We start from the raw sequence: 56826 nt of genomic DNA on the forward strand, positions 1-56826 counted from the left end.
GGGAGTGTGGAGCCGGTGGTGTCCGTGGCGCTGGTGGTGAGCCGCGGTACGGGGGGCGGGGTGATGACCGGGGCGGGCTGTCCGGGAGTCCAGCGGGCGGGGGAGTCGCTGATCCGGGACAGCGGGTGTGTGTCCCAGCCGACGAGCGGCCCTCGGTTGTGCTCGGTGGCGGCGATGACCTCGATGCCCTCCGGGTGCAGGACGTATCCCCACGTTGCCCCGAGGGATTCACCCGAGGTCACGGCTATGCGCGGGGGCGGTGATCCGTCGGGGGTGATGAGGTCGTCGAGGTCGGTGCTGGGGTACTCGATGCCTGCTGTCAGGGCTGCGCGCAGATTGTCGGGGGTGCGGTCGAGGAGGTCGGTGCCCAGGGTGTCCCAGCCGATGGGGACGGTGCTGACCAGGTGCCGGGTCATGGCGTCAAGGTCGCCGGCGAACCGCCACCGGTTCGCGGCCAGGAGCAGGGGGAGATGGCGGGAGGGGTATCCGTCGTGGTGGCAGTAGATGCCTTCGAAGCCCCCGTCGGGCGTGGGGCGGGCGATGAAGGAACGGGTGGACAGGGGTCCTCCGGAAGGTGGTGGGCTGAACTCAGCGCCGGGCAGGGCCGCCAGGCGGCTGGGGACCGGGCGGCGGCGGGGGTGCCGCGCGGGGAGCGGACGGGCGCTGCCTGGTCGCGTCGGTGCTCGGTGTCGGGTCGTACTCGGCGCGCAGGAGCATGAGGTCGGCTTCGCCGGCCACGGCCAGCACACCCAGGAGACTGCTCGCGGCACCCTGCAGCAGCCGTGGAGGTGATCCGCGTTGCGCCCCGCGCAGGCCGTCCTTCCACCGGGCGGCGGCGACGAGGTGCTCCGAGACCTCGGTGAGGAATGGCTCGACCGCGTCCAGGACGGCGGTCAGGGCGGCGCTGAACTCGGCCGGGTTGTCGGCCGCTTCCAGCGCCCGGCGGCAAAGGGCGAGGTCGGGGACAGGGAACGGTTCGTCCGGCAGCGGGTGGCGGCTGCGGAAGTCCTCGCTGTCGTGCCTGGCCCAGCGGTATAGGTCGTTGCTGGTGGCTCTGCCGTAGCGGGCGGCGTCTATCTGCTCGCTGGTGCGGCCGACGTTGTCGTACAGCTCGAAATCAGGGTTCACAGGGTCCGTGGAGAGGTCGGGGAGAGCGGGTCGGCGGCGCGGGTGCTCGTGCCGGCCGGGGACGGGTCCGGGGCGCGCGGCCTCTTGAGGGGGTCAGCGGGTGTGCCTGGGAGGGGACGAGGTCGAGCCGGGTCGGGGTGGGAGCGGGGTGCACGGCGGCCGGGGTGCCGGTGACGGTTGCAGGGCCCGCATCCGGTTCTCGGTGTCATGCAGTGTGTCCTTGAGTTCGCGGATCTGGGCTGCGGCGTCGGCGAGGTCGTACGACAGGTCGAAGCCGTCGTCCTCTTCGGCTTCCTTGGCCTTTTCGCCGGCTGCTTCGAAGAACTCGCCGAGCTGTGCCAGCAGACCGTCGGTGGGTTCCAGGATCTGGTGCAGCAGGGTGGCGGCGTCCGCGTGCGACTCGGCTCCGTTGAGCCGGTCGGTCAGATCGCGCAGCGCGTCGCCGTAGACGTAGACGGGGCGACGCGCTGGTGTGTCGGGGGCCTTAGGGGCTGGGGACGGGGGCGTCGGCTGGGCTGGGTGTGGCAGCAGGCCGAGCTGGGCGAGGCGGTGTTCGATCACCTCGATCAGGGGTGTGGCGCTGCCGCCGTTGCGGGCTTCGGGACGACGGCGAGCGCCGGTGTCGGCGGAGGGGGCCGAGTCGTAGAGGACCTCGAAGCGCGTCGGGTCGTCGGGGTGCTCGCGGGTGGCGATCCAGCCCTCGGGATCTCCGGGCAGGCGGTCGGAGGGCGGCTCCTGCGGCGGACCGATGATCAGGTGGCTGTTGTCAGGGAGTGCGACGCGCACGATGTAGGCGCTGAGGCCGAATTCGATGTCGCATGGCAGTCCGAGCGCCCGCAGCGGCGTGGTGATGTGCGCGTGGCGACGCCACAGTTCCTGCCACCACGGCATGTTCACGTCGCGATGGTCAGGAAAGGGCGCGAGCGGAGTCGCACGGGCGTCCACGGCGTTCGTCTCGTCAGTGGTCACGGCTTCTCCTCCGGGACGCCGGCCGGTGGGGCGGAGGCGTTCGGCGAGCGAGGTCGTGTTCCAGCTGGGCTTCACGGTCGGCCGTCTGCGCCATGAGATTGTCGTGCTCGGCCTGACACTTCTGGTGCTCGATCCGGTCGGCGTCGCTGAATTGATCGGGGCGGTTCAGAGCGTTCCTTGGGGATATGGGTGGATCGGGCTCCGGGCTGGCGCGGTCAGTGGTGGCGACCGCGCGGCGTGGGTGGGGGTGGCGTCGGCGGGCCTTCCTGACGGGTGAGTGTCGTGAGGAAGCGCTGGAAGCCGAGGTGGTCGTCGAGTTCCCTGGCCGCGTCACGCAGGGATTCCGAGGTGCGCCGCAGGAGGGCCCGGGCGGAGGCGTGGTCCACGACCATGCGGTTCGCGAGGTTGTCCCGGTCGGCCGGGTCGACAGACCGGGGCAGAGCCAGTGCATTCTCCGCGGTCTCGGCGAAGCGCGGTACGGCACGGCTCGACATGGTCGCCGCGGTGCTGAGATGAGTCAGGACGGAGTCGCCGACGGGGGTGGTGTGGTGGGGGCTCCGGGCGAAATCAGCGGTGAGCCGCAGGATCTCGCTGGCGAGGTGCTGTGCATCAGTGGCGTGCTGGAGCAGTACGGCATAGGAAGGCGCGACCGGTACGTGCCCGTTCTCGTCCAGCAGTTCCCACCGCAGGGCGGCGTTGAGCGCTTTGTCCTTCATCGCGTCGACTGTGCCGATGAGCTGGAGCACCTCGTTGCTCGGTATCAGGTCGCGTTGGAAGTCGGGCGTCATGGGCATCTTGGTCCTCAGTGCATGCGGGCGTCGGTGTCGAACAGGGCCAGTTCGCGGCTGTGCAGGAGGTGCTGCACGATGAAGCTCCGGCCTGCGACTTTCCACAGGCCGCGCCCTCGGTTGAGGTGTGCGATGGCGTCCATCTCGACGGAGGTCAGGCCGAGCAGGGAGGCCGCCGCGTGGAGCTGGTCGGTCTCCTGGCGGTAGATGATCCGGGTGCTGCAGTCGGCGAGGAGTCCCTCGGCCAGGGCGCGGCCCTGCGATCCGGCATCGCCGGCGGTGAGCAGGTCGCTGAGCCGGTGGATCACCATGAGGTTGGCGATGCCGAGACCTCTGGAGAGCTTCCACTGGGCCTGCATCCGCTGGAGCAGGCCGACGTGCCGCATCAGGCGCCACGCCTCGTCGTACACGATCCAGCGCCGGCCGCCGTTCGGGTCGGAGAGGGCGGATTCCATCCAGGCGCTCGCGCAGGTCATCGCGAGGACGAGGGCGGTGTCGTCGCCGCTGCCGCCGAGGCGGGACAGGTCGATGGTGAGCATCGGTGCGTTCGGGTCGAAGCTCACGGTGGAGGGTGCGTCGAACATGCCGGCCAGGTCACCGTGGATCAGGCGCCGCATGGCGTGGGCCAGGTCGCGGGCGGCGTCGCCGAGCTGGCCCGACATCATCCCGGCGGCCTCGTCGAGCACGCTTGGGTTGTTGAGGGTGGCGGCGACGTCGCCGAGGAGCGGGGTGCGGTGCATCTCGGCGGCGTGAGTGACGACGGCGTCGAGGGCGACGTCCAGGGCGGTGTGCTCCATGGGCATCAGGTCCCGGCCCAGTACGGTGCGGGCGAGGGAGCCGAGCAGGAGCAGTCGTCGTTTGCGGATCTCGCCGACCCAGTCGGCCTCGGACACGCTCTCAGGACGCGGCGCTGCGTCCAGGGGGTTCAGGCGGCCCGGCAGTCCGGGACCGAGGGCGACGGACCGGCCGCCGAGGGCTTCTGCCACAGCTGTCCACTCGCCCTTCGGGTCACACGGTACGTAGACGCGGTATCCGAAGGCGACCGAGCGCAGCGCGAAGGACTTGGCGAGCGCCGACTTGCCCTGCCCGATCACCCCGGCGAGCAGCAGGTTGGGGTTGGTGAAGCCCTCGATCTTGCCGTAGAGGCTGAACGGGTCGAAGCTGAAGCCGGCCTCGGCGTGGACGTCGCGGCCGATGTAGATGCCCTCGGCACCGAGCCCGCCCTCCGCGAGGAACGGATACGCGCCGGAGGCGACGGCGGTGGTCATACGGTGCGCGGGCAGCTTGAGCCGTGAGCCGCGTGCGGAGGCCGGTCCGGGTCGTCCGGCGGGCCCGTACAGCGGGGCGGGCAGCGGCTGTTCGGCCGGTTCGGTGCCGTCGCTGTGGGCGGTCGCGGCGGTGCGGGCCTGGGCGGTGGCTTCGGCGAGCTGTCTGCGGGCCTGTTTGCGGGCGGTGCGGTCGCTGCCGTGGGGGGTGAACAGGGGGCTCGCGGTGGCGTGGCGGGTTTGTCGGGCGGGCCGGTGGGGCATCGTCGGTGTTCCGTTTCGGCGGTGCTGTCCGCTCATGGGGTGTGGGTGGTGTGGCCGTGGAGCGGGGTGTGGTCGGCGGGGGTGGTCTTGAGGCGGACTGCGTGGCCGGTGGCGAGGTGGCGGTGGCAGATCGTCAGGACCGGTGGCCCGTCGGGCAGCCGGGTGGGGTCGCAGCCGGCGGGGCCCGTGTCGCCGGGGAGGGTGTGGAAGGCGTCGTGGAGGGCTGCGGTGGCCTGCCAGATGCGGGTGTGCGCGGCGGCGAGGTGTCGGCCTGCGGCCGGGTGCGGTGGCCTGGTCTGCCCGGCGAGCTGGTCGAGGAGCCGGTGCAGGGCGGTGAGGTGGGCGTGGAGGGTGTCGAGGTGTGCGCGGTCGGCCGGCCGGCCGGTGGCGGTGCGGCTGTGGTGGCGCAGGCCGGCGGTCGCGGCGCGCAGGTAGGGCAGGGAGTCGGGGGGCGGGCTCTGCTCGGTGGCGGCTGGTGGGGTCACAGGGTGATGCGGGCCAGGGGGAGGGCGGCGGTGGTGAGGGCGTCGGGCTGCTGGTAGTCGAGGCGGCGCAGGTCGACCTGGGCGGATCCGGCGGCGGTCTCGACCTGTGCGCAGGCGGCGTCGAGGAGGGCGTCGGTCTCGGCGGACACGGTGAGCAGTCCGGTCAGGTCGACGTCCGCGTGCCCGGCGATGAGCTGCCTTTCGCGTGTTCTGGCGTCGGCGTACTCGATGCTGTCGGCCTCGGAGTCGACCTGACCGCGGCGCCGGCGCTCGCCGGCATCCGCGACGATGCTGGCTTTGGTGCGCTGGACATCGCGCAGGGCGGCGTCGAGTTGCTGGGGCACGTAGATGAGGGAGAGGGTGCGGCGGACTCCGGCGGAGAACAGCAGCCCGTGCAGAAAGCCCGGACTGGTCTCGGTGCGGGGCCAGTTCTCGATCCAGTAGGTGGCGTGCCGGGCGGTGTCGGTGATCACCCGGTCGTGGTGCTCGACCTGGACGACGGGGCCTGCGGCGGCGGGGTCGGTCTCGGCCCGCCCGGACGTCGACCACTGCTGGAGCCGGGGTGCGGCCTTGGGGTCGTAGGCGGTGCGGATCACGGCGGCGATCTCGGTGGCGGTGAGCCAGCCGGTCACCGTGAGTCCGGCGGAGCGGACGGCCTGGGTGACGGAGGCCGTGGTCTGCTCCAGCACCGTGAACGCCCCGGGCAGGCCGCCGCCGGCCTGGCTGATGAGGCGTCTGGCGGCGTGCAGGTCGAGGGAGATCGCGAGGTATGCCTCATGGGGGGCGGCGGCCGGTCCGGCGGCGGCGACGAGGTCTGCGTACACCTGCCCGGCGACGGGGGTTCCGGGCTGGCCGTGGTGGGTCCAGTGGCGGGTGAGGGTGTCGCCGGAGTCGGGAACGGTGCGTTCCAGGACCTGGATCGCCGCGATGTTCCCGGTGCGGGAGATACTGGCCAGCGCGCGTCCCCAGCCGCTCACGTGCGCGTGCTGGGTGGCGGGATCGAGCAGGGCGAAGGCGCGTGAGGAGACGCGGGCGACGGCGGTGAGGGTGCGGCGGTGCGGGTCATGGACGGCCGCCGCCTGGGAGCCGTGGGGGGTGACCAGGCGCAGGGAGGCACTGGTGCCGGGCAGGTGGAGGGTGCCGTCCCGGCGGGGGCGGGTGACCGGGCGTGCCAGCCACAGCATCTGTCCGGTGCGGCGGCGCTGGGCGTGGCGCACGACGATGGGTGCCCAGTCGATCAGGGGGCGTCCACGGCGGCGGACCAGGACGAGGACGGCGCAGGCTACCCACAGCGGGGCACCGAGCACGGCGCCGGTCAGGCCGGTGGACACCACGGTGACCATCAGCAGCGCGAGCGCGGCGGACGTGAGCAGGAGCTGGGGCAGGGACAGGCCGAGGAGGATTCCGCGCCGGGAGCGGTGCGGGAACTTGACCGTGAGAGAAGCGGTGGTGTCAGACAAGAGAAGGAAGACCGTTCCGGAAGCGCGGGCTGGGGGGCCGGTCGGGACACCATCCGTGTGATGGTGTCCCAACCGGCGAAGGGGGCAGTCGTCAGGTGCCGGCGGGCGGCGGCCCCGCCGGACCGGCGGGCGAGGGATCGGCGCCGGTGTCAGGGCGGGCAATATCGCCCGGCGCGGGCGGGGCGCCCTGCGGCGGCGGTGGGGCGGAGCCGGTCAGGGGCGCTGAGGACCAGCCAGTGTCCGGGTCCGGACCAGGGCCGGACGCACCGCCACCGGGCTGCGGGCCGCCGGAGCCTGCCGTACTGTCGTGGCCGCCTTCGGTGGCGGCCCCCACCGACTTCTCCAGACCCTGGACCGCAGTGCCGGGGACGCCGCCGGTTCCACCGCTGCTGCCGTTCTGTCCGCCCTGTCCGTCTCCACCGCCGGTGTCGCTGCCGGCACCCATGGAGACGGTAGCGATATCGCCGGGGAACTGGCCCGGGGCGAAATCGGGTCCCTGCGGTGCGGCTGCGGCGCCTGCCGCACCGGCCGCGCCTCCGGTTGCGCCGGTCGCGGCTGCCGCTGCGCCCTTGCGGGCGGCGCTTTCCGCGTGCTGGCGGGCGACGTGTGCGCCGGCGCCTCCGGCACGGTGGATGTCCTCACCGTTGGTGCCTTCGGCGGCCCAGTGCACGAACTTGAACGTCGCGTAGGGGCTGAGCAACACCAGGCACATGATGACGACCCCGGCCATCACGTCGGCCAGGGCGGCGATGCCGTCCTCGGCCTCGGTCCGCCCCAGGGCGGCGGCGCCGAGGAGGAAGATCACCGTCATCAGAAACTTCGAGACGACGAGGGTGGCGGTGGCCTCGATCCAGCCCCGGCGCCAGCGCCGGGTGGCCTCCCAGCCCCCGCCGGCCGCAGCGAAAACGGCCAGCGTGACCAGGACGAGGATGCCCACCTTGCGGACCATCATGACGCACCAGTACAGAACCGCGCCGATGGCGGCTCCGAGCCCTGCGAGGGCCATCACCAGCCAGCCCAGCGGGGCGAGGGCGGGGATCTGGGCCACATTGACCATGCGCCGCACGGACTCCTCGACCGAGGTGTTCGCGGCCTGGAACAACCCATCGGACAGTGCGTCGACGACTTCGATGGCGACGGTGGTCCCGGCGATGGCGACGAAAGCGAAGAGCACGCCGGACGCGGTGCCGGTGAACGCCTGGGCCAGGGCCCGGCCGTCGCGTTTCATCGCGGCCCGCACCAGCTGGGCGCAGAACGTGGCGACCAGCATGACCAGGCCGATCGGCAGCAGGATTGCGTAGTTGTCGCGGAACCAGCCCGCGTTCAGGTCCACCGCGGTGGTCGCGTCGACGACGTCGGCGGCGAGGTCGGCCGAGGCGGCGGCGAGTTCACCGGCGCTCTTGGCGATCCAGTTGCCGATGCCCTCGGTGATTGCCGCGCCGGGGTCGGCGGCGAAGTCGATCGCGTCCGCGGCCTCACACACCGCTCCGGCGACGGGAAGGGAACAGAATTCCACTGGACCCGGGCCTCCTTTCTGATCAGGTCAGTGGGTCAGGGAGCGATGCTGGGCGCGACCGACAGAAGCCCGCAGCTGGTGGAGGGGCGGCACTGGACGGCGAGAGTGACCGCACGGTCCTCCGCGCCGCCCCCGCCGTCCGTCCACCGGATCGTCTGCTTGCCGGTGACGGTGACGGCGTAGATGTACGCCTCGGTCAGCGCGGCCGGGTCCTCGGTCAGCGCCTGCGTGAACGCCGACGGAAAGCGGGCGTCGGTGACCGTGGCACTGGCGTACTGGGCGTTGTCCCGCATCCTCGACCACAGCACCGGGTCCGGGACCTGCGACTGGATCGCGCTCCAGTCCGTGTACTCGGTCTCCGGGGACATCCAGGCGCGCATGCCGGCGAGTTGCTGGTCCCGGCTGGTGGACCGGGTGTCGTAGGTCCACAGCATCGCGGCGGCCTTCTCGGCGTAGGCGAGGGGATCGCCGAGCTGCGGCGGCTTTGCCACCGAGCCCGTCCCCGGTGGCAGGTCCGGGCCCGGGAGGTCCTCAGGGGCCGGGGCGCTGCTGGCCGGCGCGGGCGGTGCGTCCGTGAGGTGCTCGTCATCGTGGGCGGTGACCCAGGCGACGAGGCCGGCGAGCGCGACCAGCAGGGTGATCACGGCGGTGACGGCGGCGATCCGCCGGCCGGTGGGCCAGTGAGCGGTGCGGCGGTGGAGCGCAGAGGTGAAGGAGCGTTTCATCAGCTGACCTGGGTCCCCAGCGCGCTGAAGAATTCGACGATGCCGTTGGCGGCACCGAGACCGAGCGCGGCCCCTGCGCTCACCAGGGCGCCCTTCTTGCCGTTGGCCTCGGCCTGGTGGCCGCCGCTGTGGTGGCCCCAGGCCCACACACCGAGGGAGACGGCCAGCGCGCCGACGACGGCGATGATGCCGAACAGGTTGATGCTGCTGACGACGTCGCGCAGGACGTCGAGACCGGGAAGGCCGCCGTCCGCGGGGGTGATGCCCGGGTCGAAGGCGAGGGAGGTGTGATCGGTGGGGATGGCGGAACTCCTTGCGTGCACAGGCCGGTGACCTGCTGGAATGCGGGGAAGCGGGGAAGCGGGGAGGGGGCGGAGGGCCGGAAGAGGGAGGGGTGTCAGAGGACGCGGCGCACGGCCAGGACCGTCCAGTCCGAAACGGACTCGATCCGGACCACGGCCCCGGTGCGGGGCGCGTTGATCACGAGCCCGGAGCCCATGTAGAGGCCGACGTGCTCGGGCACGGCGGCGGTCCCGCCGGAGAAGATGAGGTCACCGGGCTCCAGGGCCGTCGTGGAGACCGCCTTGCCCTCGTCGATCTGGGTGTAGGTCGTGCGGGTCAGGGTGTGGCCGGCGGCGGCGTACGACTGCTGTGTCAGGGAGCTGCAGTCGCAGCGGCCCATCGGGTCCGGGCCGTGCGGGTCCGTGCAGGTCCCGCCCCACTGGTAGGGGGTGCCCAGTTGCCCCATCGCCCACCGGATCGCGGTCTTGGCCCGCGGGTCGGCGTCCTCGGGGATCTCGTAGCCGCTGGGGACGGTGCCGTCGGGGATCGGGCCGAACACGGCCCCGTCCTGGCCGGGTACACACCCAGTGCCGGGGGCGTCGGGGCTCTCCTCGTCCGGGACGGTGTCGCCCTCGGGCAGCACGGCTGCGATCGCTTTCTGAAGGGCCCTCGACAGCGGCTCCCACTGCGCGTACGCGTCGGGGAATGCGGATCGCTGGACTGCCTGGGCGGCCTGGGTGATCGTCATGGACTCCCACCCCGGCACCTTCAGCAGACCCTCGTAGAACTTCGTGGAGGCGTAGACGGGGTCGCGGATCTGCTCAGGGGTGCCCCAGCCCATGCTCGGGCGCTGCTGGAACAGCCCCAGGCTGTCTCTGTCGCCGTAGTTGAGGTTGCGGAGCCGGGACTCCTGCAGCGCGGTGGCGAGAGCGACGATCTGGCCCCGCTCGGGCACGTTCATGGAGATGCCCGTGGCGACGATGGTCCTGGCGTGCGGGATCTGCTCGTCGGGCAGGTCCAGGCCCTTGATGCGCAGGTCGGTGTCGGCGTCCTCGCCGCCCAGGATCGCGGCGACCTGCTCGGCCACCGCCGCCGTGTCGACATCCGAGCCGGGAATGCATGAGGCGTTGAGGGCGGCGCCGCTGCCGGCCGCGGCGGTGACGGCGAGACCGGCGATCAGGAGAGGGAAGAGGCACAGGACACCGATGGCGGCGGCTGCGGCCTTCACCCGGTGCGGCCTCCCGCACGGCGGCCGGCGGCCGGTGGCCGGGAAGCCAGTGGTTCAGGGCAGGGGTGTGTCACGGGTGGTCCTTCGAGGTGAGGTCCCGGCATCGCCGTGTCAGCTGAGCGGTGGAAGGGGCGGCGGGCCGGGGTGGGCGATGTCGGGGCCCGGGGCGTGGGGTGCGAGTTGCCGCTCGCAGCCCTCGCGGGGCAAAGACGGGGATCAGGTGTATGGGGAAACGGGAACTCCAGGGCAGGAGACAAGAAAGGGTGGAGGGCGGGCAGCGGCGGTGTTCGCCGGCCCGGTTCCAAAACAGTAGACGGCGATCCCCGGTTGGAGAAATAGTTCGCGGCCCGCAGTGCCGTGAGAGATGCGGAACCGGCTGTGACAGCGGTCAACCGGGGATCGTGCCCTAGAGTTGTTCAGACCCCTCGCACACCCGCCCCCATGGGCCCGCAGCTTCACGCTGCTGCTTGTGGGCTGTTTGGCGGACCCGGGGTGAGTCTCCACCATTTCCCGACCCGAATCCGGGGTACCCCTTTGCCCTTTTCTCTTCATCAGGGCGATGCCCTGACCGTCCTGGCCGCTCTGCCGGACGACTGTGTCGACTCCGTGATCACCGACCCGCCCTATAACAGCGGCGGGCGGACCGCGAAGGAACGCACCAGCCGCACCGCCCGCCAGAAGTACACCTCCGCTGACGCCGGGCACAGCCTGCCGGACTTCACCGGCGAGAACATGGACCAGCGCAGCTACGGTTTCTGGCTGACGCAGATCATGACCGAGGCACACCGCCTCACCAAGACCGGCGGCACCGCGCTGCTGTTCACCGACTGGCGCCAGCTCCCCGTCACCACGGACGCGATCCAGGCGGCGGGCTGGCTGTGGCGCGGCGTGCTGGCCTGGCACAAGCCCCAGGCCAGACCCCAGAAGGGCCGCTTCACCCAGAACTGCGAGTTCGTCGTCTGGGCGTCCAACGGCCCGATCGACGCGGCCCGGAACCCTGTCTATCTGCCGGGTTTGTACTCGGCGTCGCAGCCGTCGGGCAAGGACCGCAAGCACATCACGCAAAAGCCGGTGCAGGTGATGCGTGAGCTGGTGCAGATCTGCCCGCCCGGCGGGACCGTGCTCGACTTCTGTGCAGGTTCCGGCTCCACCGGAGTGGCGGCACTGCTGGAGGGCCGCGACTTCATCGGCGTCGAGAAGACCAGCCACTACACCGAGATCGCCGCCGGACGGCTCACCGAAACCCTGCAGCAGACCCACACCCAGGACGACTTCGCGCTGACCGCCTGACCGTTCCTGAAGGCGCGGTACGGGCCGGATCGCGCCATCCCGCATCCGGTCCGCGCCGCGCACGACGGTCTTTGTAGCAGTCGATTCCCGGCTGGTGAAATCGGGGATTCTCCGGATCGTTGACCGCAGCCCTGCCCCACTGAATTGCGGCGTCGAGGAGACCCATTTCGTGTCCGAACCCATAGACCCCCTGGATCAGACAGATCCTGTGGACCAGACAGGTCCCTCGGAGGAGACGGACCCCTGGGATCAGGGGGAATTGGAGCCGATCAAAATCCCGGATTCCGGCCTGGAGAGCATCGAGGCGAGCGTCCGCAAACTCCTGGACCGCACGGCGGAGCAGGCGAAGCACCTCGACAGCCTCGCCACCTCACCCGGCGCCGGGCCCGCTGGCGGTCCGTCGCCGTTCGCCGGGTTCGGACTGCCCGCCGGATTCCCGCCCATGCCCGCCATGCCGCCGCTTCCGCCCCCGCCGCCGGATCCCAAGCCGATCCTGGAACTGGACGGCGAAGCCTTTGAGGACGAGGTGGACGCCCTGACGGACTGGGTCGACGGTTTCCTCATGCCCGCCTACGGGGCGGAGGTCACCACCGCCTCCCCGTGGTGCGAGCAGTGGCAGGAGCACCAGGACGTCACCTCCTGGCTGCACGCCCTGTGGATGGCCTACCAGCAGCACAAGGACCCCGAAGCGGGCCTGAGCGGCCCGTTCGTGTGGCACAGGGACTTCCTCACCCACGCCATGGCCGCGATCCGGGCCCCCGGCGGGCCTCTGTCGGCCTGCATGACCGATCCCGAACGGCCCTCGCACCGCCTGCTGCCCGGCCCGAAACCCTCCGCCCGTGCCCAGCGGCCGGCCACCGCGGAACCCGCCGGGCCGGTGGCGGCCGGGTCGTGACCGGGGCACCGGCCGCGTCAGGGCTCAGCCTCGATCCCCGGGTGGTCACCGACCTTCTCGCCGCACCCGACGCCGTACGCGATCTGGCGCTCACCCGGCTCGGCGAGGTGACCGCCGTGGCGGAGCCGGGCGGCGGCACCCTCACGGGCGAGCTGGCCGGTTTCCGTGAACTGCCCCTCGGCGAGAGCGTCGGGTGGAGCCTCGTCTACGCCCGGCGCCCGGCCCCGCCCGCCTCTGCGCATCGCACCGAGGTCCATGTGGTGGCCGCCCGGCCCGCAGCCTCCCTGTACGACACCGTCCGTGCCCGGCTCGGCCTCACCCGCCCCGTCAGCGCCCTGACCCACGCGGCCCGGACCAGCTCCCCCCAACTGCCCACCGCCACAGCCCTCACCGGCCGCGCCGTGCCTTCCGCGCGGCCCGGTCTTCCCCCCTCCGTACCCCTGACCCCTCTGACCGTGAAGGGACCTTCGCGTTGACGACCCCATTCCAGTTCCCCACCGCTCTCGATCACCTCGCCGCCGAACTTCTGCAGACCGAGCTGCCTGCGGAGCTTCCGTGCCACGGGGCGGTCCTCGACGCCTTCCTCGACGTCCTGCGCCTCGACGAACAGCTTCTCGACCCGGACATCCCCGCGCTGGACGAGCCCCGCAGCCCTAAGGAGCAGATCGAGCGGTTCACCGGCCTCCTAGCCGAACGGCTCGCCGCCGGCCTGGAACTGGTGGTCCTGCTGTCCGCCGGCTCCTGCGCCTGCAACGGCACCGACGACAGTGACAGCGACGGCCACAGCGGCGGCGCTCCGGACAACGGCGAGGACGGTCCGGAGTTTCTGTCCTGCCCCGGCGACCGCCCGCAGCCGCCCGGCATCGTCCATACGGTGCTGGGGATCTTCGCCGAACTCGGCGACCCCGACGCCCTCGCCTCCGTGGACCTGGTGGCCGCGCTGCGTACCCTGCCCGGCACCGCCGAGGGACGCTGGCGCTACGCCGATCTGACCCCGGCCCGCCTGGCCCATCTGCTCGCCCCGTACGAGGTCCAGTCCCGCGACATCACGCTGCCCGACGGGCGCCGCCGCAAGGCGTACCGCCGCGCCGCCCTGCTGGCCGCGGCCCACCGCTGACGTGACCGGCCTGAAGCAGACCGGCACCGTCCCGGCACTCACCAGGATCGATGAGCGGATCGAAGCGGTCGCCGGAAGCGTCGATGACCTGTGGGAGCTGCGCGACGAGGGCGTCCTCGACGAGCCGCTCGCCGCCCTCGTGGATGCCCACCGGGCCCTGGCCGAGGCCGAGACGGGCCTCACCTTCCACCGTGTGCTGCTGCACCGGCTGACGAGTGGTGAGTACCCGGTTGATGCGGTCCTGCTGGACCGCATCAACCGCACCGTCGACCAGCTGGGCAGCGAGACGGTTCGGCGGGACGACCTCCAGGCGAAGGCACTCGCAGTCCTGGAGCGCGCCGAAGCCGCCCAGCGCACGGCTGCCCCGCCGGCGGACGGGGCCGGGTTGTCCTCGCGGGATCATGCCGCGCTGCTGGCGATCGCCCGGGGCGCAAGGCTCCGCCAACACCTCGTCACGCAGCGGGTGTCGGTGGTCACCTCCTCCGGTACCCGTATCGGCCCCGACATCCTGCGGCGGCTGGAGGACGCCGGGCTCGTCATCCGTGACACCAGCCACCCCCTCCATGCCGGGCAGCCCGTCACCCTCACCGCCGCCGGACGCACCGCCCTGGCCGCCGCGCACCGCCCGCCACCCCCGGCCACCGCGCCGGCTCAGCGGGCGGGCGCCTGGCCCGTGACGCCCTCGCGCATCCCCTGACCCGGCCGGTCCGTCCGCCGCGCACGGACCTCCCTGCCACTGCCCCTGTCCCCCGAACCCTTCTGTGAGCCGCAACACCCATGCCCCATCCCGTCAATTTCCGCCTCGATGGCTACGAGGCGGCCGTCGAGGACGCCGACAGCGACGTGACCGGCACCGCCGTCGACCTCACCAGCCTCGCCGAGCACCACACCGACGACGACCGGCACAGCTACTACGTCCTCTATGACGAGTCCGCCACCTGGGGCCATCCCGACATGTCCCACATCGTCGCCGTACACATCCGGCGCGACCACGCAGTGCGCCGCTACCGGGTCGAGGAGGAGCGGGTGCCGCTGGCGGTGATGGCACAGTCCTGGCTGATCGCCCGTGGCTGTCCCCGGACGGCCATCGGCCTGCCCCTGGGCACCGGGCTCCCGGCGTCCGACGACGCCACCCGCGCCCTGGAGGACAGGCTCATTGGGGAGGCTGACCGCTTCGACGTCCTCGACGAGAGCACCGACGAGTCCTGCGACTCGTGGGAGATCACCGTGCTGCTGCACGCGGTCGACGAGCACGACCCCGTCCCGTTCCGGATTCTGCTGGAGCACGGCGACTACGACAGCCGCACGCGCACCTTGCGCGAGGGAGCCTTCGCCACGTTCGAGGAGGCCAGCGCCTGGTTGGAGGAGCACAGGGACGGGGACAGCCCCGTACTGCCGCCCCCGCCGGACATCGCACCGGCTCCGGACCGCAGCGCCGGCCCCGGAGTCCCGGCACCCCGTTCGTCGTCTCCCGGATCGCGCCCGATCGCGCCCCTGCCCGTGCCTGGTCCCGGTGCGGGAGCGCCCCGGCACCGGTAGCGCGGGCGAAAGGTAGCAGCGGATCCCCGGTTATCGAAATCGGGGAATTTCCAGACCATTGAACCACCCGAACAAAATTCCGCCGGGCGGGATCTCGCATGCCATGCCCGTCCTCTATGACCGGAGGTCATTTCCTCATGCCCGCAAGGCATGTCACCGCCATGGCGATCACCGGAGTGCTCGCCCTGCCGCTGCTTTCCGCCCCGCCGGCCGCAGCGGCTTCTCCCGGCGCGGTGACGACAGCGGCCTCGCAGTCCTGCAACCGGCCCGGACCGTGGGTGATCGGCGCGAAGGCGGTCACCATCTGGGCCAAGGCCACCACCAAGTCCACGGCCCTCGGAATCCTCTACCAGGGCCACAAGTTCACGGTCCACAAGACCAGCGGGAACTGGCACCAGATCACCGACAGGACGACCGGCGTCAAGGGCTGGGTGAGCGGTACATACGTCTACCGCGACGTCCGCATGTGCCTCAACTGAACTATCCCCAAAAGGATTTCCCCCTGCCCATTTCTTCCCGTGATTCAGGAGAGGGAGTTGTCGTGCCCGACGATGCCGATGACGTGATACGCGTCCTCACCGAGCTGACCGAAGAGCGTTTCGGCATGAGCCTGTCTGCGCTGCGCCGTGCGGTCGCCGCCGCCCCGCACGCCAGTACGCAGGCGGTGGAGGTCGTGCGCTGGCACGGCCTCCTGGCCACCGCCCAGAGCGCGTTGGAGCGGGCGGAGGACGCGCTCGTCACTGCCCTCACTCCGGTGCCCGAGGGCCCGGTGGGGGACCGGGTGCTGAGTCTGGCCCACGGGGTCGACGAGGCGCTTCGGATCCGTGACGGCCGTGCGTTTGTCCTCACCCGGCTCCTCGCCCCCGACGTCCCCGGCGCGCCCGGTCCCGCAGCCCGGCCCGCCGCTGCGCAGGCCCGCCATCGGGGGAGCCCTGCCGCGCCACACCCTGTCGTGGGCCTGCCCACCCCGCCCTCGGCAGCGGCAGGCCGGGGGGTGACCCGGTGAGCGTGCCCTCCCGCCCCAGCAGCCAGGACCCCGTCATCGCCGAGGCGTTCGGTGCCCCGCTCCACCAGCTCCACGCCACCGCCGCCAGCCCCGGCGCATCCGCCGCCCTGGTGCGGGCCCTGGAGCTGCGGTCGTTCCTCGCTGTGACGGAGGAGCAGGTGGCCCGGGTGCGGGACCGTGCCCACGCCGCGACAGCACCCGACCGCGACCAGGACGACCTGTCCGCGGATGCTCTGCGCTTCGACGCCGAATGGCTCAAGGCCGCCCTCGAGGCCCGCGCCGGCTACCGCACCGCGCTGGACAGCCTGCTGCGCTCGATGCCCCCATCCGAAGCAACGGCCGAGAAGGTCCAGTTCCATCAGCCCCGGATCACGACAGTCCTGCCGCCCGCAGCCCCGCCGCCCGTCCCGGGCGGGGCCGCGGCCGGCCGGCCGTGAGGCGGGCGCCGCTTGCCCGACCAGACCGCCTCGGCCATCGGCACCCGCATCGAGGACCTGTACGGCCGGCCGCTCGCCGAACTGCGGGCCCACGCCGCAGCCACCCCGCCCGGCATGCTGTCCGCGCTCCTCGACGGCCTGTCCGACCTCCAGTTCACGGAGCGGCGGATCGGCTTCGAGCGTGACCGGCTGCGCCAACTCGCCGACCCCGAGCGCACGATCGGCCGGGTGGACGCCGGGCACGTCCTGGACTGCGCCCGACGTCTCGCCGAGGCGGTCGCGGGCCGCGACGCCCTCGCGCAGACCCTGACCGCGGTCCTCGGCGGCCTCCAGCGCATCCCCGAGCCTGAAGCACCCCCGCCCGCACCGGCACCCGACCCGATACCGGAACCGCCGCGTGTGCCCGCCGCGCCCACGCGCTGACCCACCCGCCCCTCCTCTGTCTTCGTCGTTCCTTCGTTCCTGGAGCACATCGCCTTGGCCCGTACCGATCTGGCTCGCGTCACCGAGTCGCTGTCCATGCTCACCCCCCGCTGGACCGTCCGGCTTCTGCTCGTCCTCGCCGACCGGCCCCTGCGCTACACCGAGATCAAGCAGCAGATGCCGTGGCTGGCCGACGGCCAGCTCCACCCCAAGCTCAGCCACATGACCGCCACGGGTCTGCTGGAACGCACCCAGCACGGTGCCCGTCACGTCACCTACGGCCTGACCGGGCGGGGCACCGACCTGATCCAGGTGGTGAAGGTGATCACCACCTGGGCGGACACCCACCTGGAGAAGGACGACACCGCGCCAGGCCCGCGCCAGCCGGCGGCAGCTGATCCGGCGCGGGACATCGAGGACACGCTCGTCCTGATCGCTCCCCGGCACGCGACACCGATCCTGTGGACGCTGAAGGCCCGCACCGCCGCCACCGCCAAGGCCGTGGCGGCGGAGGCGATGCCCGGCTACGGGCTCAGCGCCGCCTACCCCCGCCTGCGGCAGCTCGTCGACGACGGCCTCGTCGCCGCCGGCGACACCGGCTCCTACCGGCTCACGGCCTCGGCACTCGCCCTGGCCCCCGTCTACGCGGCCGTCTCCGTGTGGGCTGCCGGACGCCCCCTCGCCGAAGCCGCCGCCCACCCGCTGTGGGGACAGCCCCTCGCCCCGTCACGGCAGCCAGGGACGTGGGCCAGCACCCAGACCCGGCTCCCGACCCCAGCCCTGACCACCGCCATATGGCGGCCGGGTGACCTCTTCTCCCACCAACCCCCCACGCCAGCCCCCGCACTCGGCACTACGGCGGGAGGCCCGCAGCGATGACCACCACCAGTACAGCCGGCCGCGGCGAGGCCGCGCGGATCACCGAGACCCTCGCGCAGCCGGCCCTGATCCGGCTGGTCACCGAGATCGACGACCACGGCCCCGTCCCGCACGCACTCGCCCGCACCTTCCCGGACCTGCCCCGGCACGAACTCCGCCATGTCCGCGACACCGCACGCGCCCTCGGTCTCATCGACACCGGCCACCACACTGGACAGCCCGCCTACCTGCTGACCGACCGCGGCACCGCCCTGGCCGACCTGTACGAGGCAGCCGCATGCTGGGCCCGGGCCCACGACCAGCCCACCCGCCACTGCCTGTTCACCACCCGCGTCCAGACCGTCTTCCACCACGCCGCCCGCGCCCTGCGCGGCGACGACACGGCACCCCAGCCACCAGCGGACCTCCTCGTCACCCTGCTCCAGTGGATCAGCACGAGCCCGGACCCGTCCGAGGCCCCCGAAAGCGAGGCGACGTGACCTCACCCCCCGGGGCCGCGGCCCTGCCCGACCACTACGAGGGTGACGTGTACGTCAGCCCGCGGCATCTCGCCGGAGCGACCGGCATGGGGGACCCGGGTCTTCAGCCCGCCCTGGACGCGGGCTGGGAAACGAGCGGCGACGACCTGGGCAACGCCTACATCTCGGCCCCCGACCACCGAATCCGGATCGGGTTCCTGCCCGAGGGCGACGACGACGCCCTCTGGAAGATCGCCGCCTACGAGCGCGCGTTCGCCGCACCACGGTGGGCCGCCGCCTTCAGCGACACCTGTCCCGAAGAGTTCGTGAGCGCCTTCATCACCGAACTCGTCCCCCTCCACGAGACGGACGGGAACGCGTTCCTGCAGAGCGGCATCGGATACCGCCGCGATGCCAGTCCTGCCCTCATGCCTCTCCTGGACGCCGGGTGGACGGTGGACGAACAGGACCGGCTCCTGGAGGTCCGCTCGCCCGACGGACTGGCCGGAGCCTGGTACGACCGCCGCACCCTCGACCACGACCGCGAGCTGGTGACCAACTACACCCGTTGGGGCATGTGGGGCGGGGCATCGTACGGGCGCTGGTACGCCGTCTTCTCCTCCCACACTCCCACCCGGCTCATCGCCGCGACCGCCGCGGCCCTCGCCGACCCCGCCCCCGTCGTGCGCTGGACCGGCGCACTCTCCAGGAACACCCTTCGGCACGCGACGATCACCCGGGTTCGCCCCCCGGCCCCCACACCCCTGGACCTGGCCCGTGCCCACCGGCCCTCACCGGCCCTGCGGACGGTCGCCGTGCCCCGTTGGAGCACCAGCACCCCCTCCGCCCGCCTTCCGAGCTTCTCCCGCCCCGCAGCCCGACGCTGACCTTGCATCACCACGCCCTGGAGTTCATAGTGCCCCTGCACGCCGCGCAGTTCTTCAGCGAAGTCCTTCCTCACCGGTTCGACGGAACGGTGGTCGGCAACGCGTTCTACGCCGAAGCCCCCGACCGAGGACTCCGGCTCCGGATCGAGTTCTACGAAACGATCCAGGCGGACGTCTACGGCGGCCTGCGGCTGTCGCTCATCCACCCCGAGCGGGGGAAGCGCGACGTCGTGACGCTGTCCTTTGCCGACCACGGCACGTTCAGCGCACGCGACCAGCGCACCGGGACCCGGCCCGGCTTCAGCGGCTACGCGACGATCCGCGACTACTCCCGCGACACGGAGCACCGGCCATGGGCAGGCGGGGACTTCACCACGCTCGCCGACGCCGTCCACCGCTACGCCCGCCTCTGGGGAATCCCCACCCCGCAGCCCATCAGCCCCACGCTCCGACGCTCCACCACACCGGCGTCCGCCCCGTCCCGACCCCGGGCAGCCGCCCGCACACCTCGATAACCCCCTCCGACACACCAGATCCGGCACCCGCGCAGTCCCCACACCCGGCTGGCGGCACGCGGGCTGCCCAGCACAAGAAGGGTCCTGACTCCCTGTGACACCGGATGAAACCGTCCTCGACACGGAAGTGCGGATCGCGCCCCGGTACCTCGCGGGCCCCGCCGGCACTGATGTGCGGGCGGCCTGGCCCTTTCCTTTCGAGTCCGGCTGGCGGCTGCACCAGGACACCGAGGGTGATGCCGTCGCGGCAAGCCCGGACCTGAACCTGCGGGCCGGATACCGGCCGGAGTTCTCCGACTTCTACGGCCGCGGGGGCGGGAGCTGGCGGCTCGACCTCCACGACTATCCCTTCGATCCTCCCCTGTGGAGCGTCCACCTCGGCGGAGCCGTCCCCACCGAAATCCTTCACGACGTCAACGCCGAGGTCCTCTCCCTCTACCTGGACGCCCTCCATAGCGATGACATCCGTGCCGTCGCGGACGGCACATCGCCGGTGACCGGGTATCTGCCGCTGCTGACCGCAGGATGGAGCCAGGAGATCAACCCCGACGGCCACCAGTTCTTCAACAGTCCTGACCTGCTCGCCTCCCTCCGCCACCAGTACAAGCGGGGAGGCCGCTCAGACGACGCCCTCTGGTCCCTGACCGTCCGCATCCCCGGCCAGGAAGCCCTCTGGCGTGCCACCTTCACGCGGCGCGTCCCCATCGAGGTGGTCACGGCGCTGACCAGCGCACTGGTGGATCCTCAGCCGCTGACCCGCCGGAGCGGGGACCTGCCCTTCCACGTGCGGGAGCACTTCAACCGGAGCGGACAGCCGGTCCGCACCGCCCCCGCACCCTCCGCGCTTCCTCCACCGTCCCCGGCAGCTCCGGCCACACACCGTACCCGCTGACCCCTCCCGGCCCATCTGCGCGAGAAGCATCCCCTTCACGCACACGACTCGCCCCGGCGTCCCGCCACACCTCGTCTGGACGCCGCAACCGCCCGGCTGGGCCATCTGACCCTCCGCCCATGAGGGGCACAGCCGCCCTTCCCCGCCCTGGACATACCCATGACCGAACCGGACGAGGTCCACGCCAGACCCCGCCACCGCACGCATGCGACCACCCCAGCAGATCCAGGGCTCCCGCCCGCCCGACCCGCCGGACCGGCCACACCTTCACCGCGCACAGCGGCCACAGGCTTCGCCACCCGCACGATGGGCGATGCCGACGGGCCCGACGCCACGTTCCCCGACACCGGGTATGCCAACCCCTCGTCCGGCAGTGACGCTGAACCCGAGCAGTCCGGGTGAGGGCGGCCCAGGGCCGGCACGCCCTGCGCCCCTCCCTGCTGCGAGGCGTCTACCTGCCCCGCGCCGCCGACGGCGCCGCGTTCGCGATGACCACCTACGGCATCCCCCTCCTCGTCGTCGCGACCACCCGGTCGGTCACCCTGGCCGGGCTCGCGTTCGCGCTGGAATGGCTGCCGCGCCTCGCGGCGTTCCCCGTGGCCGGCTCCCTCGTCCACCGCCACGGCATCGCCCGCGTCTTCCGCATCGCGTGCGCCGTCCGGGCACTGGCCGTGCTGACCGCCGTGCTGCTGCTGTCCGTTCCGGACACCGGGGTGCTGGCGGTGGTGACGGTGATGGCGCTCGCGCCGGTGGCCGGGTTCCTCACCGAGTGCAGCTACATCGCGGCGGAGACCGCGGGCGCAGCGGCTAGCCGGTGGGCCGGAGCACGGGCGCACCGGGTGCAGTCGGTCCTGCTGGGTATCGACCAGAGCGCCATGCTGGCCGGCCCCCTGGTCTGCGGTCTGCTGCTGGAGTCCGGCGGACCCGTCGCCATGCTCACCGTCCTCTCCGCGTTCTCCCTGACCGCCGCCGTTCTCGTCCCGCGCCCTCCGGCCGCAGCCCGGCAACCGGCCAAGGCCAACGACAAGGCCCGGGGCGGGGTACGGGAAGGGTGGCGCACACTGTGCTCACTTCCCGCACTGGCCTGGCTGGTCGGAGGGCTGGTCGTCTCCAACCTTTCCGTCGCCCTGCTCCAGGCGGCCATGCCGGTCATCGTCGTCACCGAACTGGGCCGCTCCAGCGCCGACGCGGGCCTCGTCTGGTCCGCCGCCGCCCTCACCTCCCTGCTCGCGATCACTCTCGCGCGCCGGGCGATCGACCGGTGGGGGCTGTGGCCCGTCGGCGCCACCGCCGCGACCATCGCCACCGCAGCAACCCTCGCCGTGTCCCAGACCAGCACCTACCACGGGTACCTCGCACTGATCGCCGTCCTGATGGCCGGCGAGGGCGGCCTCACCGTGGTGCTGCGCACACTGCGCTCCCACCTCATCCCGGCCGACGCCTTCGCCGGCACCCTCAGCCTGACCATCCTCCTGCTGCTGATCCCCTTCCCCCTCGCCGGGCTGCTCGTCGCAGCCCTGCCGGCCGGCCGGCTCGGCCATGCGATCACCGCCTGCGCCGTCCTCCAGGCCCTCGGCCTGGCCGCCGCGTTCGCCCGCCTGCGGACCGCTCCCGCCCTGCGCCCGGCACCCGCCGTCTGACCCGGCACCAGAACCCGCCCCGACCTCCCCCGTTCGTCCTCCTTGGAGCGCCTGTTTTGTCCTCTCGTCCCGTCGTCCTGGTCGTCGCTGCCGATACGGAGGCCGAGGGCTACCGCGGCTACTGCCTCGAGTCCGTGGCCGCCGCCTACGACATCGCCCTGATCACCACCGAAGAGCCCTCGTGGGAGGTCCCCCACATCCGGGACTGCGTGGTCGTCCCCGACCTGGCCGATCAGGCGGCGCTGAACGCGGCGGGTGTGCTGCTCGCCGAACGCCACCGGCCGGCCGGGGTGTTCACCTGGACCGAGTGGTACCTCGTCCCGGTCGCCCGCCTCGCCCGCCGCCTCGGCCTGCCCACCACCAGCCCCGAAGCCTTGCGGGGCTGCCGCAACAAGGCCACGGCACGGACCCTGTACGCCCGTCACGGCGTGCCCTCGGCCGCCGCCGTGGGCGTACGCAGCCTCCAGGAAGCCGTGGTGGCGGCCGGCCAGATCGGCTATCCGGTCGTGGTCAAGCCCGCCGAGCGCGCCGGGAGCCTCGGCGTGATCCGCGCCGACACACCCGAACAGCTCGCGGGCGCCCACCGGTTCGCGGCCGAGGCGACCGGGCAGGGCGGGGACGCGAGCGCCGTGCTGGTCGAGGAGTACCTCGACGGGCCCGAGGTGTCCGTCGAGTGCGTCACCCACCGCGGCACGACCACCGCCGTCGCCGTCACCCGCAAGACCGTCGGCGACCCGCCGTACTTCCAGGAAGTGGCCCACTGCGTCGACGCGGCCGACCCGCTGCTCGCTGTGGTCGCCCCGGCGGCACGGGCCGCGATCCGTGCCCTGGGCATCACCGACAGCGTCAGCCACGTCGAGATGCGCCTGGTCGACGGCCGAACCCGGCTGATCGAGGTCAACGCCCGCCTCGCCGGCGACATGATCGGCCACCTGGTCCGCCTCGCCACCGGCATCGACCTGCCCAGGGCAGCGGCCGACATCGCCTGCGACCGCACACCCGACCTCACCCCGACCCGCTCCTCGGCCGCCGCGATCCACCTCATCCACCCGCCCACCAGCGGCACCCTGCACCACGCCGGACCCGACGGGCCCCGCCCGCAATGGGTGGACCGCATCCACTTCCAGCACCGCCCCGGCGACCAGCTGGTGCTGCCCGCCGACGGCGGCGACCTGTACACCGCCCGCATCGGCTACGTGATCACCACCGGCCCCACCGCCCGCATCGCCCATGCCCGCGCCTCCGAGTCTGTCCGGGGCCTCAACATCGACGTCACGCCCGGCACGGCGGACGAGCCCGTGGCGGGCGGTCGCGCGGCATGAGGGAACCTGTCCTGGTGTCCGGCGCCGCGCGGCGCAGCCGCACTCTGCTGACCGGCTACTTCCTCGGCCTCGGCGTGGTGATGGCCCTCTGGGGCGCCCGCATGCCCGCGGTTCAGGACGCCGCCGGTCTCAGCACCGGAGATCTGTCCCTCGTCCTGCTGGCAGCCGCCTTCGGCATGGTCACCGGACTGCGGGCGGGCGGCCGGCTCGCACGGCCCGAACGACTCCCCGCCCTCCTCACCCTCGGCGGCATCGGCCTGGCCGCGACCCTCGCCGCCCTGGGACAGTGCCGCACCCTGCCCGAACTCCTCGTGACAGCAGTCGTCTTCGGCCTCGCCCACGGTGTCCTGGACATCGCCGTCAACACGGCAGCGGTGCGCTGCCAGAATGCCACCGGCCGGCCCATCATGGCCTCCCTGCACGCCGCCTACTCCATCGGAGCCCTCGGCGGCGCGACCCTGGCCGCCGTCACCGCCCACATTCCGCACGACCGGTTGTTCCTCGCCACGGGCATGGTCCTGGCCGGATGCGCGGGAACGGCCGTACGACGCACACGGGCCCTGACCGGCACCGACCAGGCGACCGCGCCCGGCAGCGGCGACCACCTCAGGCGTGCTGCTGCTCTGCCGCAGGGAAGGATGTGGCTGCTGGGCGCGCTGGCCGCCGCCACGCTCCTTGGTGAGGGGGCCGCTGCCGACTGGGCCGCCGTCCACCTGCACCACCTCGACGCGACCACCGCGGTCAGTGCCATGGCATTCGCCCTCTACAGCGGGGCCATGGCCCTGGGACGCCTTGCCGGAGACCGGCTCACCACCGCCTTCGGCGCCCCCGCCCTGGTCCGGGCCGGAGCAGCGCTCGCCGCGACGGGACTGACTGCGGGCACCCTCACACAGAGCATCCCGGTCGCCCTGACCGGGTGGACCCTCTTCGGCCTCGGCCTGGCCACCACTGTCCCTTCCCTGATCACCGCCGCCGGACACGGCGGTGCGCAGGCCATGGCCACCGTCTCCGTCACCGGCTACCTCGGCCTCATGGCGGGCCCCGCCTTCATCGGAGCCCTCGCCACCCTTACCACCTTGACCACCGCGCTACTGCTACCCGCCCTGCTCGCCGCGGCCGTCGCTACTTTCGCCCACCGCGCCCTGGAGAACACCAACCCTTGACCTCCACCCCCACCCCCACGAACACCCGCCCGGATGCCGTCATTCTGGACTACAACGGCGTCATCGGACGGCAGCCCACCCTCGCCCAGTGGCTCCGCCTCGCCCGCACCGCGTCCTGGCCCGAGGACGATCTCCACGGCTTCCAGCAGGCGTTCTGGAACGCCCGCGAACCCTACGACGAGGGTCGGCTCAGCAATCTCGCGTACTGGACGCAGGTCCTCAGCCACCACCCCGGCCCACGGCTGCTGCGCGACCTGCTCGCCGCCGACACCGCCATGTGGACCACCACCGACGACCACGTCACCGCCATCCTGGGCCGCGCCCACCGGGACGGGCTGCGCATGGCCCTGCTGTCGAACGCACCCGCACACCTCAGCGACGTCCTCGACACCCAGCCCTGGCGTCGTCTGCTGACCCACGCCCTCTACTCTGCCCGCCTCCAGGTGTGCAAACCCGACCCCGCCGCCTACCGCCACGCTTTCGCCGCCCTCGGTGATCCGGACCCGCGCCGGGTCCTGTTCGTCGACGACCGGGACGACAACTGCCACGCCGCACGCGCCCTCGGTCTGCGCGCACTCCACTACACCGGCCGGCCGTACGACCTCGACGCGGCCATACCGCCCACCTGCCGCGGGCACGCATCCCGCGTCCGAGGGATGGGGGGAGATGGGCTGTGACGGGCGTGGAGGACTTCTTCGTCAGGGTGGAGAGTCGGCGCCACCCGTGGCCCGCCGGCCGGGATGACCTGCACTGGCACATCCTGCACGACACCGCTGCGGTGGAAGAGCGGATGGTCCGGCCGTACCGTGAGCTGACCGACCGCCCGGGACTCGCGCCGGTTCCTGCCCGCTGGGTCCACACCACGGTCATGCACGGCGGTCCTGCTGACCTGTACACCGATGAGGAGATCACCACGATCATCGAGCGGGTGTCCGAGGCGTCGGCGGCGATCACATCCTTTGACCTGACCTATGACCGGCCCACGGCCGGAACGGTCGCGGTCGAATGCCTTGCGCGGCCCGGCATTTCCGCTCGGCGCCTGTGGGAGCTGATCACCCGGATCGACGCCGACACCACCGGCAGACGCTTCGCGCGCATACCCGCCGAGAACTATTACCCCCATGTATCTCTGGCCTATGGCATCGGCGGGCCCGCGCGGGCCGACCGTCGTGCGATGAAGGCGTGGCTGTCCGATCACGCGGGAGACCCGTGCACTCTGCCTGCTACCCATCTGTCCCTCGTTGCCCAGCGCCACGACCGGCGACACATCACCTGGAGCCCGATCGCGGTCATACCCCTGACCGCCGGGCAGGCCGAACCGGCGCGGCCACGGGCACACAGCCACGGAAGTTGAGAGGTCGTCGAACGTGGTGAGGCGGAGGGCGTACGAGAGCCGTGTGTCCCGCTGACGACAACGGGGCGCGCTGGCGGCCGAGGGCGCCCCTGTGATCAACCTCGCCGCGGTCGTCTTCGCATGCCGGCATCCTGACAACCCCTGCTACCGGAAGGTGGCAGGGGTTTCGTCGTGTCCGGCCGCAGGCGAGATCCTCGATGGGTTCCCGGCTGGTGGACTGTCCCTTGAAGTCGCCGTCCCACTGCTGGTGGGCGTTGCCCGTCTCACTGAGCGCCTGGCCGGGTTGATGGTGCAGCAGGTGGTGGTGGCTGTGAGACACCGGCCATCGGGTACCGTCCGGGTGGCGCGAAGGCGAAGACGTCTGAGTTCGGTGCCAAGCGCCTCGATTGGATGTGCAGGGTCTCGCGACTCGTGTACCGCAGCGACATTGTGACCCGGTGGCTTCGTTCCGAGTCACCCGCGGTGACAAGCCAATCAGTCTCACGAACGCGTCCGAATCCGCGGCCCGGCGCCCGGCCCGAGCGTTGACACTCCCCGCGCCGGGGCAGGCTCAAGGGCTGCCATCGAGATGTGAGCGAGCCGCTTGAACGAAGTCTGTACGCACTTCGTGGAAATGGAGCCACCGGCCGTGCGGGAAGCACTTCAGGGCCTCGCTCAGCGACAGCTGTTGACCAAAGGTGAACAGGAGAGCTCCGATATCAAAGGCGGATAGTAGGCCCAAGGTGATGATCTGACGGCCGAGCTGCTGCCCGTACTCCGTGCGGCCTGGATCGTGGGAGTCCTTTGCCCGCAGCTCGCGTAGGGAACGGAGAATCGCCTCGATCGGCCGTTCCTGATCAGAGAGAACCTCACGAAGCTCATGCGCGCCGGCTTCTTCGAGTACTCCCATTGATCGCGAAGCAGTGAGTGCCTGTTCCAACTCCAAGATCGTGTTGAATATAGCGCCCTGTAGGGCACAGCCCTTGGAGACGATATGCTCGGGCCCTTCAAGCTCGATCTTGCGATACACGTCTGACGCGCCCACGGAGCGCGGATAGGTCGCTTCGAGAGCCAGCTCGGCCTCTGGCAGATTTTCATCGGCGAGGTGCTCTGCCACGACTCCGGCAGAAAGCCTGAACTCATCCACGGCGCCGAGATATTCGACCCACACGTCGCGCCGCACGGTCCGACGCCACTGTGCGTTCTGGTCTCGGCCTTGCGCCCTGATTGCTTCGATGGCTGCAGTCGCCTGCTCTTGCGTACTGCGCGCTTGCCAGCGGGCGCCGAATAGGCCAAGCACCACGCCTGCCACCGCGATCAGCGCCGCGAGTACGGCGGCTACGCCTTGGTCCATTCCGACATCGTTGCATGCAGAGGATCACGCCGAAGGGCGGACCGGTTGGGCTCAGATCAGTGGCCCACCGGCCGCCGAGTGGCCATGAGGCATGAGATTTGCCCACGAAGGGGAAGGCAGTTCGCTTGGGGCAGACAAGAAAGGTCCCGGAAAGACTGGAAGAAACCTCAGGAGCATGTCAAGGTAGACGACTTCCTCGGAAACCCACAGGTCAGAAGGGTTTGTCTTGACCGCTGACATCACCCAGCCGGGATTCTCCACGACCGTTGAGGCCCTGCGGCTGCGTACCTGGCAGCTCGGCCCGGGCCAACCGATGTCCGTGATCGACCTTTTCTCCGAAACCGACTTCAAGGTCGTCGTCGACGACCGTGCCGACGTACATATCAACTCCCGTGACGGGAGCTTCTACCTGGGCTGGTTCCCGGACGGCCGCCCCGGCACCGACGGCGAGGGATGGAAAATAGCCGTCACCGGCACCGCCGGAGTCCCCGGCTACGACGTGTCCTTCGACACCCAGACGCCGGCGCAGATCGTCGCAGCCTCCGTGGCCGTGATCCTGGCCACCTCCCGTCCGCGCTGAGTGCCTGCTCCGAAGCCGCCCCGGCCGGTGAGACTGTCTGAGCCCGCTTCATCCCGGCGCGTAGCCAGCTTCGCATTTCACCCCTGTTCACAAGGAGGAGGACCTCGGTGAACCCGCAGAACCCGGACGTCCCCGAGATGACGGTCGGCGACCTGATCGACCATCTGTCCACGCTTGACCGCACCGCGCCGGCCCGGCTCGCGGTGAATCCCTTCTTTCCCATGGCCCACACGATCGCCGGTGTCGTCGAGTCGCGTGACGAGAAGGGCCGGCCGGTGGTGTTCCTCGCCGACTCCGGCGAGCAGCTCGGGCATCTCCCCCCGGAGGTCGCGGTCCGGCTCGCCTGGCAGGAGCCGACCGTCGCCCCCGCGCGCCCACGGCGCAGGTCCGCCCGGCCCGGCCCCGGGCAGTAACTTCCCCGACGAGCACGCCGGAGGCGCCCCTGCACCCGTACCACTTCCCCGATCCCTCCCGCCACGGTCCCTCGGGCCCGGCGATTTCCTGGGTCACCCCGCGGCACCTGGCCGGGGACGACGGCATCCTCGCCGAGCAGATCGGCACGACCCTCGCCTGTGCCGGGTGGAGGATGTGGCCCACCAGCCGCAGCACCCTGCTGTATATGAGCCCCGACGAGCTGTGCGGAGCCGAATGGGTCCGCGCCGCCCACCCGTTCGAACTGGGCGGCCTGCCCGTCGCGTGGCAGGTCACGGCCCGCGCCGATACGGCGAGCGCCCTTCGGGAGTGGAACGCCTATCTCACCGAAGGCGTCCCGCACGAGGCCCTCGCCGATTTCCTCCTCGCCCTGGACGCCCGTACCGAACCCGCCACCGGATACGCCGGACCCCAGGCGGTCCTCGACGCGCTGCTCGCCCAGGGCTGGCTGCTCGACATCGACCATCCCGACACCACCGCCACTGCCCCGGACCTCGCCGCCTGCGTCTCTCTGGAGAGCGTCCCGGAGCATGTGTTCGATGCTGACCCGCGCCCCGGCCTGTCGGGCTGGCAGGCGTGGGCGGACCCGTCCCCGGGGGCGGGCCTGCTGTGGTGCGCGACCTTCAGCGCCAGCGTCCCCCACGACCTCGTCGCGGCCTTCGTGTCCTCCCTGGCCTCGCCGGTGCCTGTACCGCGCCGCACCCTGCCCCCTATCTCCCGCCACCGTCTCACCGTCATCCCGCCCGCCTGACCAGCCCTAGCGACTCGATGGCCTGTCGCCGCCGCGTGCCACCGGGGCGGCGTCGTCCTGCCCTGCTCCTTGTTCCCGACCTTGAGGAGGTCCGCTTGCCCCTGCCGCTGATTCGCCTGTCCACCAGCCCGGTCAACGGCACCGCCCACCACGGCGTCCTCGCCAATGCCCGGGCGATCACGGCATGTTCGGCCTCCTCGCCCGATCTGCTGCCGGTCGGGGAGAACACCGCCCACACGCTGTGCTCCGGCTGCACCCGGGCGCTGCTGGTCCTGATGACGCAGCCGGATGCCGTCGGGGAGCCGGAGGTCCGGCCATCGAACGGCACCGGGTCCGGGTCCGGCGGGGCCGCCCACCGGCCGGTGCCCGGACACCTCCTCGGCTACTGCGGCAAACCCCTCGACCCCAACCGCCCGGCCCCGACAGGGCGTCTGTGCTCGTCCTGCGCCCGGCTCGGCGACGCACTGGACCGCCTGCGGCAGCATGCGGGCGGACTGCTGCTTCCCGCCACCGAGCCGTGTCACGGCGACGACACCCTCCTGTGGGCGCCCAGTGGGCGGGACAACCTGCTGGTCGGGCACCGGCGCAACAGCACCACCGGCAAGGGCTTCTGCGAACGCCGCCTGTCCGGACCGAACCCCGGCGCCCCGAACGAATGCGCCCCGTGCCGACGGCACTGGAAAGAGGCCCAGCGGGTCCGCCAAGGACACACCCTGCCGCTGATGCGGGACGAGGCACGCCGCTTGCCGGCCGACAGCCTCAGTCCTTTCGGCGACCGGGCCAGCCGGCTGAAACCCGGCGACGTCTACACCCTTTCCGGCTGCCCCGAGATCCATCACGTCGTCGCCGTCACGGACCGGGCAGGGGAGAGTCACACCGACCTCCTCGTCCACCTTCCCGCCGAGGACCGGGTCACAGACCTTCGCATACAGCGCAATCGGCTGGTCACCATCCGGCGTCCGCCCCGCAAGAGGAGGGCCCGCCGCCGGGCGGGCTGAAGCCCTGATACCGCCGTTCGCCCGGCGGGCCCGTAGCGGCCCGCCGGGCTCGCCCCACCTCTGGGGCCTCCGTCAGGAGGCGGACATGGGTCGGCCCCCGCAGAAGACTTGAGATCTGCGGGGGCCGACCCATGTCTGTGCTCAGTTCGAGGTGGCCGCTTTGGCGAGTGCCTTCTCGATGTGGGTGTCGACGAGTCCCGGGGAGCCGGAGACGACGACGAGGACCGTCCCGGCGCGGATGGCGGTCTGCTTGAGGAGGGTGTCGCGTCCTGCGGCGGTGAAGGTCAGCAGGTGGGACCACTGTTCGTCGCCGAGGGCCGTGGCGGGGAGCTTGTGTGTGGTGACCTTGACGGGTGTGCTGCCGATGACGACCTGGTAGAGGGGGCAGGAGGCCATGGCGGCGAAGATCTGCCCGGTTCCTTCCGCCAGCCGGGCCGGGGTGTCGCTGTACAGCTCCACGGACAGTTCCCCGCCGCTGTCCCCGGTATGAGTGAAGGCGGCTGTCGCCCGGTTCGGGAAGGCGAGCGGGCCGCCGGCCCCGGCCTGGCCGCCGAGGTGTTCGAGCGCGGGACACCCGATCACCGTCACATCGTCCCGCTCGGCTGCTGCCTGCTCCGGCTTCAGGGTGTAGCCCCGGCCGAGGTCGCTCTCACCGAGAAGCCGGTCGCGCAGTTGCTCCGAGGAAAGCACCGAGGCAGGTGGTGTACCGACCGTGCTGGTGTGCGGTGTCGCGGTGGCGGGGAGGGGACCGGTCCCGGCGGGGGACAGCGCGTCGGCGGCGAAGAAGGACAGGGCGAGGACGGCGAGGGCGGTCACGGCGAGGGCGGTGGGGGCGGAGCGACGGGGCAAGAGTCTCCCTGGTGTTGGTGTCGGTCGGGCTCGATGGTGCGGTGCAGGTCCGGGGGTGTCGGGCCGGTGGGTGGGGATGTCAGTGGCCGAGGAAGCGGATTCCGTCCTCGTAACTGGCGTGGTGGTGCTGCATGGGGCCGCTGTGCCGGTTGAACCAGGCGGCGTCCAGCCGGGTTTCGTGGGTTTCGTGTCCGGCGCGGCAGCGGACCCACACGGTGCCGTGCTGGCTGAGGACGATCCAGTCGCGGTAGGTGCCGCACTGCCGGCAGGTGAGGACTTCACCGTCCGCGACGAGGGGGCCGGGCCAGGGCATCATCATCCCGGCCGTCCGCTGGGAAGGGGCGATGAGGTCCGGCGGGAGGAAGTCGTCCACCACCGGGACCGGCTCTGCGGCGGACGGCTCGGTGGCCGGGACCGGCGGTTCCGGCTCGCATGCTTCCAGGGGGTCCGGCAAGCCGTGGAAGTATTCCCACCTCTCCCGGATGGCCTGGTCCTGTTCCCGCCACTTCCGCTCTTCGCGCTTTCGCCTGAACATCCGTTCCCCTTCCCTCGTCTTCCTCTGCGGGATCACAGAGCGTGCCCCACACACGCGCCGAGTTTCAACTCTGAAATCCGTGTACTCATCTGGCCTTGCCCCGCTGGTCAGGGCGGTTGCCGACTGCGCGGGCGGGCTGCCGTGCTGTGGGTGTGGCCGGGGTACCTGCCGGTGGCTGGGCGGTGGCGTCGGCGGGCAGGCCGGCCGTCCGGCGCAGCCGCCACACGAGGACGTCGGTGACCGAGTCGGCCGTGTCCAGCTCCCGTCGGGCCGCGGCGTGGGCGAGCAGGGTGGCGGGGTCGTGGCCGGCGGCCTGGGCGTCGGCGAGGGTCGCGGCCAGTGCGGGCCAGCCCGCCTCGGCGAGGACCCGTTCGGCCAGTTCCGGTACCGCGGCCCGCACGAGCGCCACCTGTCGGCGCTGGATCGGCAGGGGCAGGTGGCGGCCCCGGGCGTGGAGGACGCCCAGCGGATACCCGGCCGCCTCCTGGTAGGCGGCCCGCAGATGCCCGGCGGCCTCGCGGGCGGCTGCGGCCTGCTGCGCGTGGTCCTTGCGGGCGTGCCAGTGCGCGGCTGCGGTGACCAGGAAGAACGTCATGTCGATCAGCATGGCCGCGGTCGCCCCGTCCTCACCCCGGCCCAGCGCCGGGCCACCGCGGACGAGGTCCCGGGCGGCCTGCCGCAGAGCCCGGTCGTGGCCCTGGGCGGCCCGGACGTGGGAGCGGGTGGCCCGCTCGAACAGGAAGGCCGCCTCCCGCAGTTGTCGGCGCGTGTGGGCGGCGCTGGTCTTGGCGAGCGCGTCGAGGACCTCCCCGGTGGCGGCGACCTGCGCCGCCACCGCCGTATCCTCGCCCTGGTCGATGACCAGTACCGCCTGCCACACCGCTGAAGCCGCACGCCGACGCGCCACCGCAGGAGCGCCGGACATCGGCAGGGCACCGCCGAGTGGCTGTTCCTCACCGGTCTCCGTGGTGGTGTCGGCCGGGGTGGACCAGCGTTTGCGCAGCCGGGGCAGGCTGAGGTCGGGGGCGAGTTTGGAGCCCGAGTAGTAGACCGGTTCTCCTTGGCCGTTGCGGTCGTCGGGCAGGGCGACGGTGTAGCCGAGGAGGTCGCCGGAGGGGGCGGTGCGGCGGCGTACGAGGAGGCCGGAGGCGGCGAGCCGGTCGAAGAACTCCGCCTCGCCCGTGCTGCCGGCCATGGCACGGCGGACGGTCTCGCGCAGTTCCTCCCTCGGTGTGCGCTCCCTCTTCTCGCGTGCGGCTTTGTGATGTTCGGCGCTGGTCGGCCGCCGGGCGGCGGTCCCGTCACCCGGGTTGAGCCGGCGCAGGCCGTAGTCGGCCTCGATCTTGCGGGCCTCGGCCTGGGCGCGCTTGCCGTCCTTGCGCAGCCTCGCCCGGCGTCCGTCCTCGCGGACGACGGTGGCGATGATGTGGATGTGGTCGTCCGCGTGGCGGACGGCGGCCCACCGGCATCCGGCGTCGTCACCGGACGGGGCGATACCGGTGGCCGCGACCATCCGCGCGGCGATCTCGCCCCACTGCCCGTCCGTGAGGACCGGGTCCTCCGGTGCCGCCCGCACCGACAGGTGCCAGACGTGCTCGGCGGGCCGGGCACTTCTGGGGAGGGCTTCGACGGGCTGGTCGAGGAGCCGCTGGAGGTCGGCGTACGTCGCCTTCGGGTCGCGGCCGGGATCGGGGGCGAGGCTGTCCCAGGCCGCCACCAGATGAGGGTCGGTGTGCTCCTCGTGCGTGCCCGGCCCGTACAGGTAGTACAGGAGGCCGATGGTGCGCTTGCCCCTCGCGTGGACGCGGGGGATCATCCGCGGTCCGTGTCCTGGGCGAGGTAGCGGTGGGTGAAGTCGTCCACCCGCCGGGCCGCCCGCCGCACCGCGTCGAGCACCGCGCCCGTGTACGGAACGTCCGCGCCGGAGTTGGTGGCCCTGGCGACCTGGTTGAGGTTGTTGCCGATCTGGCCGAGATGTCGGCGCAGCGCGAACAGTTCGTGTGCCATGGCGCGTTCGTCGGCGATCTCGGCGGCGGTGCGGTCGAGATCACGGGCGGCTCTGAGGGCGGCGTGGGCGAGGAACGACGCGACGCTCATACGGCAGGCCGCGGCAGCGCGGACGAGGAGCTGGTACTCGTCGTCGTTCATACGGCAGCTCGGCTGACGCACACGTTTGTGCTCGTCACGCAGACGCTCACGCTGCTGGACAGCGGGCGTTTTGGACGGGGCGGCGTGCGCACACTGCTCGGAGTGACAGGCGTGCTGCTTCTCCTGTTCGGGATGCGGGCCGCCCTCGGCCGCATCCCCTCGGACCGGCGCCCCCCGGTGCCGGTCCGCCCCCGCCACCCCTGGGGCGGGGGACGCGAGAGCATTGCTCCCGACGGGAGCAATGCTCTCGCACCAACTTGCTTGTCCTCGGGTGGAATTGGTGTCCGGCGAACCCTCGTGGGAGGTGGCCGGGACAGGCGGATTCGTCATCGGATCCGGCCCCGGCGGGTACGGGCGTGCGCCTGGAACTGGGCGGCGAGGAGCAGCACATCTTCGGGCGCGTCGAGGACGCGGACGGGTGCGGTGGGGGTGTGCTGGACGAGCCACTGCCCGGTCGGGACGAGGACGGCGGCGTGCAGGAGCCCGTGGCGGACCAGGGTCTCGGCCCAGGCGCCGGCTTCGGCGGCACTCGCGGGCGCCGTGCGGTGGTTTCGGGCGGGAACGGGAACCTCCGGGGATGCGTGGGCGGTATCCCGGCACACGGCCGGGGCCGGGGCGGTGGGAAGGGAGCAGCGTGACCGGGCTTGGTGTCGTCCGGTGGCTGGGGGAGTCATCCGCATTCCCGGCAGCGGTCGAAGTGGAGGTTCAGGGCGCGGGCCATGGCGTACTTGGCGCCGACGGCCCGCTTCGCGCTGGCTCTGCCCGTCGGGCGGTCGGGGTGGCGGGCGGCGTGGCTGAGCAGGATCTGGATGTGGCGCTCGTGTCCGGTCTTGATGCGGGTGAAGCGGTGGCAGGTCTTCACGGGCTATCGGGTCCTTCGCTGGGAGCGGGGCAGGTGGGCGAGGGCCGGGTCCTGGTAGAGGCGGGTCTGCAGGTCGGCGAAGCGTTCGTTGCTGATCTGGATGTCCTGGGCGCGCAGGTAGGGGCGGATCGTGCGGCGGGTCATGCGCCCCTCTTTCAGGGCGGCATCGCGGGCGATCTCGACGAGCCGTTCCATCGGCACCAGTTCGTCCTCGCCCTGGTCCGCACCCCTGGTCCGCAGGTGGTCCTGGACCACGGCGGTGCGGTCCGGCGCGCGGTGGTGGTCCGCTGCGGTGGCGGTCTGGTCCGCGGCGGTTTGGTCCTGGTCCGCGAGTGGTTGGTCCGCCGGCGGTTCGGCGGTCTGGTCCGCACCGTGGTTCGTGGTGGTCCGCCGGTCGGCGGGGCCGTTCACCGGCCGGTCCGCGCTGTCACCTTCGGGCGGACCGTCGGCGGTGAGCGGAGTGGTCCGGTGATGGTCCGCAGTCTGGTCCGGTGTGTGACCTGCGGTGATGCTGGTCCGCAGGGTGATGTCCGCGTGGTCCGCAGGCGGTTGGTCCGCAGAGTCGCTCTGGTCCGGGACGGTGGTCCGCGACTGGTCCGGGGCGTTGGCCGTGTGGTCCGCGCCTGCCTGGTCCTGGTCCGTGGGCGGTTGGTCCGCGGTTCTGGTCCGCTGCGGACCGGGGGCCGGGAGGTGGTCCGCCGTGGTGGTGCCGGTCTGGTCCGCGGCTGCGGACCGGGCTTCCGGTCCGGCGGTGTGGTCCGGGCCTTCGGTGAGGTTGGTCCGCTGGTCCGGCGCAGGGGTTCCGGTCACCGCGACGGGCGTCGCAACCGGCGCGGCGTCTGCTGCTGCAGTCGGGGTGTGGTGGTTGGGCTGGGTGACGACGAGCTGGTGGATCTGCCGCATCAGGACACCGAAGGCGATCAGTGCCACGGTGGGCGGGACGGCGGCGACCACGTAGTTGAGGAGGGGCACGGTGCTGTCCTGGCCGGTGCTGGTGACCCCGGCGATGTTGAGGGCGATCGACCCGAAGGAGCCTCCGGTGGTCAGGGAGATGGCCCACCAGTCGACCTCCTTGCGGAACGAGGCGCGCAGCATGAGCAGTTCGCCGGCGATGATCGCGGCGTCCAGGGAGGCGGGCCAGGCCCACTGCCGGGTGGGGGAGTGCCCGAGACCGTGCTGTCCGGCGACCTCCGCGAGATGCGCGTAGGACAGCCAGAACGCTCCTGCGGTGAGGGCGGTGATCACCACCCCCGACGCCGCGAGGACGTACCGGTCGGCCCGCTGCCGGTTCAACGGCGGCCTCCTGCCGCTGTGATGGTCAGGCCGGGCGGGACAAGGGGCAGGGTGCGAGTGTCGCGGACGGGCGTGAGTGGCACGGTGGACGGGGCGGGGCGGGTGATCATGCTGCCTTCCCGAGCGCGGTGATCAGGTCCTGGGTGTGGATGTGGCAGGAGACCGGGGAGAACTCCTCGGCTGAGTCGCCCTCGGCGTCCGCCCCGGACTCGTCGTCGCCCTTGCTGTCCTCGCCTGCGGTGTCCTGGGCCGGGGTGCCGTTGTCGTGCTGGTCCTGGTTGGGGGTGCCGTACAGGTCCCAGTACCGGTCGCGGTCGGTGACGGCGTGCGCGGCTTCGCGCATGAGGTCGCGGGCGTAGTCGAGGTCGAGGCGCAGGGTGTGGGCGAGGCGGTGGGCGCTCCAGCCCCGCACGTAGGCGTGGCGGGTGAGGGCTTCGCGTTCGGCCTTGGAGAGGTGGACGTCGCGGCCGAGGAACGCGGCGCGGATGCGGTCGTAGTCGAGGCGTTCGCTGATCTTCGTGTGCCAGTGGCTGCGTTGCTTTTCGGTCAGGCCGCCCCAGATGCCTTCTTTGGTGCCGTGGTCGAGGGCGGAGTTGAAGCAGTCCTTCTTGACGGGGCATCCGGCGCACAGGGCTTTGGCCTGGGTGATGGCTTTGTGGTTGCGGGGTGTGGGGAAGAACAGCCGGTCGGCCTCGGCGGGGGGCAGGCCGCGGCAGGCGCTGCGGGCGTGCCAGCTGTGGTCGGTGATGCCCCGCAGCACGGGGGTGGGGGTGGTGTTGGTGGTGATGTAGTGCACGGGAGGACTCCGGGTACGCCTCGCCAGGCCCGGTGGCGGGCCTGCCGCGAGGGGCAGGGCGTGGGGGCCTGGGCAGGACAGGGTGCGGGCGCGTATGCCGCGCGGGGACGGGTCAGCGGCGCTGGAAGCGGCGGTCGGGGCCGTTGATCTCGATGGCGGTGCACATGCCGGACAGGCGGGACAGGATCCGGTCGCCGAGCCGGTCGCGCAGCACCGGCTGGCGCGAGTCCGTGCCGTGTTCGCGGATAGGCGCGAGGTTGCTGGTGATCAGCGTGGGGAAACGGTTCTGCGCTCGCCAGTTGAGGAGCCTGAAGGTGATCTCCTCGGTCCATTCGCTGGATTTGGCGGCGCCGAGGTCGTCCAGGAGCAGGACCGGGACCTGCATGAACCGGCGCAGCGTGTCCTCGGGGTCGGTCCCGGTGCGCGAGCGCAGCGTGCCGTAGAGGTCGGCGGCGGTGGTCGCAGTCCAGGGCACCGCGCACCCGGCGGCGGTCAGCGACCGGATCGCGCCGAACGCCTCGTGGGTCTTCCCGCTCCCGGTCGGACCCCACAGCAGCAGTGACGGGCCGCGGGTGATCACCCGGCGTCCGGCCGTGCCGTAGTGCGGCTGGAGACTGTCCGCGTACGGGGCGGTGGACGCTCCGGCGATGGCCTCCACCCAGGCGGCGACGTCCGGGTGCGAGGCGACCGCCGCCCGGTAGTCGTAGGGGATCCGCTTCTGCGCGGCTTCCAGTGCCGGGACCGGTTCCGGCGCGGTGGGCGGGAGCGGGGTGCTGGGGTCGATGCCCCGTTCGGCGAGCCGGGCCTCCAGCCGGGCCCGCAGCCGTTCCCCGACCGCGGGCTGCGGGCCGGACAGTGGGGCGGGTGCCGGGCTCACAGGCTGCCTCCGAAGGTCGTCGGAGCGGGCTGCGCGGTGTTGAAGTACGGCTGGTAGGAGGCACCTGCGCCGGCCCATGGGCCCCCGCCGGAGGCGCCCGATACCCCGGCACCGGCCGGGGCGGGAGCTGCGGGGGTGTTGACGATCTCGTTGACCAGGCTGGGCAGGACGCTGGGGTGCAGCCCCCGGGCCCGCAGCCGTTCCATGGCGGCACGGATGTGGACCGGCTCGAAGCCCTCGTCCAGCAGGGCCCTGGCCTTGCGGCCGAGCAGGCCCAGGACATCACCCGGCGGACGGCGCGGGCAGCCGCTCGCGTACTCGGCCACCAGTTCCTTCGCCGAGACCCCGCCCGGAGCACGGCCAGGTGCGGGCGCCTCACGCCCCGTAAGGAAAGATCCAGGATCCACGATCCTAGATCCAGGCGGTGAACCCTCACTGAGGTCTCCGTGAGACCTGCCCTGACCTGTGACTTCTCCGTCCTGCGGCAGACCGTCCCCGGATTGCGGCGGGGGAGGCGGAATCCGGCCGCCGGGGGAGTCCTCCGGGCCTGCGGGCCGGTCGCTGTCCGCGGCGGGGGCAGCCGCGCCGGCGTGCGGTGCCTGCGCAGGAGCCGGGCCGACCCCGGTGGTGGAAGCCGTGGGGCACGGTCCCCTGGTGCACCGGCCGCAGTTGCGGCGCGCGTGGTGCCCGGCGCAGCGCGGCAGCCGGGACTCGGACGGCCGGTTGATCTTCTGGTGCCGTTCCCAGGTCACGATGTGGAGATACGTCCGGCCGTCGCACCCGGTGTAGCGGCAGAGCAGCCCGGCGTTCGCCAGCTCGTCCAGGTCGCGGGCGACGTGCGCGGGCGTGTGCTCGGGACGCAGGGCCCACAGCCGTCCGGCGATGATCGCCGGATGATCGCGGTGGCGTCCCTCGTCGTCCGCCTGGGTCAGCAGCCCGACGAAGGTGAGCATCGCGGTCACCGACACCGACGCCAGATCCTCGGACTCGAACGCTTCCGGCTTGATGGTGCGGATCCGGGCCATCAGACACCACCCCCTGCGGGGGGCGTCACGGGGCGGGCTGCCGCGCCGGCCGGGGATCCCGGCCTTTCGCGCAGGGCAGGCGGCATGTCAGACTCTCCTCTGAGGTATTGCCGCACCGGGTGTCCTTGTGGAAGGGGCCGGTGGGCAGTGGGCGACTCGGGCCCTTGCCGGGGCACGAGACGTGAAATTCAGGACGGTCGGCGTCTGAGAGGTGCGAACTCTCAGACGCCGCCGTCGTTTCCGGCTGGACTGCTCGATGGGGACGTCGTGGCCAACAGGGCCTCCTCACCATGTGGTCCGCGCGTCCGGCGGTTCCGGGCGCGCGACCAGCAAGTTAGGCACACGCCCCGGCCGAAGTCCATACATGGCTCTAGACCGCTGTACACCTCTGAAACTTCACAACGGCGCAGGTCACAAGGCAGATCACTGCTGCTCGGAGAAACACGACTGCCCCGGTTGGCCGCCACGCGCGAAGCGGGCGCGGCCCGGTACGCACAGCAGGATGCCCGCGGGCATATGAGTGAGGAGGGTGGCGCTCATGGGGGTCTCCGGAATCGGTGGGGGGCGCCGCCACCCGGTGTCGCCCTTGCGGGCTGGGCGCGGCGGAGGTGATGTTTCGCCGTCCGTGGTCCCGCGTACGGGCACAGTGAACGGGCCAGCCGGGGCAGGTTGCGACCAGCACCCCGCCCAGCGAGAATGACGCTATGGCACTTCCGGCCATCGTTCAAGGGGCTAAAGTGACCGGCTGAGTCCCTGACCTGCACCTGGAGCCCGTTGTATGCCAGTTCGCTACTTTGACGGCGGTCGTGTCCGTACGGAGAGGGTCATCGCCCGGCTCACCCAGACCGGTCTGGCGGAGCGGGTCGGGGTCCTGCGTACGGCCGTGGCCGGCTGGGAACGGGGAGCGACCCGCCCCGGCGGCGAGAAGCTGCCGGTCATCGCCCAGGCGCTCGGCCGGCCGCTGGACGAACTCTTTCCGCGCGAGGGAGGGCCCGACCTGGCGGACCTGCGCTGCGACGCGGGATACGCCCAGTACCGGATCGGCGACGTCGTTCCCCGCAGCGTCGGGCCGGTGGGTGAGGCGGAGCGCGGTGTCCGCCGCCTCGACGACGCCCTCGTGGCGGTGCTGGCCGCAGCGTACGGAGTGAGCGTGTCCGCGCTGCGCAGGGCACAGGAGCGCTCCTTCGGGCATGAGGTGCCCGAACCGGACCAGCCCGCGGGTCCCGGCGTCCCGGGCTCTGCCCCCGTGCTGCCGGCCACTCTCGCGGGCAAGATCGGCTATCTCCTGGAGCGTCTGCCCGCACCCCTCTCGGACGCTGACATCGCCGCACGCGCTGACGCAGCCGGCGGCCCCGCAGTTCTGACCGCGGACCTCGTCGCGGACCTGCGCACCGGGCGGGTGGAGGACGCCTCCGACGAGGTGCTCCGGGCACTCGCGGATGCCCTTGGTACCACGCCCCTGATCTTCAGCACCGGCGACTCCCATGTCGAGCAGGTGATCGCGGAGACCATCGAGCTGACGAACAGGGTCGCCGCCATCGCGGCCCGGGGTGGCGGGGAGGAAGGGCTCTCCGACGAGCTGCTGAGTTTCATCAACAGGGAAGTGTCCAGGGCTCAGGCGGAAGCGCGGGCCTCACACAATCCCACCGCCACCGAGTAGACGCGCCGTACGCGTCCGCCTTTCATCATCTCTTTGCCCAAAAACTGACGGCCCGGCAGTAATTCCGCTCACCATGCCGGCCGATGCGTTCTCCCCTTCGAGTCCATTCGGGTTGAGAACGCGCTTCAGTGCGGATGCAGCGGCGACCGGGCCGCATTTCAATCGGTCAGCCTCGCACGGCAGATGCGATGGGATGTGCCCAACTGCCTGGAAAATATTGCCGGGTGAGGTCTCTCTAGGCCGGGAAGATGGACATCAGACGGCAGGAGGGGAAGTCCATCGGTATCAGGGCCACGAGGCGGACACTGAATTCCTTCCCGCCCTGCCGCGGCAGATAGAGGCGGCGGGGACGGGTGGACGACGGGTGGGTCACGCTCGGCAGGTCGGGGGAGTCCCACAGCCGCCGGGCGGTCGGGTCGGCGCGGACCGTGCCGATGACCTCCTGCAGACGGCCGTCATCCCGGTACTGCTCGGCGTGCAGCCGGAGCTGGGCGATCATGGGCAGCGCCCACTCCTCCTCCCAGCCGATCAGCTGCGTCCTGGCCTCGGGCCAGGTCAGCGCCCACTCCATCACATTGAGGCCGTATCCCATCCAGGGGAAGATCTCACTCATTCTGGCGTTGTGCACCAGGATGTCCCACCGGTGGTCGCTGAGGTACGCGGGGCAGTTGTCGCTGCGTTCGACGAGTTCGCGGATCGCGTCCGGCAGCAGGACGGTCAGCGGGCTGACGGGGGCTTCGGCCGGGTCGTGCCCCCGCGTGAGACGGTAGACGATCTGCCACTCCTCGCGGCTGAGGCCCAGGGTGCGACGCACCGCGTGCAGGAACGTGTCGCTGTAGGCAGCCGTCCTGCCGGACTCCAGCGCGCTGTACCAGCGCCGGCTCACACCCGCCAGCTGCGCCGCCTCCTCCTGGGTGAGCCCGGGTGCCGGTCTGCTGCCGAAAGCCGCCGTGAATCCCGGGATGTCTGAAGTGTCGCGGCGTGCGCGGGCTTGCCGCAGAATGCGGGAGATGATCGGCGCTTCCACGGCTGCACGCTTCATAACTTTCAGCTAACGCTCGAACTGTGGCCCGCATCACATTCCCGCCGTGCCTCTGACTGGCCGCGCAATATCACTCACACGGTCAATTCTTGCTCCGCTTCGGCAGAGTTGGCACCCGGCAGGGATCGTTGTGCGCAGGCTGTGAATGGACCTGACCAGTGTAATGGGAACTGCCAGTTCCCATTCGCCGCAACGTCGTACACGGCAGGCCCTCGGGGTCTCAAGAAGTCGCCCTAAAGTCACCGACGCGGCGATAGCGATTCCTTTCCTGAACCGGTTTCGCGGGACCGGAAAAGATCGTCGAGCCGCACTCGGTGATGATCACCGGGCGCAATTGGGGAACGGTCACGCCGTCGCCACTGCGTCCGGGAAATCCTGTGGAGGGGAGCGAAATGCGACGCCTGCCGTTGCGCGGCCGGGACCGGCGTCCAGCTACCGGCGACCGCACGCCACCGGCCGACGGGACCGTCTCCGGACGCACCCTGCGCCGGGAGTGCGAGCGGCTGCTGGCGCAGATGCCGCTGCCCACGCCCTTCACCCTGGACGGCCTGATCGCCGCCATCGAATCCGAGCGCGGCCGGCACATCGATCTCGTGCCGATCCCGGACCGGCTGCTCGCCACCACCGACGTGTTCGGCCTCTGGCTCCGCCTGGATGCCGCACCGATCGACATGATCTTCTACGTGCAGGGGGCGACCGGCTTCCACCGCCAGCAGATCATCCTGCACGAACTGGCCCACCTGTGGTGCGACGACGCGGCCGACACCGATGCCGCGCAACTCGCCGCGCTCCTGCCCGGCGTTCCGCCCGACTTCCTCGAAAGCCTCGCCGGCAAGGGCCAGGTCATGGCCCGGCACCGCTACGACTCCCCGGTCGAACGGCGTGCCGAGATGCTCGCCGGGCTGCTCCAGCACCAAGCGTACGCCATCGACCACATCGAGGACGCCACCCTCAGGACCCTCGACGAGGACCTGACCCGGCTCAACCCCCGCACCCCAACCCCCCGGAAGCCCCGTGCCCGTCACTGACCTGTTCATCTCGCTGATCGCATTCCTGCTGCTGTTCCAGGCCGCAGCCCGCCTCCCGGCCATGCTGCGCGGTCGGCACCGACGACGCTCACTGTCCGGCGCCTTCCTCGCCCTCGACGTGGCCTGGTGGCTGCGCACCGACTCCGGCCGGTCCTTCATCGACCCGCTCGGCGTCAACGACCTGCCCACCCTCCTCAAGCACATCCTGACCATCGTCGGCATCTGCCTGATGCTGAAATACGTCACCGACGTCTACCGCGACGAGGACGCCACCGCCCGCCACATCAGGATCACCACGCTGGTGCAGCGGACAGCCGCCCGCGCCTCACTCGTCACCGTGCTGTGCCTCGTCGCCGTGTTCTTCCTGGCCCTGGACCGCACCAAGACCTTCGCCGACAGCCCGTACTTCGCCGGACGCCACGCCGACGAACCCGCACTGGCCCTCTACCTAGGCCCCTTCAACGCCTACGTCGGAGCTGCCGCCGCAGTCTGCGCCTACCAGTGGCGCCGCGCGGCCCGCCTCGCCCACCGCACCACCCTGCGCGCGGGACTGACCATGATGGCCACCGGCATGGGCATCCTCGTCATCTACGCCGCACTGCGCACCCTGTACGTCGTCTCCCTCACCCTCTACACACCCCTCGCGGAACTGGGCACCCTCCAGGAACAGATCACCGACACCCTCCTGTACGCCGGATGCGCGCTGTGGCTGCTCGGCTCCATCACCCCCGCCACCCGCGTCCTCACCACCCGGATCCGCACCATCAGCGCCGTCCTCCACCTCCACCATCTCTGGCGCGACCTGGTCCTGGCCGTCGACGGCATCGCCCTCCGCCCGCCCAGCACGCTCCTGGACGGACACCGCACAGCCGCCCCCCTCAACACGCTGCGGGACATCTGCTCACGCGGCGACACCCCGCAGATCCGGCTCGGCCGATACGTCACCGAGATCCGCGACGCCACCCACGAACTGCGCCGCCGGGCCCCCGCAGACCTCCTCCACCGAGCCCGCCGGGCTGCCGAAGCAGAAGGCCACACGGGCCGGCAGCTCGACGCCGTCACCGAGGCGTACTGGCTGAAGACCGCCCTCACAGCGGCCGGCGCCCCGCCCGGAATACCCGCCGCCTACACCACGGCACCAGGAGACGACTTCCCCTCCGAGGTCGCCCAGCTGCAGCGCGTCGCCCACGCCTACCGCCGGGCCGCCCCGCACCTCGGCGCCACGCCGGACCCCCAGCCCTTCGCCCCCTCCCGCTAGAGAGCCGAACATGAACCGACTCACCGCCTCCGCCGCCGCCCTCCTCTTCAACCCCCAGGGCGAGGTCCTGATCGTCAACCCGACCTACAAGGACTACTGGAACCTGCCCGGAGGGCACATCGACATCGAACGCGGCGAAACCCCGTACGACGCGACCGTGCGCGAGGTACGCGAAGAGCTGGGCATCGCCCCGCCCATCGGCAAACTCCTCGTCCACGCCTGGATCAACAACCCGGGCACAGGGGCACAGATCCTGTACGTCTTCGACGGCGGCACCCTTGGACCCGACGACCTCAGGGCGATCACTCTGCAGAAGGGTGAACTCAGCGACTACCGATTCCACAGCCCTACAGAGGAGTCCGAGGGCCTCGTCCCGCCGTATCTCATGCACACGTGGGAACAGGCCCTCCTGGCACACCGCGACAACCGGATCATCTACGTGTCTGCCGGCAGATAAGTCGGCGCGTTGGGCGGCCAGCTGAGCCAGAGGGCTATTACGGATGGCTCGCCGATTCCGGCGGTGGAACCCGTCAGCACGTCTGGTGTCCGGATGGTCGTTGGTTCGATTGCCTGGCACCCGGGCTCGATGGTCTGCCGCTCGGCGGGCCTGCGTCGGTGACCTCGGGCGTGGTCTGGTCTGCGAATACGATGTTCCGTTCTGTGCGGAAGAGTTCGGCGCAGTTCCAGCCGGGCGGGAAGCGCTCGACGATGCGGTGGTGGACGTGCTGGCGGTGGGCGATCTGGGTCGTCCGGCGGTAGAGGTCCATGTCGAGTTGCTGCTGGGAGGTGAAGCAGCGGAGTGCCTGGGCTTTGGTGTCGAGGAGTTCCGGGGTGCCGACGAAGATCTCTGTGGGTTCGAAGCCGGTGCTGTAGGGGGAGCGGAAATAGCGCAGGTTGTCGGCTTCTCGCAGGGCGACGGCGGTGACCTCGTTTGCCGTCACACTGTGGTCGAGGTGCTGGTCCTGGGGAAAGTGGGTGTAGACCGTGTCCGGTCGGGTCTCGCGGAACACGGTGAAGAGGTCCGTGTTGATCTGGCCGCGGTGGTCGGTGAACCGGGTGTCGGGAATCTCGGAGAAGGAGTACTCGGCGATCCCGAGGACGGCGCCGGCGGCCAGGCACTCCTTGCGGCGGGGGGCCTGCTGGGCCGGACCGGGTGATCCGGTGGTCAGGCAGTGCACGCGGACGTGGGCGCCGCGCCGGGCGTGGTCGCGGATGCGCATTCCCATGGCGATCTCGGCGTCGTCCGGGTGGGCCACTACTACGAGCACGACGTTCGTCACGAGTACTCCTGTATCTGGCGGGGGATGAGGACGACGGCGCTGCGCAGGACACGTCCGTCGAGGCCCTGCCAGCGGAACGGTCCGCCGGGGATGGTGGGCCAGGCGAGATAGTGCATGCTTCCGGCGACGCGGGCGATGCCCGAGCTGAGGTAGGCGATCTTGGATGAGGCGCCGCCGTCGAGGTGATACATCCGCGCGGGGTCGAGGCCGGAGGTTTCGCAGATGCGGGCGGTCTCGCGGGGGGTGACGCCCAGGAACCGGGTGGCGTGCCGCGTGCCGTCGAGGACCAGGAGCACCAGGTCCTGTTCGCGGTGACCGATGAGGGTGCGGGCGCGGCGTGTGTCGAGGAACGGGGAGGTGCCCAGGTAGCCGTCGTCCCAGGCACGGGTGCGTCCGGCTGCGGCGTCCTGCGCGCTCGGTCCGAGTGAGAGTGCGGAGGAGAATCCCCGGGTGCTGTGGCCGCCGATGGTGGTGATCTGCACGGGAGCCCTGCTCTCCAGAGCGTCGCCTGCTGCTGGGTTGCGGTGGGTTCGCAGAACGATGTTCCCGGTGAACAGGTCTGCGCCGCCCCCGGGGTGGACGGTGGTGACGCGGTGGTGTCCGCCGGGATCCGGGACGAGGGTGAGATCGGTGACGTCTGGGGTGAGGGGGGTTGTGTTCGTGGCCGGGGCGACGCTGCGGAGGAAGCCGGTGCGGGGGTGATCGCGGTAGCGGACATGGCAGTTGGCGGCCCCGTACACGGTGAGCGGGTCGCTGTGCGCGGCGGTGGGGGTCTTGGAGCCGGCCCAGTGGTGGGGGCGCCCGGCCAGGGTGAGGGTGCCGGTGGCTTCCACGGTGGTGATGAGGGGCTGCCCGTCGCGGATGAGGAGGGCGGGTTTGGCGGTGGTGGGCAGGCTGACGATCTTCCCCTCCCGTATGCAGAGGTCGAGGCAGGGCTCTGCGGGCCGGTAGCGGGGGTCGTCGGAGATGAAGGAGAACGATCCGCTGACCGCCGCCACCGCGCCCGCGCTGGTGGTCGTGGTGATCAGATTGCGCAGGTGGAATCCTTCCGGTGCGGACACCGCCTCGGTGCGCAGGAGGCGGGTGTCCGCTTGGAGGGTGTGGGTGTTGGTGAAGGAGCCGTTGCCGAGGTCGACGCTCCGGCTCTCCAGGTGCAGTCCGGGGGCGAGCGCGCGCCTGGTTTCGGGCAGTCGTACGGCGAAGGCGTCCTGGTCGCGGGCGAGGGATTCGATGTCGTGGACGCGGTAGCCGTGTTCGCGCAGTTCGGCGAGGTCCGCTTGGTCGGCGCGGCTGGGTGGCCGGCCGGTGTGGGAGGTCATACGGTCGTCCTTGCTGTGCGGGCGGCCTGAACGAGGTCGTGAGTGGTGAACGTGCCGGCGTCCAGCAGGCCGAGGACTCGGGCGCGGTAGCGGCCGACTGACCGCGGAGGCTGGTTCAGCGGGTAGGGCACCAGGCGGTTGGCCAGCCGGTAGAGGACCACTCCGGCGGTGACGGTGGCGGCCAGATGCTGCTCCGTGCATGTGAGGGTGGTGGTGCCGAGGTAGCCCGCGTTGAGGGCCTGCACGAGGCCGGGCAGGCGGCGGGGGCGGTTGAGGTGGTGGATGAGGAGGTGCGCGGTGAAGTAGGCGAGGTCGAACAGGGGCCAGCCGCGGTGGACGTTGTCGAGGTCGCACAGTGTGGTGTGGAGGGCGGTGAGGGCGAGGTTCTTGGGGGCGAGGTCGCCGAGGACGAGTTGCTGTCCCCTCTGGGCCGGCATCTGCTCGCAGGCCCGGTCGAGGGCGGGGTGCCCGGCCGCGCGGAGACAGAAGTCGAAGGTGTGTTCCCTGAACCAGGTGTCTCCCTGGGACCGTATCTGCGTACCGATGTGCCGGGTGGCGTGGTGGACGGTGCGCAGGGTTCGGCCCAGGCGGGTCATCTCCGCGACGGTGGCAGGCCGCCGGCTGAGGCGCTCCTGGTAGTTGCGCCCGCCGGGGAAGACGTCGGTGAGGACCAGGGCGTGGGCATCGCGGTGGAACGCGAGAACCGTCGGGAAGACACCGGGAACTGCGTTCGTGTACACGCCGAGTGCCCGGTGTTCGTCCGCGATGAGGGCGGGTTCGGTGCGCAGCTGCGGGATCCGGGCGAACCGCTCGCGCCGGATCTTGACGATCACGCTGGCGTGAGTGCCGCGGAGGCGGAAGACGTGGGCGACGTTGCCCCCGGTCAGCCGCCGCACGGTGCGCAGGGGCCCGGTGTGGCGGCGGCATCCGCCGAGGACCTCCCCGAGGGCGGGGCCCAGGAGTGCGGGCAGGGACGGCGGTTGCCGGCCGGGCGCGGTCACCGCAGGGCTCCGGCCGGGCGGGGTGCCGGGGCGGGGATGGTACGGAAGTCCAGGACGGCGGGCTGCGGGGAGCCGTTCCACTGCCGGGCCATGGACAGGTACGAGCCGGCCATCAGGGTGGCGGCCCGGCGGTGGGTGGTCAGCTCGGACGCCATCTGGTCGCGGGCGAGGCGCCCGCCGAGGTAGTCAAGGAACTCCTCGACCGCGCGGCGCCGGGCGGATGGCTGTGTCGGGGCCGTGATGCCTGAGCTGCCGGCACTGGTGGTGAGGGCTTGGTGGTCGAGGCGGGTGTAGGGCTGCCAGCCTTGCCGGACGCGGTGGTTGCGCAGGACGTGCACCTCGACGTGTCCCTGTCCGTCCGCGCTGGTGTGGTCGAGGGCCTGGAAGGAGTGGAAGTGCAGGGCCTGGAAGGGACCTTGCTGGATGATGTGAGTCTCCTGGCGTACCCGGCCGTTGCCGGTGTAGAGGCTGCCCGCGGGGGTGAGGTGCGCGCGCCGGGAGTACCCGTTGTGGACCAGGTTGATGCTGCCGAGCGTCATCGTGCGTCCGTGGCTGGTGAAGGCGAGTGAAAGGAACGCGTCCACCTCCCCGAACGTGCTGGTAGCGGCTTCGAGTTGTTGCTGGGTGTAGGGGTTGCGGGCGGCGAAGCCGGGCAGGAGCCGTTCGTGGTCGGCGACGCCGAGCTGGGCGAGGGTGTCGGCGGGCCGGGTGATGCGGGCGTGGACGCTGACCGAGTCGAGTTCTTTGCCCGGCCGCTCCCCGGCCTCCACCAGCCAGGGCACCAGGTCGAAGAAGTGGTAGCCGGAGTGCGCGCATTTGCCGTACCCGCGGTCGTAGCCGTGGTAGGAGAGGTCGGCGAGTTCGTCCGGCAGCCGCCACTGCCCGTCGCTGTGGAAGGACTGGATGGAGGTGACCGGGCAGTTCGTGGCGTGCGCGACCTCGGCGATCAGCTGCCGCATCCGCGTGAACGCCGGATGGTAGCGGCGCTGGCACTGCACGCTCACCATCAGACGCGGATACCGCTCGCGGGCAGCCGCATACAGGTTCAGGAGGGCGTCGGCGTCGTCCAGGACGGCGCCCGCTCGCGCCGGGTCGGTGGACACGCCGGGCTGGACGCTCAGCGGCTTGTCCAGCAGCACGCTCAGGCCCCGCTCCAGCGCCCACCGCACATAGACCAGGTGGTGGGAGGGCTCGGTCGAGACCACGACGGCGCCGATACGCCGCTGCTCCACCACCGTGTCCAGGGTGCGGCGCACCGGCTCGGGCAGGGTGCGGCAGTCCGCGTCGAAGCGTTCGACGAGGGTGACGGGCAGGGAGCGGGGACCGTCGTCGGCCTGGTAGGGCACGATCGCGTCGGCCACCCCCACCAGGTCGACACCGCACACGGTGCCGACCAGGCCCGCCGCCTGTCCGGCGGCCAGCGCCGGCAGATGGCTGCGGCGGGCGTGCGGGCCGACGCCTATCACCAGGAAGTTCGTCATGTCAGCTCTCTCGTCCCTCAGTGGTCTGTCAGCGTGTGTTGGGTGAGGCCGGGTCGGTGGGCCGGTCACGGCGGTCCGTGCCGAGCAGGCCCCGCCGTGAGAGTTCGGGCAGGACTCCTTCGCCGACCGTGTACGCCTCCTCCAGGTGCGGGAACCCGGACAGGATCACCTCGTCGATCCCGATACCCGCGTACTCGGCGATGCGGTCGGCGACCTCGGTGTGAGTGCCGACCAGGGCCGTGGCGGCGCCGCCGCGCAGCAGCCCCACCCCGGCCCACACGTTCGGGTGGACCTCCAGGTCCTCGGCCCGGCCCGATTCCCGGAACCGCCGGAGCAGTGCGCTCATGCGGGCCTGGCCTGTCGACTCACTCGCCGCCAGCAGGCTCTGGACGCGCTCCACCTGGTCCCGGCCGACACCGGCGATCAACTGTCCGGCCGCTTCCCATGCCTGCGCCGTCGTGTCCCGGGCCACCGTGTGGAACCGGATCCCGAACCGCACCGTCCGTCCTTCCCGGTGGGCGAGGTCACGGATCCAGCCGATCTTCCGGGCGACCTGGCCGGGTGGCTCGCCCCAGGTGAGGTAGGTGTCCGCGTGCCGGGCCGCGATCATCCCCGCCTCATGGGAGGAGCCCCCGAAGCAGACCGCGGGGGCGGGGTCCGGCGGGGCCGCCACCGTCGCCGCGCGCACGTCGTAGTGCTCGCCCCGGAACGTGAACGGTTCCCCACTCCACGCACCGCGCAGCACGGTGAGCCATTCGCCGGTGCGTGCGTAGCGCTCCGCCTTGCCGAGGTGGTCACCGAAGCGGGCCTGTTCGTCCTTGTCGCCGCCGGTGACCACGTTCAGCAGGAGACGGCCGCCGGACTGGCGCTGGAAGGTGGCCGCCATCTGCGCGGCCAGGGTCGGCGCCAGCGCGTCGGGGCGCAGCGCGACCATGAACTTCAGCCGCTCGGTTTCGCGGGCCAGGGCCGCGCAGGTCAGCCACGCGTCCTCGCACCACGTCCCGGCCGGAGTGAGGACCGCGTCGAACCCGGCCGCTTCGGCCGCCCGTGCGACCTGCGCGAGGTAGCCGATCGTCGGCGCCCGGTGGCGGTCCGCCGTGCATCCCGCTCGCAGGCCGGGGACGCCGGCGGGGCCGTGTGTGCCGTGCAGGCCCGTCACCAGGGAGCGGCCGTCGCTGATCGTGGGCAGGAACCAGTGCACCTTCATACCAGCACTCCAGAGGAAGAGGACGGGACAGGCGGGCGGATGGACAGGTATGGGGGAGCGGAGCGTCAGTCGGTGGCGAAGTCGCCGTTGGCGCGGGCTGCGAGCCTGCTGTGGACGGCGGCATCCAGGTTTATGACTCCGGTGGCGCGGGCACGGCGGGCCCGCTCGCGCCCGCTCTCGCCGGGCAGCCGCCACGCCCCGCCGTCCCGGGCAGCCGCGGCCCGCAGCTCCCGGACCAGCCGGGCGGTGCTCTCCTCGCCGCCGGGCGCGAGGCCGCCCATGGACGGGTCGAATGCCAGGAAGGTGTAGCCGGTGCGCCAGGTGGAGTCCACCTCGGCCCCCATCGGGAACTGAAAGAGGGCGCCGGTCAGGATCTGCACGAGCAGAGACACCGCGAACCCGCGGTGTCCGCCGAACACCACCGCTGCCGCCGCGGCGTCCGCGTCCTGGGTGAACCCCCCGTGGCCGTCCACGAAGCAGTCCGGCGGCAGAGGGCTGCCGCTGCGCCGGGCCTCCCACAGTGTCCCCATCGGCGCGAGCGTCGTGGACATGTCGACCGACAGAGGCTCACCGCCGGTGGGAACGGCGAAAGCCAGCGGGTTGACCCCCAGGACGGGAGTCCGCCCGCCCGGCGCCACGGCCTCGGCGCGGGAGGTGTTCGCGACGATGCCGATGCATCCGGCCTCGGCGATGCGCTCGCTGAACGGCGCGAGAATCCCGTACCGCTGGCTGTTGATCACCCCGATCACACCGGCCCCCTGCTGCCGCGCCCGTTCCAGGGCGACGTCGACGGCGTAGGCGGCGCTGAGGGGCCCGATCTCACGGCGCGCGTCGACGACCGCGAGGACACCGTGCTGCCGCACGATGCGGGGCGGGCCCTGGCGCAGGGAGAACAGACGGGACTCGAAGCAGAACTTGGCGACGCCGTGCGAGGGCTTCCCCCGCAGCTCGCCCTCCAGGAAGTGCGCCGCGACGTCCTGCACGGCGGCGGCGGGCACGGATGCGGCCCGGCACGCCCTGGCCATCAGGTCCAGCACGGAGGCGAGCGGTGCGCGCACCCGCGCCGGTGCGTCGCCGTGATCCGCCGGAGCGAGGGCCTGCTGCTGCTCGGGCCCGGCGGCGGGGGAGGTGGTGCTGGTTTCGGGCATGACGACTCCATAAGCGGTGAAGCCAGGTGGACAGGGGTGGGCTCAGGGCGTGCAGAGGCACGGCGAGGGCAGGGGGCGGCACGTCGCGCGCTCTGGGAGGTGCGCGAGGTGGTGCCGGGGTTGCAGCGGGCCGGAGCAGAAGGCCGGGCGGGGCGGGTCAGGTGTGGTTGCGGGAGAGGTGGGCGAGGACGAAGTGGCCGCGGTCGACGAGTTCGCGGCTGCCCTTGGTGAGTCCCGTGCTCAGGTAGGAGACGCCGAGGCGGGCGGTGAACAGCGGCAGGGCGAGTTCCTCGGCCGCGGTCAGGGGCCGCCCGTAGCCGGTGAGGAAGGATTCCTTCAGATCAGGCCGCGTCCCCCACAGAGCGCCGCACATCCACACGAACTCCTCGACGGCCGCGCCGGGGGCGGCCCGCTCGAAGTCGATCAGCCCGTGCGTGCCCGCGTCCGCGTTCCACATCCAGTTACGGGTGGAATAGTCCCCGTGCTGGAAGACGAGGGGCAGGTCGGATGCGAGCAGCGGCAGTTCCCGCACGACCCGCTGGACCAGGGCCAGCTCCGCCCGCTCCAGCCGGCCGACGGTGTTCTCCAGACAGGCCGCGGCCTCCGCCGCCTGCCCGGCCGCCGCAGCGCAGAGCGCCGACCGGTCCTGCACGCCAGCCGGGGCGGAATGGCCGTGCCAGCGGCCCAGCAGACGCCCGGCCAGCTCATGGATCCGCCGCTCCTCGTCCGCTGCCAGCTCCAGACCTCGCACGATCCTCCCCGGCAGGTGCGAGGTCAGGACGGCCCGCAGCCCCTCGTCCACGGCGAGCAGCCGGGGCGCCTCGTGCTCGCGGAGGAATCCGGCCGCGTACGCGTAGCCGCGCTGCTCGCGTTCCCAGTCCCCCGGGGTGGGGGACAGCTTCACGAAGGCCGTGTCCTGGCCGGCGGTGATCCGCCAGACCCGGGAGTTGCCCCGGGGCCAGGACACATCCACCGCACCTTTCATGCCGGGAAGTCGGCCGGTGACCCATCGCCGCAGGTCATCGGGCATGGGCATGCTTTCTGCCATCAGGAACGTCGTCTCCGTCGTCAGGGTCGTGTGGGTGCGGCGATGCCATCGAATGTACCCATGCCGCCGGGCGCGGCGCCTCAGAAGTAGTCGGCCAGCCACGGTTCGCGCTCGCCGGTCGCCGCCAGGAGCCGGGCCACCGCCGCGGGGTGGCCGCGGATGCCGTCGAGGAGGGCCGCGGCCGTGCTGCGGTATCCGCCCGCGTACCAGACGGCGAACTGGCCCCGGCTCAGGGTGACGAGTCCCTCGCGGATCGTGGGTTCCAGAACGCCTGTTCCGGAGCTGACACGCAGGGTGTACCGGTCGGTGCCGTCCCCCGGCTCGGTGACGACCTCGACGGGCAGCTCCAGCTCCACGTGCTCGGGCCAGCCCCGCAGCAGCACGGCCCGCTTCAGGTCCAGGATCCGCAGCATCCACGGATGCCAGGTCCGTGCGGTCACCGCAGCGGCGTGGGAGAGCCGGTCGAGGAACGGTGCCGGGGGAAGCCCGGTGCGCGCGAGGGTGACCGTGGGGATGCGGCTGTGATGACGGCCCAGGAACGCGAACGCCGCGCCCGCCGCGGCCGGATCATCCGCCCACATGTCCTGCACCACCAGCTGCCGCTCCCCGCCCGGGCCGCGACCGGCGGTCACGGACACCACGGCCCGTGCCGCCTGGCCGGGGCGGGCGAGGGTGTAGGTGGCCAGGCCGGGGTGCCGGCTGGTCTGCCAGCCGTCCCACCAGGCGGGCCGCTGCCACGGCCCGTTCCACCGCGCGGCCCACTCGTCCCGCACCCCGTCGGCGCTCGGCGCGTGGGCGATCTCGAATCCCGCGCCGGTGAAAGCGCCGGCGAGGGCGCCCGTCGGCACGGTGTAGGAGAACACCCGGGCCGGAGCGGCCCAGCCCAGGCGGGCGGCGTACCCGGTGGACGCGGTCCACAGGCTCGCCACGACCGCGCCCCGCTCGCGCACCGCACGCAGCCGCTCGGCGGCCAGCCGGGCGGCGAGGCGCCGGCCGCGTTCCTCCGGGGCGACGCACCCGCAGGCCATGCTCACCGCCGGTACCGGACGGCCCCCGAAGTACTGCGGGACCAGCAGACCCATTCCGCCGGCGATCACCTGGCCGCCGCGCAGAGCGACCCGCCGGTCCGCATGGGGACCCAGGAGGGCGATGTCCTGCACCGGGTGCCCGTAGGCGCGCTCGGCCAGCACGGCGTATCGGCCCCACAGCTCGTCGTCGGCCTCGACGATCCTCACCTCGTCCATCGGATTCTGCTCCTTCAGCGGGTCAGTAGCCGGTGTGGTCGCGGACGGCGTCGGCGTCGGCGGGCACGAAGAAGACGCGGGTGCACGAGAGCACCCGCCGGCCGTCCTGGTTGAACCCCTCGATCCGGCACGTCACCACCCCGTGCTCGGGACGGCTCACCGAGCGGCGGGCCGAGACGACGGTGCTCTGCGCGCGCAGGGTGTCCCCGACATGGACCGGGTGCTCGAACCGCACCTCGTCCAGGGCGAGATTGCTGCTGGTCAGACCGCTCGTGGAGCGCACGGTCATACCCAGCACCACGGTCAGCGTCACCAGCCCGCACACCAGCACCCGCTCCCGGCCCGTCCGCTCGCAGAACGTGACGTCCGAGTGGACGGGGGCCGGGTTCCCCATGAGCGCCAGCAGCAGCACATGCTCCGACTCGGTCAGCGTCCGCGCCGGCCGGTGCTCGATCACCTCGCCCGCCGTGAACTCGGCCAGACCCCGGCCCACCAGCTCACGAAACCGCCCGGATCCGACCTGGCGATAGCCCTGCGGTATCAGCGTGTTCACGACTCTCCTCAAGTGGTCGACGGATAGGACGCCGCGCGCCGGGCCAGAGCGCGGGCCGCGCTCACCAGCGGCGGCCCGACCATCAGCCCGCCCACGGCAGTGATCTCCCCGTCGGCGGCGTCGGCTGCGGCCACGACGTCCCGGGCGTGCGCGAGCGCCTCGGTGGAAGGGCGGAACGCCTCCCGGATCACGGGAATCTGCCGGGGGTGGACGGCGACCTTGCCGGCGAACCCGAGTTCTGCGGCCTCCTGTGCCTCGCGCCGCAACTCCTCGCCGCCTGACAGGTCGAAGCCGGGGGAGTCCAGCGCGGGCAGGCCCGCAGCCGATGCCCCGGCCGTCACCGCGGCCCGCGGATGCCACAGCGCCCGCGGGCTCAGGGCGATGCCGCTGGCGGCGGCGTAGTCGGCGGCACCGAACGCCACCCCCGCCAGCACCGGAGAGGCGAGGATCGCGTCCAGATTCCTGACGCCGCGAGGCGTCTCGATCAGCGCCCACACCCGTCGCTCACCGCCCTCGGCAAGACCGGTGACCTCCGCGACGATCTCGATATCCCGTGCGGACTCCGCCTTCGGGACCAGCACCACTGCTGGCCGCAGCCCGCGCTCGGCCAGAGCCACGAGATCCTTCAACCCCGCCGACGTTCCCAAGCCGTTCACCCGCACCCCCTCACACCGGCGGGTCTTGTCCTGCGAGGGCTGGGCGAGCCAGTCGGCCACTGCCCCACGCGCGGCGTCCTTACGCGCGGCGGGAACCGAGTCCTCCAGGTCCAGCAACGCCACATCGGCGCCCGAACGCCGTGCCGCGCCGAACCGGCCCGGCGAACTGGCCGGGCAGACCAGCCACACCACGGCTGAACTACTTCGCTCCGCGTCCACTACGGACTCCTCTCTGCGTCCTCCACGGATCCTCGGGAAAGTGAGGTGGAACGATGAGGGCCGACGGCGATGAGCAGGGCCTGCGGGCCGGTTGTCGGGGCCATCCAGGTCTCCTTCGCTGTGTCGGGTGACGCCGGTGGCCCGCACACCAAAGACTTCGCTGCGCACAGAGGGCCGCCGGGCCGGTGTCTCGGCTCCGGCCCGGACGTACGGGCAGGTCATCGCTCCAGCGGCCTGCCGGGTGACCCCCTGGCCGCTCACGGAAATCGAGTGTGCGTTCAACTCGACTGCTGCGTCCACGAGTTGCCGGTAGTCCCGCCGGTAGTCCCGCTCGGCCGAACCGCCACGCGGGCCCGGAGGCGGTGCGAAGATGACCGTGTGGAGACCCCCCGTCACCCGCTGGCTCTCGCCCGCAAGGCCCAGGGCCTGACCCAGGTCGACCTCGCAGCCGGAATCCGCGCCGCCGCAGCGCGCCGGGGCCTGCGCTCGGGCACGGACAAACAGCGCGTGCGGAAATGGGAAACCGACGGCGTCACACCCGACGCCGAAACCCAGCAGTACATCGCCGATGTCCTGGGCATCCCCTCCGGCGTGGTCTCCGCGAAGGAGTGGCCGGACTGGCTCCCCGCGGCAGTGGTCCCCCTCGGCGCCGCAAGTACTGTCCCCGCTCTGCGAGAGGCTCTGAGAACCGTGGACCGACGCCGCTTCCTTGCCACCGTCCCGGTAGCCGCCACCCTCGCGCTCGCCGCCGAATGGGCCCACGCCGCCCCCGGCGCCGCGCTGATCGCCAAAGCCCGGGACGGGAAACCTGTCGGAGACGACGTCGTCGCCCTCCTGGAAGACGGCGCCCGACGCCTCACCTCCCTGGTCACCGAACAGCGCCAGCACACAGACGCGCTCCTCGACGCCCACCTCAGAACAGTGACCGACCTGATCACCCACGGCCGCTACCCCCAAGACCTCGGAGCCCGCCTCCACCGCCTGGCCGGATCCCTGGCACAGACAGCGGGCTGGCACCGGTTCGACCACGGCCACCACCACGACGCCGCCATCTACTGGGTCGCCGGCCTCCACAGCGCCCACGCCCTCGGCGACCGCGACCTCGGAGCCAACGCACTCGGAGACCTCGCCTACCAGGCAGCCTGGCGCCACGACCACACCACCGCCGCAGCCCTCCTGCGCCACGCACTCAACCGCGCCGAACACCCCGCCGCCCGCGCCCTGCTCAACCTCCGCTACGCCCGCGCGCTCGCGGCCCAGGGAGAAAAACGGGAGACCCACCGGGCACTCAACGCCGCAGAACACCTCCTCAACACGGCGGTGTCCCAGCCCCGGCCCGCATTCTGCACCTGGCTCAGCGAAGCCGACCTCGCGGTCGACACCGGCCAAGCCCTCCTTCAACTCGGCGACACAGACCGCGCACACCAGCTCATCGAAGAAGGACAGAACCTTCTGCCCCAGACCAGAGCGAAGACAAGGGCCGTATTCCTCACCTACCAAGCCGCCTCCGACCTCGAACGCGGCGAGCCGGAACGCGCAGCCGCCGCCACCAGGGAATCCCTTCTCGTCGCCCGCAGGATCGGCGCCCCACGCTGCGAGCAGTTGGCCCAGGACCTCATGCCCCGCTTCCAGCCCTTCCGGAGCACCAACGGCGTGACCGAACTCCTTCACCTCGCCCGCGCCACCTGATCCCCCTCCAGGAGAACCAGTTGGCATCGGCCACCCGACGGGGGACAGGGGATGCGAGTCCCGAATGTCTGGCAGGCCGCCGCCCACCGTCGGCGCCCGCCGTGCGGGGCCTAGACGGGCGGTGGCCCGCAGCGCGGGCGCCTTAGGTGTGCAGGGTGTGGGGTAGCCCGGGCTGCTACGGACGGCCGGGGGAGAGGGAGGCTCGGTGGTTTGTCTGGGCTCCGGTGGACGCAGACGGAGGCTTCGGTGCTGTGTGGCGGTCCTGGAGACGGTTGATCCAGCGTTCGGGGCGGCGGAGTTCGACGTAGGTGGGTGCAAGGCCGGGGTCGCTCCAGACACGGTTGAATGCGGCCGGGCTGACAGCAGTGAGGGCGGTGGCGCGTTCGCGCCGCTGTGGTGCCGCTGCTCGAAGAAGTCGAGGCCCAGGCACGAGTGCAGCGGCAGATCTGGCCGGGGGCGCTGGGAAGTGTCAAGGTCCCGGCCGGGCTGGACATCCACCTGATCTGCGACAAGTACGCCACCCACAAAGCTGAGGCGATCAAGAAGTTGCTGCTGGCCCATCCCCGCTTCCAGCTCCACTTCACATC

Annotated in this window: 62 protein-coding genes (1 of these 62 cut by a window edge); 29 read left to right on the forward strand and 33 right to left on the reverse strand. The window is 71.7% G+C overall.

The annotated features are described in order from the left end of the window. From ACFRFC_RS05770 to ACFRFC_RS05820, 11 genes are all read right to left on the reverse strand, one after another. Positions 1–416, reverse strand: partial view of a hypothetical protein gene (locus ACFRFC_RS05770; protein ID WP_382682977.1) — the 5' portion only. It extends 25 nt beyond the left edge of the window; 416 of the gene's 441 nt are visible here — the first part of the coding sequence; its start codon is at positions 414–416; its stop codon lies beyond the left edge, outside the window. 172 nt (positions 417–588) lie between these two features. Beyond that, the gene (locus ACFRFC_RS05775) at positions 589–1128 is read right to left on the reverse strand and encodes a hypothetical protein (RefSeq protein ID WP_382682974.1); all 540 of its coding nucleotides are present in this window, start codon (positions 1126–1128) and stop codon (positions 589–591) included. A gap of 93 nt (positions 1129–1221) precedes the next feature. After that, positions 1222–2097: a hypothetical protein gene (locus ACFRFC_RS05780; protein ID WP_382682972.1), complete on the reverse strand. Its 876-nt coding sequence runs from the start codon at positions 2095–2097 to the stop codon at positions 1222–1224. A 215-nt stretch (positions 2098–2312) separates the two neighbouring features. Next, positions 2313–2885 (reverse strand): hypothetical protein, encoded by a 573-nt coding sequence (locus ACFRFC_RS05785; RefSeq protein WP_382682970.1) that lies wholly within the window; start codon positions 2883–2885, stop codon positions 2313–2315. Between the two features lie 14 nt (positions 2886–2899). After that, entirely contained in the window at positions 2900–4414 is a 1515-nt protein-coding gene (locus tag ACFRFC_RS05790; RefSeq protein WP_382683718.1) for a VirB4 family type IV secretion system protein, read from the reverse strand. A gap of 32 nt (positions 4415–4446) precedes the next feature. Further along, complete coding sequence (locus tag ACFRFC_RS05795; protein WP_382682968.1) at positions 4447–4899, reverse strand: DUF6238 family protein; 453 nt, start codon at positions 4897–4899, stop codon at positions 4447–4449. Then, complete coding sequence (locus ACFRFC_RS05800; RefSeq protein WP_382682965.1) at positions 4896–6359, reverse strand: SCO6880 family protein; 1464 nt, start codon at positions 6357–6359, stop codon at positions 4896–4898. The genes ACFRFC_RS05795 and ACFRFC_RS05800 overlap by 4 nt, the downstream gene beginning before the upstream one ends. 91 nt (positions 6360–6450) lie before the next feature. After that, positions 6451–7875 (reverse strand): ATP-binding protein, encoded by a 1425-nt coding sequence (locus tag ACFRFC_RS05805; RefSeq protein WP_382682963.1) that lies wholly within the window; start codon positions 7873–7875, stop codon positions 6451–6453. A gap of 35 nt (positions 7876–7910) precedes the next feature. Continuing rightward, positions 7911–8600 (reverse strand): hypothetical protein, encoded by a 690-nt coding sequence (locus tag ACFRFC_RS05810; RefSeq protein WP_382682960.1) that lies wholly within the window; start codon positions 8598–8600, stop codon positions 7911–7913. Continuing rightward, positions 8600–8923 carry a DUF6112 family protein gene (locus ACFRFC_RS05815; protein WP_382682957.1) on the reverse strand — a complete coding sequence of 108 codons (324 nt, stop codon included), beginning with the start codon at positions 8921–8923 and terminating at the stop codon, positions 8600–8602. Before ACFRFC_RS05815 ends, ACFRFC_RS05810 begins: the two co-directional genes overlap by 1 nt. Positions 8924–8997: 74 nt before the next feature. Next, a complete protein-coding gene (locus tag ACFRFC_RS05820) occupies positions 8998–10110 on the reverse strand; it encodes a C40 family peptidase (protein WP_382682955.1) in 1113 nt (370 codons plus the stop codon). Between the two features lie 534 nt (positions 10111–10644). Here ACFRFC_RS05820 and ACFRFC_RS05825 point away from each other — a divergent pair. The 20 genes from ACFRFC_RS05825 (at position 10645) to ACFRFC_RS05920 (ending at position 25927) form a co-directional block, all read left to right on the forward strand. Further along, positions 10645–11400 carry a DNA-methyltransferase gene (locus ACFRFC_RS05825; protein ID WP_382682952.1) on the forward strand — a complete coding sequence of 252 codons (756 nt, stop codon included), beginning with the start codon at positions 10645–10647 and terminating at the stop codon, positions 11398–11400. Positions 11401–11659: 259 nt separating this feature from the next. Beyond that, the gene (locus tag ACFRFC_RS05830) at positions 11660–12295 is read left to right on the forward strand and encodes a DUF4913 domain-containing protein (RefSeq protein WP_382682950.1); all 636 of its coding nucleotides are present in this window, start codon (positions 11660–11662) and stop codon (positions 12293–12295) included. Then, the gene (locus ACFRFC_RS05835) at positions 12292–12771 is read left to right on the forward strand and encodes a hypothetical protein (protein ID WP_382682948.1); all 480 of its coding nucleotides are present in this window, start codon (positions 12292–12294) and stop codon (positions 12769–12771) included. The genes ACFRFC_RS05830 and ACFRFC_RS05835 overlap by 4 nt, the downstream gene beginning before the upstream one ends. Beyond that, positions 12768–13412 carry a DUF3631 domain-containing protein gene (locus tag ACFRFC_RS05840; RefSeq protein WP_382682946.1) on the forward strand — a complete coding sequence of 215 codons (645 nt, stop codon included), beginning with the start codon at positions 12768–12770 and terminating at the stop codon, positions 13410–13412. The genes ACFRFC_RS05835 and ACFRFC_RS05840 overlap by 4 nt, the downstream gene beginning before the upstream one ends. 1 nt (position 13413) lies before the next feature. Beyond that, on the forward strand, positions 13414–14109 hold the full coding sequence (locus ACFRFC_RS05845) for a hypothetical protein (protein ID WP_382682944.1): 696 nt from the start codon (positions 13414–13416) through the stop codon (positions 14107–14109). Positions 14110–14189: 80 nt separating this feature from the next. Next, positions 14190–14951 (forward strand): hypothetical protein, encoded by a 762-nt coding sequence (locus ACFRFC_RS05850; protein ID WP_382682942.1) that lies wholly within the window; start codon positions 14190–14192, stop codon positions 14949–14951. 137 nt (positions 14952–15088) lie between these two features. After that, positions 15089–15430 carry an SH3 domain-containing protein gene (locus ACFRFC_RS05855; protein WP_382682940.1) on the forward strand — a complete coding sequence of 114 codons (342 nt, stop codon included), beginning with the start codon at positions 15089–15091 and terminating at the stop codon, positions 15428–15430. 62 nt (positions 15431–15492) lie between these two features. Further along, a complete protein-coding gene (locus ACFRFC_RS05860) occupies positions 15493–15957 on the forward strand; it encodes a hypothetical protein (protein WP_382682937.1) in 465 nt (154 codons plus the stop codon). Next, positions 15954–16394, forward strand: coding sequence for a hypothetical protein (locus tag ACFRFC_RS05865; RefSeq protein ID WP_382682934.1), 441 nt, complete (start codon positions 15954–15956; stop codon positions 16392–16394). Before ACFRFC_RS05860 ends, ACFRFC_RS05865 begins: the two co-directional genes overlap by 4 nt. A gap of 12 nt (positions 16395–16406) precedes the next feature. Beyond that, positions 16407–16817 (forward strand): hypothetical protein, encoded by a 411-nt coding sequence (locus ACFRFC_RS05870; protein ID WP_382682932.1) that lies wholly within the window; start codon positions 16407–16409, stop codon positions 16815–16817. A 54-nt stretch (positions 16818–16871) separates the two neighbouring features. Beyond that, the gene (locus ACFRFC_RS05875) at positions 16872–17696 is read left to right on the forward strand and encodes a winged helix-turn-helix transcriptional regulator (protein WP_382682929.1); all 825 of its coding nucleotides are present in this window, start codon (positions 16872–16874) and stop codon (positions 17694–17696) included. Then, positions 17693–18175, forward strand: coding sequence for a regulator (locus tag ACFRFC_RS05880; protein WP_382682927.1), 483 nt, complete (start codon positions 17693–17695; stop codon positions 18173–18175). The genes ACFRFC_RS05875 and ACFRFC_RS05880 overlap by 4 nt, the downstream gene beginning before the upstream one ends. Then, complete coding sequence (locus ACFRFC_RS05885; protein WP_382682925.1) at positions 18172–19041, forward strand: DUF317 domain-containing protein; 870 nt, start codon at positions 18172–18174, stop codon at positions 19039–19041. Before ACFRFC_RS05880 ends, ACFRFC_RS05885 begins: the two co-directional genes overlap by 4 nt. A 2-nt stretch (positions 19042–19043) precedes the next feature. Continuing rightward, entirely contained in the window at positions 19044–19556 is a 513-nt protein-coding gene (locus tag ACFRFC_RS05890; RefSeq protein WP_383112586.1) for a hypothetical protein, read from the forward strand. Between the two features lie 94 nt (positions 19557–19650). Beyond that, complete coding sequence (locus ACFRFC_RS05895) at positions 19651–20448, forward strand: DUF317 domain-containing protein (RefSeq protein WP_382682920.1); 798 nt, start codon at positions 19651–19653, stop codon at positions 20446–20448. Between the two features lie 398 nt (positions 20449–20846). Continuing rightward, the gene (locus ACFRFC_RS05900) at positions 20847–22088 is read left to right on the forward strand and encodes an MFS transporter (protein ID WP_382682918.1); all 1242 of its coding nucleotides are present in this window, start codon (positions 20847–20849) and stop codon (positions 22086–22088) included. Between the two features lie 56 nt (positions 22089–22144). Continuing rightward, complete coding sequence (locus tag ACFRFC_RS05905) at positions 22145–23410, forward strand: ATP-grasp domain-containing protein (RefSeq protein ID WP_382682915.1); 1266 nt, start codon at positions 22145–22147, stop codon at positions 23408–23410. Beyond that, positions 23407–24573 carry an MFS transporter gene (locus tag ACFRFC_RS05910; RefSeq protein WP_382682913.1) on the forward strand — a complete coding sequence of 389 codons (1167 nt, stop codon included), beginning with the start codon at positions 23407–23409 and terminating at the stop codon, positions 24571–24573. Before ACFRFC_RS05905 ends, ACFRFC_RS05910 begins: the two co-directional genes overlap by 4 nt. Beyond that, positions 24570–25250, forward strand: coding sequence for an HAD-IA family hydrolase (locus ACFRFC_RS05915; protein ID WP_382682910.1), 681 nt, complete (start codon positions 24570–24572; stop codon positions 25248–25250). Before ACFRFC_RS05910 ends, ACFRFC_RS05915 begins: the two co-directional genes overlap by 4 nt. After that, positions 25247–25927 carry a 2'-5' RNA ligase family protein gene (locus tag ACFRFC_RS05920; protein WP_382682907.1) on the forward strand — a complete coding sequence of 227 codons (681 nt, stop codon included), beginning with the start codon at positions 25247–25249 and terminating at the stop codon, positions 25925–25927. The genes ACFRFC_RS05915 and ACFRFC_RS05920 overlap by 4 nt, the downstream gene beginning before the upstream one ends. A 550-nt stretch (positions 25928–26477) precedes the next feature. On the opposite strand, the gene ACFRFC_RS05925 is transcribed toward ACFRFC_RS05920, so the two are convergent. Continuing rightward, positions 26478–27260 carry a hypothetical protein gene (locus ACFRFC_RS05925; protein ID WP_382682905.1) on the reverse strand — a complete coding sequence of 261 codons (783 nt, stop codon included), beginning with the start codon at positions 27258–27260 and terminating at the stop codon, positions 26478–26480. 226 nt (positions 27261–27486) lie between these two features. On the opposite strand from ACFRFC_RS05925, the gene ACFRFC_RS05930 reads away from it, so the two are divergent. The 4 genes from ACFRFC_RS05930 (at position 27487) to ACFRFC_RS05945 (ending at position 30021) form a co-directional block, all read left to right on the forward strand. After that, positions 27487–27840 carry a DUF317 domain-containing protein gene (locus tag ACFRFC_RS05930; RefSeq protein ID WP_382682902.1) on the forward strand — a complete coding sequence of 118 codons (354 nt, stop codon included), beginning with the start codon at positions 27487–27489 and terminating at the stop codon, positions 27838–27840. Positions 27841–27977: 137 nt separating this feature from the next. Continuing rightward, positions 27978–28253, forward strand: a complete 276-nt coding sequence (locus ACFRFC_RS05935) for a hypothetical protein (RefSeq protein ID WP_382683716.1) — start codon at positions 27978–27980, stop codon at positions 28251–28253. 29 nt (positions 28254–28282) lie between these two features. Further along, positions 28283–29023: a DUF317 domain-containing protein gene (locus ACFRFC_RS05940; RefSeq protein ID WP_382683713.1), complete on the forward strand. Its 741-nt coding sequence runs from the start codon at positions 28283–28285 to the stop codon at positions 29021–29023. 95 nt (positions 29024–29118) lie between these two features. After that, the gene (locus ACFRFC_RS05945) at positions 29119–30021 is read left to right on the forward strand and encodes a hypothetical protein (protein WP_382682900.1); all 903 of its coding nucleotides are present in this window, start codon (positions 29119–29121) and stop codon (positions 30019–30021) included. A 141-nt stretch (positions 30022–30162) separates the two neighbouring features. Here ACFRFC_RS05945 and ACFRFC_RS05950 read toward each other — a convergent pair whose 3' ends face one another. From ACFRFC_RS05950 to ACFRFC_RS05995, 10 genes are all read right to left on the reverse strand, one after another. After that, positions 30163–30870 (reverse strand): hypothetical protein, encoded by a 708-nt coding sequence (locus tag ACFRFC_RS05950; protein ID WP_382692042.1) that lies wholly within the window; start codon positions 30868–30870, stop codon positions 30163–30165. Positions 30871–30949: 79 nt separating this feature from the next. After that, positions 30950–31405, reverse strand: coding sequence for a hypothetical protein (locus ACFRFC_RS05955; protein WP_382692041.1), 456 nt, complete (start codon positions 31403–31405; stop codon positions 30950–30952). 85 nt (positions 31406–31490) lie between these two features. Next, positions 31491–33221, reverse strand: coding sequence for a relaxase/mobilization nuclease domain-containing protein (locus ACFRFC_RS05960; RefSeq protein ID WP_382692040.1), 1731 nt, complete (start codon positions 33219–33221; stop codon positions 31491–31493). Then, positions 33218–33574 carry a plasmid mobilization protein gene (locus tag ACFRFC_RS05965; protein WP_382692039.1) on the reverse strand — a complete coding sequence of 119 codons (357 nt, stop codon included), beginning with the start codon at positions 33572–33574 and terminating at the stop codon, positions 33218–33220. Before ACFRFC_RS05965 ends, ACFRFC_RS05960 begins: the two co-directional genes overlap by 4 nt. A gap of 305 nt (positions 33575–33879) precedes the next feature. Beyond that, positions 33880–34155: a hypothetical protein gene (locus ACFRFC_RS05970; protein ID WP_382692038.1), complete on the reverse strand. Its 276-nt coding sequence runs from the start codon at positions 34153–34155 to the stop codon at positions 33880–33882. Between the two features lie 68 nt (positions 34156–34223). Then, the gene (locus ACFRFC_RS05975) at positions 34224–34415 is read right to left on the reverse strand and encodes a hypothetical protein (RefSeq protein WP_382692037.1); all 192 of its coding nucleotides are present in this window, start codon (positions 34413–34415) and stop codon (positions 34224–34226) included. Between the two features lie 3 nt (positions 34416–34418). Beyond that, positions 34419–35708: a DUF2637 domain-containing protein gene (locus tag ACFRFC_RS05980; RefSeq protein WP_382692036.1), complete on the reverse strand. Its 1290-nt coding sequence runs from the start codon at positions 35706–35708 to the stop codon at positions 34419–34421. A 106-nt stretch (positions 35709–35814) separates the two neighbouring features. Further along, a complete protein-coding gene (locus ACFRFC_RS05985; RefSeq protein ID WP_382692035.1) occupies positions 35815–36504 on the reverse strand; it encodes a WhiB family transcriptional regulator in 690 nt (229 codons plus the stop codon). A 112-nt stretch (positions 36505–36616) separates the two neighbouring features. After that, positions 36617–37381, reverse strand: a complete 765-nt coding sequence (locus tag ACFRFC_RS05990) for an ATP-binding protein (RefSeq protein WP_382692034.1) — start codon at positions 37379–37381, stop codon at positions 36617–36619. Then, the gene (locus tag ACFRFC_RS05995; protein ID WP_382692033.1) at positions 37378–38406 is read right to left on the reverse strand and encodes a hypothetical protein; all 1029 of its coding nucleotides are present in this window, start codon (positions 38404–38406) and stop codon (positions 37378–37380) included. Before ACFRFC_RS05995 ends, ACFRFC_RS05990 begins: the two co-directional genes overlap by 4 nt. 778 nt (positions 38407–39184) lie before the next feature. Here ACFRFC_RS05995 and ACFRFC_RS06000 point away from each other — a divergent pair. Then, positions 39185–40066 carry a helix-turn-helix transcriptional regulator gene (locus ACFRFC_RS06000; RefSeq protein ID WP_382692032.1) on the forward strand — a complete coding sequence of 294 codons (882 nt, stop codon included), beginning with the start codon at positions 39185–39187 and terminating at the stop codon, positions 40064–40066. Between the two features lie 235 nt (positions 40067–40301). Here ACFRFC_RS06000 and ACFRFC_RS06005 read toward each other — a convergent pair whose 3' ends face one another. Then, entirely contained in the window at positions 40302–41108 is an 807-nt protein-coding gene (locus tag ACFRFC_RS06005) for a helix-turn-helix domain-containing protein (RefSeq protein WP_382692031.1), read from the reverse strand. A 392-nt stretch (positions 41109–41500) separates the two neighbouring features. On the opposite strand from ACFRFC_RS06005, the gene ACFRFC_RS06010 reads away from it, so the two are divergent. From ACFRFC_RS06010 to ACFRFC_RS06020, 3 genes are read left to right on the forward strand one after another with little or no spacing between them, the layout of a single operon-like run. Then, positions 41501–42136: a hypothetical protein gene (locus ACFRFC_RS06010; RefSeq protein WP_382692030.1), complete on the forward strand. Its 636-nt coding sequence runs from the start codon at positions 41501–41503 to the stop codon at positions 42134–42136. Further along, positions 42123–43394, forward strand: coding sequence for an MAB_1171c family putative transporter (locus ACFRFC_RS06015; protein WP_382692029.1), 1272 nt, complete (start codon positions 42123–42125; stop codon positions 43392–43394). Before ACFRFC_RS06010 ends, ACFRFC_RS06015 begins: the two co-directional genes overlap by 14 nt. A gap of 10 nt (positions 43395–43404) precedes the next feature. Further along, positions 43405–43851 carry an NUDIX domain-containing protein gene (locus ACFRFC_RS06020; RefSeq protein WP_382692028.1) on the forward strand — a complete coding sequence of 149 codons (447 nt, stop codon included), beginning with the start codon at positions 43405–43407 and terminating at the stop codon, positions 43849–43851. Between the two features lie 73 nt (positions 43852–43924). On the opposite strand, the gene ACFRFC_RS06025 is transcribed toward ACFRFC_RS06020, so the two are convergent. The 10 genes from ACFRFC_RS06025 to ACFRFC_RS06070 form a co-directional block, all read right to left on the reverse strand. Further along, entirely contained in the window at positions 43925–44674 is a 750-nt protein-coding gene (locus tag ACFRFC_RS06025; RefSeq protein ID WP_382692027.1) for a PIG-L deacetylase family protein, read from the reverse strand. After that, entirely contained in the window at positions 44671–45993 is a 1323-nt protein-coding gene (locus ACFRFC_RS06030; RefSeq protein ID WP_382692026.1) for a phosphodiester glycosidase family protein, read from the reverse strand. Before ACFRFC_RS06030 ends, ACFRFC_RS06025 begins: the two co-directional genes overlap by 4 nt. Further along, positions 45990–46994: a phosphotransferase family protein gene (locus ACFRFC_RS06035; protein ID WP_382692025.1), complete on the reverse strand. Its 1005-nt coding sequence runs from the start codon at positions 46992–46994 to the stop codon at positions 45990–45992. The genes ACFRFC_RS06030 and ACFRFC_RS06035 overlap by 4 nt, the downstream gene beginning before the upstream one ends. Next, the gene (locus ACFRFC_RS06040) at positions 46991–48475 is read right to left on the reverse strand and encodes a Gfo/Idh/MocA family protein (protein ID WP_382692024.1); all 1485 of its coding nucleotides are present in this window, start codon (positions 48473–48475) and stop codon (positions 46991–46993) included. Before ACFRFC_RS06040 ends, ACFRFC_RS06035 begins: the two co-directional genes overlap by 4 nt. Before the next feature lie 28 nt (positions 48476–48503). Then, the gene (locus ACFRFC_RS06045) at positions 48504–49682 is read right to left on the reverse strand and encodes an LLM class flavin-dependent oxidoreductase (protein WP_382692023.1); all 1179 of its coding nucleotides are present in this window, start codon (positions 49680–49682) and stop codon (positions 48504–48506) included. Between the two features lie 65 nt (positions 49683–49747). Next, a complete protein-coding gene (locus ACFRFC_RS06050; protein ID WP_382692022.1) occupies positions 49748–50830 on the reverse strand; it encodes an Ldh family oxidoreductase in 1083 nt (360 codons plus the stop codon). A gap of 157 nt (positions 50831–50987) precedes the next feature. Further along, a complete protein-coding gene (locus ACFRFC_RS06055; RefSeq protein ID WP_382692021.1) occupies positions 50988–51878 on the reverse strand; it encodes an aminoglycoside phosphotransferase family protein in 891 nt (296 codons plus the stop codon). 80 nt (positions 51879–51958) lie between these two features. Further along, positions 51959–53122, reverse strand: coding sequence for an enhanced intracellular survival protein Eis (eis, locus tag ACFRFC_RS06060; RefSeq protein WP_382692020.1), 1164 nt, complete (start codon positions 53120–53122; stop codon positions 51959–51961). Between the two features lie 22 nt (positions 53123–53144). Next, on the reverse strand, positions 53145–53675 hold the full coding sequence (locus ACFRFC_RS06065) for a MaoC family dehydratase (RefSeq protein ID WP_382692019.1): 531 nt from the start codon (positions 53673–53675) through the stop codon (positions 53145–53147). A gap of 8 nt (positions 53676–53683) precedes the next feature. Continuing rightward, entirely contained in the window at positions 53684–54550 is an 867-nt protein-coding gene (locus tag ACFRFC_RS06070) for an HpcH/HpaI aldolase/citrate lyase family protein (protein WP_382692018.1), read from the reverse strand. A 378-nt stretch (positions 54551–54928) separates the two neighbouring features. On the opposite strand from ACFRFC_RS06070, the gene ACFRFC_RS06075 reads away from it, so the two are divergent. Next, a complete protein-coding gene (locus ACFRFC_RS06075; RefSeq protein WP_382692017.1) occupies positions 54929–56239 on the forward strand; it encodes an XRE family transcriptional regulator in 1311 nt (436 codons plus the stop codon). Positions 56240–56826 lie beyond the last annotated feature (587 nt).

The organism is Streptomyces sp. NPDC056734 (genome assembly GCF_042790455.1).
Classification (GTDB): Bacteria; Actinomycetota; Actinomycetes; order Streptomycetales; family Streptomycetaceae; genus Streptomyces.

Coding starts and splice junctions, on each gene's coding strand:
- ACFRFC_RS05785 (WP_382682970.1), bottom strand. CDS start 2,885: ATGACGCCCGACTTCCAACGCGACCTGATACCGAGCAACGAGGTGCTC.
- ACFRFC_RS05790 (WP_382683718.1), bottom strand. CDS start 4,414: ATGCCCCACCGGCCCGCCCGACAAACCCGCCACGCCACCGCGAGCCCC.
- ACFRFC_RS05810 (WP_382682960.1), bottom strand. CDS start 8,600: ATGAAACGCTCCTTCACCTCTGCGCTCCACCGCCGCACCGCTCACTGG.
- ACFRFC_RS05850 (WP_382682942.1), top strand. CDS start 14,190: ATGCCCCATCCCGTCAATTTCCGCCTCGATGGCTACGAGGCGGCCGTC.
- ACFRFC_RS05855 (WP_382682940.1), top strand. CDS start 15,089: ATGCCCGCAAGGCATGTCACCGCCATGGCGATCACCGGAGTGCTCGCC.
- ACFRFC_RS05880 (WP_382682927.1), top strand. CDS start 17,693: ATGACCACCACCAGTACAGCCGGCCGCGGCGAGGCCGCGCGGATCACC.
- ACFRFC_RS05910 (WP_382682913.1), top strand. CDS start 23,407: ATGAGGGAACCTGTCCTGGTGTCCGGCGCCGCGCGGCGCAGCCGCACT.
- ACFRFC_RS05925 (WP_382682905.1), bottom strand. CDS start 27,260: ATGGACCAAGGCGTAGCCGCCGTACTCGCGGCGCTGATCGCGGTGGCA.
- ACFRFC_RS05935 (WP_382683716.1), top strand. CDS start 27,978: ATGACGGTCGGCGACCTGATCGACCATCTGTCCACGCTTGACCGCACC.
- ACFRFC_RS05955 (WP_382692041.1), bottom strand. CDS start 31,405: ATGTTCAGGCGAAAGCGCGAAGAGCGGAAGTGGCGGGAACAGGACCAG.
- ACFRFC_RS05960 (WP_382692040.1), bottom strand. CDS start 33,221: ATGATCCCCCGCGTCCACGCGAGGGGCAAGCGCACCATCGGCCTCCTG.
- ACFRFC_RS05995 (WP_382692033.1), bottom strand. CDS start 38,406: ATGGCCCGGATCCGCACCATCAAGCCGGAAGCGTTCGAGTCCGAGGAT.
- ACFRFC_RS06000 (WP_382692032.1), top strand. CDS start 39,185: ATGCCAGTTCGCTACTTTGACGGCGGTCGTGTCCGTACGGAGAGGGTC.
- ACFRFC_RS06005 (WP_382692031.1), bottom strand. CDS start 41,108: ATGAAGCGTGCAGCCGTGGAAGCGCCGATCATCTCCCGCATTCTGCGG.
- ACFRFC_RS06010 (WP_382692030.1), top strand. CDS start 41,501: ATGCGACGCCTGCCGTTGCGCGGCCGGGACCGGCGTCCAGCTACCGGC.
- ACFRFC_RS06020 (WP_382692028.1), top strand. CDS start 43,405: ATGAACCGACTCACCGCCTCCGCCGCCGCCCTCCTCTTCAACCCCCAG.
- ACFRFC_RS06030 (WP_382692026.1), bottom strand. CDS start 45,993: ATGACCTCCCACACCGGCCGGCCACCCAGCCGCGCCGACCAAGCGGAC.
- ACFRFC_RS06040 (WP_382692024.1), bottom strand. CDS start 48,475: ATGACGAACTTCCTGGTGATAGGCGTCGGCCCGCACGCCCGCCGCAGC.
- ACFRFC_RS06045 (WP_382692023.1), bottom strand. CDS start 49,682: ATGAAGGTGCACTGGTTCCTGCCCACGATCAGCGACGGCCGCTCCCTG.
- ACFRFC_RS06050 (WP_382692022.1), bottom strand. CDS start 50,830: ATGCCCGAAACCAGCACCACCTCCCCCGCCGCCGGGCCCGAGCAGCAG.
- ACFRFC_RS06055 (WP_382692021.1), bottom strand. CDS start 51,878: ATGGCAGAAAGCATGCCCATGCCCGATGACCTGCGGCGATGGGTCACC.
- eis (WP_382692020.1), bottom strand. CDS start 53,122: ATGGACGAGGTGAGGATCGTCGAGGCCGACGACGAGCTGTGGGGCCGA.